Here is a 57,122-nt window from a genome sequence, read left to right as displayed (position 1 = left end):
GTGCGCGACGACGCCCTCCAGGGGGCCACGGCGACCACTCGGGTGGACACCGAGGGCTGCGCGCTCTGACGGTCCGTCCGTTCCGCCCGCTCCTCCTCCCACCGCCTCCTCGGCCGCGCGATCCGGCGATGTGTCAGTTTCTCCTGATAGCGTCGGCCGCGCTCACCCGTTCGGCTCAACAGAGCATTACCGGAACGGGTCCGACGGGAGGTCAGTAAACGCCATGATGGGTCACTCGCACGCGGTCAGTGGCGCGATGCTCTACGCGGTCTCCGCGCCGTTCCTGCCGCCGCTGCTGCTCGGGGTCCATCTGCGGCCGGCGGACATCCTGATGGGCACGCTCCTTTGCGCGGGCGCGGCACTGCTGCCGGACCTGGACCACCACGACGGCACGATCGCCAACTTCCTCGGCCCGGTGTCCAAGGCGCTCTGCCGCTTCGTCGCCTGGGCCTCCGGCGGCCATCGGCACGCCACCCACTCGCTGCTCTTCGTCGCGCTGATGGGCGGCGGCACCTGGGCCGGGGTGACGTACCTCGGGCGTGGCTTCACCCTCGGCATGACGTTCTTCCTACTGGCGATGGGGCTCAAGGCACTCAACGCGCACGTGCCGGGGCACGGTCACCACACCTGGCTCACGGTGGTCGGCCTCGCCGCGCTGGGAACCTTCGTGCTCGACCAGTTCCTGACGGACGCCCCCGGCTGGCTGCCGTACGCGGTCGGCCTCGGCACCCTGGCACACCTGATGGGCGACTGCCTCACCAAGATGGGCGCGCCACTGCTCTGGCCGCACAAGAACCGCTACGAGATCGTGCTGATCAAGCGCACCGGGAACAAGATGGAGACCAACGTGTTGGTCCCGATCATGAGCGTGGTGACCTTCGCCATGCTGGGATTCAGCTTCCTGGCACCCAGCGTGGTCAACTGACCGACCTTCGGACGGGCCGTCGCGCGGGGCATCGGCTCCGGGCGGCGGCCCGTCGATGGCTTGCGCCGCCTCAGGGCTCGCGCCGGAGCCGTGCGCCCACCCAGCGAGCGCGTCGGCCGAGGATGCGCGGGAGGCCCATCCGGTGCGTCCCTGCGCGCTGTTGCCGCTCCACGTCGTACGTCCGGTCGGGGTGCACGGGCGGCTGCTGCGCGGTCTCGGTCTGCTGCGTGGTCTGCTGTGCGGCCTGTTGTGCGGTCAGCTGTGCGGGTTCTTGCGAGCTGCTCCTGCGGCGGCGTCGGCGCGGGGCGGCATCGCGGTCGGGCATCCAGGTCATACCGGATGGATGCCCTGGGGCGAAGGTGACCAATCGTCCCTGGATGGCCCAATTGGCCTATGCGGTTGTCATATGAACATGTGTCAACCAGGGGGCGCTCGTCCATATCCGCACGCGCCCATCGTCTCCCCCGGGCTCGGGTCAGCCCTTGTGCTCCTGCACCCAGCTGATCAACTCGGACGAGAACTGATCGGGGGCCTCCTCGTGGGGGAAGTGCCCGACCCCCGGGAGGAGCCGCCACCGGTACGGCGCCTCGACGTACTCGCCCGCGCCGAGCGCGGTGTGCGCGAGCAGCACCGGGTCGGCGGCGCCCTGGACATGCAGGGTGGGCGCGGTGACCGGCTTCTTCATCCGACGGGCGAACTGGATTCCGTCCGGACGGGCCAGCGAGCGCAACAGCCAGCGGTACGGCTCGATCGAGCAGTGCGCGGTGCTGGGGATCTGGATGGCCTGGCGGTACGCGGCGACCGCCTCGGCGTCCAGCTTGTTCGGGCCCGCCCAGTCGTCCAGGTGTTCGGCGATCACGGCGGCGTCGTCCGCGACCAGCCGGCGTTCCGGTATCCACGGACGCTGGAACCCCAGCACATGGTCGAAGGCGGCGATCTGGCGACGGTCCGTCAGCAGCGCCCGGCGTAGCTGACGAGGGTGCGCGGCGGCGACCACGGTCAGGCTCTGGATCACCGAGGGGCGCATCACGGCCGCCACCCAGGCGAGCGAACCGCCGGTGGCGTGCCCGACCAGATGCGCTCGCCGCTCGCCGAGCGAGCGGATCACACCGGTGATGTCCAATGCCAGGTTGCCCGGGTCGTACCCGCGCGGTGTACGGTCGCTGCCGCCCATTCCCCGCAGGTCGAGAGCGACCGCCCGGAAGCCCGCCTCGGCGAGCGCGGTCATCTGGTGCCGCCAGGCCCACCAGTACTCGGGCCAGCCGTGCACCAGCAGGACGAGCGGGCCCTCGCCCAGTTCGGCGATGTGGAAGCGGGCGCCGTTGGCCGCGAGGTCGCGGTGTGTCCACGGGCCGCTCGAGCGGACGGTCCAGGCGGTCTCGGCGGGCCGAGGGCTGGCGGCGGCCGGGATGGCGGCCGCGGTGGGCACGGGCTTCTGGTCCAACGGCATACCGAGAGCCTGCCACACCCTGACGGGGAACACGCCCCCGGCACTCGGCCGCCCGTTCACGCCGGGCTGTTCAAGCCCGGCTGAGCACTGTCTCCCGCCCGCTCCCGTTCACGCCCGCCCGTGGACGACCACCACGCCCGCCCAAGGCTGCTACGGCCGCCCGTGGACGGTTGCTACGGCCGACGGCCCAGTGCCCGGTCGATCTCCTCCCGGGTGGCGGGGCGCGGGCGGGCGTTCTTCAGTACGTCCGCCGTCGCCTGAGCACCCTCGATGGTGCGGTGCGGCTTCTCGATCTTCTTGAAGGAGCGCAGCGCCAACAGCCCGAGCACCGCCGCCAGCAGCAGGTACGCGCCCGCGACGATCAGGAACGACCAGCCGAGCGTCAGCCCCAGCGCCCGCAGGCCGTACGCGGCCGCGAAACTCAGCATCGGGACGGAGGCCAGCGCGACGACGCCCGCCACCGCCAGCGAGACGCCACCGGAGACTCCACGCTTGACGTCCTGTCGGATCTCGGCCTTCGCGAGCGCGATCTCGTCGTGCACGAGCGCGGAAAGGTCGGCGGTCGCCGCGGCGAAGAGCTGCCCCACCGAACGCTCGCCCTCGTAGGGCGCCCGGCCGTTGCTGGACGGGTCTGCGGCTCCTGCGGGCATCAGCGGTTCTCCTTCGCGCGGTTCCTGCTTGGTCGACAGCTCAGAATCATGCCTCTACCGGACAGTCGGGCACCACTCCGGGGCCCCCGAGGTGGCGGCGTGTCACCCCGCCTGCTGCCGGGACAGGTCTGGGCCCTGGTTGCCCAAGGGGGTGTCTGTGTCCACGTCCTGGTCCTCCTCCTCGCAGAGTTGCTGGTAGTGCCGGTTGCGGCTCTTGAGGAGCACGGTGGCGATGACGGCGCAGAGCAGCGACCCCACCAGTACGGCGGCCTTGGCCCGGTCGGCGAGTGCCGGATCGTCGGGGAAGGCCAGTTCGCTGATCAGCAGGGAGACGGTGAAGCCGATACCGGCGAGGGTGGACACCGCGAACAGATCGGCCCATTTGAGCTGCGGGTTGAGTTCGGCCCGGGTGAACCTGGCGGCCAGCCAGGTGCCGCCGAAGATGCCTGTCGTCTTGCCCACCAGCAGGCCGAGCATGATGCCGAGCGGAGTCGCCTGGGTGAAGACCTCCGCGAGCGCGGGCCCCGAGATCGTCACCCCGGCGGCGAACAGTGCGAAGAGCGGCACGGCGAGCCCGGCGGAGAGCGGCCGGACCAGGTGCTCGATGTGCTCGCCGGGGGAGTGCGTCTCGTCGCCGACCCGGTGGCAGCGGAGCAGCAGGCCCATCGCGACGCCGGCCACCGTGGCGTGCACCCCGCTCTCGTGCATCAGCGCCCAGATCACCAACGCCAGCGGGACATAGAGGTACCAGCCGTGCACCCCGCGCCGGTGCAGGAACCAGAACAGCACCAGGCCGGCGAACGCGAGCCCGAGCGCCCAGAACTTGATGCCCGAGCTGTAGAAGACCGCGATGATCAGGATGGCGATGAGGTCGTCGACGACGGCGAGGGTGAGCAGGAACGCCCGCAGCGCGGATGGCAGGTGACTGCCCACCACGGCGAGCACGCCGAGCGCGAAGGCGATGTCGGTGGCGGTCGGGATGGCCCAGCCCCCCGGGTGCCCGCCCGCGCCGCTGTTGACGACGGCGTACACGATCGCGGGCAGGGCCACTCCGGAGACGGCGGCGACAACCGGCAGCAGCGCGGCGCTCGGAGTGCGGAGCTCGCCGGCTACGAACTCGCGCTTGAGTTCGATCCCGGCCACGAAGAAGAAGACCGTCAGCAAGCCGTCCTTCGCCCAGGCTTCCAGGCTCAGGTCGAGGTGCAGCGGCGTGGACGGGCCGACCGTTCGGTGGAGCATGCTCTCGTAGGCGTGCGGCCAGACGTTCGCCCAGACGAGTGCCACCATGGCGGCGATCAGCAAGAGGATGCCGCCGACGGTCTCGGTGCGGAGTGCGTCCGTGATGAATCTGCGTTCGGGGAGCGAGAGTCGTCCGAGGAACTGGCGGCGTTCGGTGGGCGGCGGGGTGGCCACGACGGAGACCTCCAGGGCGGGGAGCGGCATGCGGATGCACCGGTGGTGCAATGCCGACCAGACTTCCCGGCGCGCCTCAGAATCCTTGTTGCGTTTTTGACAGTCTACGGGGCACTTCGGCGTGATATCCGGTTTGTCGCATTTTATGGGTTATGCCTGATCCTGTGCGCCTGCTTCGGTCGGAGGCAGCACTGCTGGCGGGTGGGAGTTCGGGTGGGAGAGGGGGCCGGTGGGCCGGTGGGCGGTGGGGCGGTGATCGGGCACGCGGCGTGGGCCCGCCGCAGGCCGGCCGTGTGCCGTCGCGCGCTCGCCCGGACGGGTTCGGTCGGGTGCGGACGAGATGGGCCCGACTTATCGTCGGTGGCGTACGCCGTCCTCTGTCGGCGACGCGTTTCCGGTCCGGAGGAATCCCATGCCCAGTCAGCAACCCACCCATGTAAAGCCAGGAGGCGTGGGTGGTCAGACCACCCCTCCTTCGTTATCCGAGCCCTTCCCGACGATCTCCCCCGAGCTGGCCCGGCTGCTACGGCCGCTGTTCAGCAGCGCCTCGCCGAACTGTGGCATAGCCGTCGCGGTGATCAGGGGCACCGAGCGAACGGTGGCCTGCCGCGGCTACTCGGACCGGGCGGTCGAGCGTCCGGTCCGCGCGGACACCCGCTTCGAACTCGGATCCGTCACCAAGACCTTCACCGCGCTGTTGCTGGCGGAGATGGTGGCCCGGGGCGAGGTCCGGTACGACGACCCGATCGATCGCTATCTACCTGCGGACGCCGTCCCCGGCTACCCGCACGACCGGCCGATCACCCTGCTGCACTTGGCGACCCACACTTCAGGCCTTCCGCGCCTGCCGGTCGGTCTCGCGCCGACAGCGGTGCCCCGCTGGTTCACCAATCCGTACGCGACCTTCAGCGCGGCCCATCTCCTGCGCGCCCTGCCCCGTACCCCGGTCCGGGGTATGCCGGGCGCACAGGTGCGGTACTCGAGTCTGGGCTGTGGCCTGCTCGGACTGGTGCTGGAGAATGCGGCCGACCTGCGGTACGAGGAACTGCTCGCCAGCCGGGTCTGTGGCCCGCTCGGGCTGGTCGACACCTCCTGCGGGCCCGGCCGCGAGGCACTCACCGGCTACCGGCGCGGACGCCGGGTTCCGTCGTTCCGACTCCCGGCACTGCCAGGAGCAGCTGCCCTCCGCTCGACGGCGGACGACATGCTTCGCTTTCTCCAGGCACACCTGGCCGTCGACGCCGTACCCATCCCCGAGCAGACGGGCGCGGGCGCCGCGTTGCGCGCCGCACTACGGGACGTCAGCAAGCCCCGGGTGGAACATCGGCGGACGGGTGCCAGGATCTGTCTGATCTGGAACCAGCGTCTTTCGGCGGAAGGCGATCTGGTCTTCCAGTCCGGTTCGACCCGCAGCTTTTCGGCCTTCGCCGGGTTCAACCCGGCGGCACAGGTCGGTCTGGTGGCGATGGCGAGCACGCTGCCGGGTCTGCGGAGACGCTTCACCCAGACGGCTTACGAGATGCTGCGACGCCTCTCCGGCTGACGGACTCGGGGAGCGCCCCGCGAGGCCGACCGCCTGCCAGGCGGCCGCTCGTCAGCCGGCCGCTCGTCGGTCGGCCCGAGTGGGTTAACCCGTCGGTCGTGCGCTGTTGCGGCTGAGTTCGTGAGCCCGAATGCGCGCCGTCCCGCCCTCATGCAGTGCAGCAGGCATGAGAGCGGGACGGTGTCGGCGTGGGACTGGTGGATTGATCAGCTCTCGCCGCGTGCGGAGGGCAGCTGGGCCTGGATGAGGTTCATGACGGTGGAGTCGGCGAGGGTGGTGGTGTCGCCGACTTCGCGGCCTTCGGCGATGTCGCGCAGTAGGCGGCGCATGATCTTGCCGGAGCGGGTCTTGGGGAGTTCGGTGACGATCTTGACGTGCTTGGGCTTGGCGATCGGGCCGAGGGTGCGGCCGACGTGGTTGCGGAGCTCGACGACCAGCTCGTCGCTGTCGGTGGCGGTGTGGCGCAGGATGACGAACGCGACGATGGCCTGGCCGGTGGTGGCGTCGGCGGCGCCGACGACGGCGGCCTCGGCGACGGCGGGGTGGCCGACGAGGGCGGACTCGACCTCGGTGGTGGAGATGTTGTGACCGGAGACGAGCATGACGTCGTCGACCCGGCCGAGCAGCCAGATGTCGCCGTCCTCGTCCTTCTTGGCCCCGTCACCGGCGAAGTAGCGGCCGGGGAACCGCGACCAGTAGGTGTCGAGGTAGCGCTGGTCGTCGCCCCAGATGGTGCGCAGCATGGACGGCCACGGTTCGGTGAGGACGAGGTAGCCGCCGGAGCCGTTGGGGACCTCGTTGGCCTCGTCGTCGACCACGGTGGCGGCGATGCCGGGCAGGGCGCGCTGGGCGGAGCCCGGCTTCGTCTCGGTGACGCCGGGCAGGGGGCTGATCATCATGGCGCCGGTCTCGGTCTGCCACCAGGTGTCGACGATGGGGGCGGTGCCTGCGCCGATGTGCTCGCGGTACCAGATCCACGCCTCGGGGTTGATCGGCTCGCCGACGCTGCCCAGGACCCGCAGCGACGACAGGTCGAACTTGGCGGGGATGTCGTCGCCCCACTTCATGAAGGTGCGGATCGCGGTGGGCGCGGTGTAGAGGATGGTCACCTTGTACTTCTGGACGATCTCCCAGAACCGGCCCTGGTGCGGGGTGTCGGGGGTGCCCTCGTAGATGACCTGGGTGGCGCCGTTGGCGAGCGGCCCGTAGACGATGTAGGAGTGGCCGGTGACCCAGCCGATGTCGGCGGTGCACCAGTAGACGTCGGACTCGGGCTTGAGGTCGAAGACGGCATGGTGGGTGTAGGCGGCCTGCGTGAGGTAGCCGCCGGTGGTGTGCAGGATCCCCTTGGGCTTACCCGTCGTCCCGGAGGTGTACAGGATGAACAGCGGGTGCTCGGCGTCGTGCGCCTGGGGCGTGTGCGAGGTGGACTGACGGGCAGTGATCTCGTGCCACCAGACGTCCCGGCCCTGGGTGAAGGACACCTCCTGGCCGGTGCGGCGGACCACCAGGACGTGCTCGACCTGCGGGCACTTGGCGAGCGCCTCGTCGATGGCCGGCTTGAGCGCGGACGGCTTGCCACGGCGGTAGCCACCGTCAGCGGTGATCACCAGCTTCGCGTCGGCGTCCTGGATCCGGGAGGCCACCGCGTCGGCGGAGAAACCACCGAAGACGACGGAGTGTGCCGCGCCGATGCGGGCGCAGGCGAGCATCGCGATGACGGCTTCGGGGATCATCGGGAGGTAGATCGCGACGCGGTCGCCCTTGGTGACGCCGAGTTCCAGGAGGGCGTTGGCGGCCTGGGAGACCTCGTCCTTGAGCTGGGTGTAGGTGATGGAGCGGCTGTCGCCGGGTTCGCCTTCGAAGTGGATGGCGACGCGGTCGCCGTGGCCGGCTTCGACGTGCCGGTCGACGCAGTTGTACGCGACGTTGAGTTTGCCGTCGGCGAACCATTTGGCGAACGGGGGGTTTGACCAGTCGAGGGTCTGGGTGGGTTCGACGGCCCAGGTGAGTCGGCGGGCCTGCTCGGCCCAGAAGCCCAGGCGGTCCTCGGAGGCCTGCGCGTACGCTGCCTCGGTGACGTTCGCGGCGGCGGCGAGCTCTGTGGGCGGCGCGAATCGCCGCTCCTCCTTGAGCAGGTTGGCCAGGCTCTCGTTGCTCAACGCGCACTCCTCATCGAGTCTTCATATGCCGGATTATCCCGTGCGTAGGGATTGTCCCGTGTGTCCCAGCGAACACCTCACCAGGCCAACCGCCACGTTGACAAGAGGAACAGGGGAATTGGTGTAGACCTTTGATCGGGAAGTGGCCATCGAAGGCGCCGTACTGTGCGCCTGCGGCGCGGTTGCGAGGCAGCTTCTGGGTGGAACTGGAAGGACCGCTGGGTGTGGTTCGGGGGCGACCGCCGTAAGACTTCTGAAACGCACCGGGAGCGCACCTACCCGCCGCATGCCTTGCGTACGCCGAGCCCGGGCCCATGCGAGGACGTATGCGAGGACGTGTGGGAGCAGTGTTTACGCAGGTGCGTGCCGCCAAGAGCCTTGACGATCCGTCCGGTCGGTACTCCACTGAGAACACGGGCCGTCAAGGATCCTCATCGGTCCACCTGTCAGCGCACCGCTCCTGCATGGGGGAACCGCCATGCCTGGAACTCCAGCGACCCCTGCCGACTCTTCTGCCTCAGCAACCCCTATCCCCTCTCCCCAGCCCGGCGACTTCGCCGTGGTCCGCATGGCCGGCCGTGTCGGCCGCCTGATCAGGATCGGACAGTGGCTCAACGGCGATGGCTTCGCCGACTTCGAGCACGCATTCGTCTACGTCGGTGACGGCGACCTGGTCGAGGCGCAGCCCGGCGGTGCCGTTCTGGAACACCTCGTCGACTCTGACAGCCGACCGATCCTCTGGTCCACCGGGCACATCCTTCTCGATGACGAGCAACGCCAGGCCGTGGTGTCGGCCGCTCGTGGGTACCTCGGCGTCCCCTACAGCGCGGCCGACTACCTGGCGTTGGCCGCGCACCGTCTTCACCTGCCGGTCAGTCCGTTGATCAAGGGTTATGTGGCGGATACCCGGCACATGATCTGCTCCCAACTCGTGGACCAGTGCTACCGGGACGCCGGTGTTCAACTGTTCCGCGATGGCCGGTGGCCGGGATACGTCACACCGGCCGACCTCTCCAACCTCCTCCGCTCCTGATCGGCCCGTGCCGGGCATCCCGGGGGTGCTCCACGTCGTTTTCGAGGCACCCCCGGAATCCCATGATGATCCGTCAATCGGTTGGATCTGTCTGTCAGGCGACTGCTCGCTGTTCGGACTCCTGCCGCTGATTCTCGGGCCGGCTCTCCGACAGGTCCTCCGACAGGTCCTCCGGCAGGGCCGATCGGTGCTCCGGCCAGTCCTCCGAGACGGACACGAACCGCTTGCTCTCGTGGTCCAACACGTACGCCTGAGCTGTGGCGAAATCGAAGTACATTCCCACGAGTCGGAGCGTGCCCGCATCCACCCGACGCTCGACCGCCGGGTTCGCCAGCAGTTGATCCAGTTGCTGGACCACGTTGGTGATGCAGAGCTGCTCCACCAGGTCGACCACCGGGCGCCCTGCGAACTCCGCAGGTGCTCGTTTCAGCCGGGACAGCGCACCTCGGCCGTTGCGCAGCCAGCGGGCGAGCGGGGTCGGCGGCCCGGGCAGCTCGTGCACGCCGTCGAGCAGGGCCTTCATCGCGCCGCACCCGGAGTGTCCGCACACGGTGATGCTGCGTACCTGCAGCACCTCGACGGCGTACTGCACCGCTGCGGCCACCGAATCGTCGGCGGCTCCGGGCTCGTACGGCGCCGGCACCAGATTGCCGACGTTCCGTACCGTGAACAGGTCGCCCGGCCCACTGTTGGTGATCATGCTGGTGACCAGCCGGGAATCTGCGCAGGTCAGGAAGAGCTGCGAGGGTGTCTGGCCCTCGCGGGACAGCCGGGCCAGCTCCTGCCGGACCAGTGGTGCGGTGTGCTGCTGGAAGCCCCGAACGCCGTCGAGCAGGCGGACGTGCGGATCGTCGAGGCCCTGCTCGATGCAGCGGTGGCCCACCCAGGGAGTCCAGGCGCGGCAGCGGTGCGGGCCGGGGGAACTGCCCGACCGTACGGTGCCGTCAGGGTCCAGCACCTCGTCGTCGTGGCGCTCGGTCAGCATCGAGACCCGTCCGCCACCCGCCTGATGCCCCGTCCGCCACACGTGGACCTGTTCGTACGCCGCATGGTCGAGGAATGATCCGTCGTGGCAGACCGTCACCCGGGCGCCGGCGGGAATCGCCGCCAGGGCCCGGCTCAGCCGGGGCACGGCGGTGAAAGTCAGTGGGCCGTGGGTGCGGACCAGGTAGGAGCCGTCATCCTCGGCCAGCACTTCGACATGGGCGCGAGTCAGCCGGTAGAGCGCCAGCAGGACGGCCACCGATCCACCGAGGACCACCCCGAGCGGGACGCCCAGCAGGACGACGCCGAGCACCGTGGCCAGGTAGACGGGAAACTCCCGATGCCGGTGCACCCGCCGGATGTGCGCGAAGCTGACCATCTGGATGCCGACCATCAGAACCAGCGCGGCCAGCGCGGCGAGCGGGATCCGGCGCAGCCCGCCGGTCAACGCGAAGGCCGCCAGTAGGACCCAGAGCCCGTGCAGAACGGCGGACCAGCGGGTGGCGGCTCCGGCACGGACGTTGGCGGAACTGCGCACCGCGCCGCCGGCGATGGGCAGACCGCCCAACAGCCCGGTGACGAAGTTGGCCGCACCCTGGCCCCGGAGCTCGCGATCCAGGTCACCGGGCTGGTGGGTCATCCGGTCGACCGCGACTGCGGAGAGGAGCGACTCCACGCTCGCGACGGCCGTCACTGTCAGCACGGCGGCGATCAGTGCAGGCCAGTGCCGGCCCGCGAGTTCGAGAGTGGGAACCGAGGCGAGGCTGTGCTCGCCCCAGGAGGGCAGCTCGACCCGGGCGAGGGTGAAGCCGAGGCCCAGAGAGAGTGTGGTGCCGGCGGTCACGGCGACCAGCCCGGCGGGGACCCGGGTCAGCCTGCCGCCGACCCGCCCGGCCGCGCCGGGCAGTCGGCCGAGCCGGGGCCAGCCGCAGAGTACTGCGATGGCCAGGGCTCCGACGGCGAGTGCGGGTGGGTGGGGGCCGGACAGCTGCTGTGGGAGAGCGATCAGGTTGGCGAGTGCGGAGCTCTGCGGAGAGCCGCCGAGCACCACGTGCAGTTGGGCGATCGCGATGGTCAGGCCGACACCGGCCAACATCCCGTGGACGATCGCGGGTGAGACGGCCAGCGCGGTGCGGGCCACTCGCAGCCAGCCGAGCAGGAGCTGAAGCAGACCGGCGACGGCCGTGACGGCACAGGTGACCTGCCAGCCGTACTGGGCGATCAGCCCAGCGGTGATCACCGTCAGTGCGGCGGACGGGCCGCTGACCTGGAGCGGCGTGCCGCCTAGCGTGCCGACCACCAAGCCGCCGACCGCCGCTGCCACCAGCCCGGCGGTGGGCGGTGCGCCGGTGGCGAGCGCGATGCCGAGCGAGAAGGGAACGGCGATCAAGAAGACCGCGATGGAGGCGGGCAGGTCGCGGACGAGGATCTCTCGGCGCGACCCCTGGGGCGTGGTGCCCGCCGGGCCGTTGGGCGGGGCGTGGTCGGTGGTGTCGGAGGCGATGGGGGCGCTGGAGATGTCGAGGGTCATGTCTTCCCGTCTTTCCGGGGGAACGAACGCAGTCAGGTCCGGGGTTGGTGCTCGGAGTCGGATCGGCTGTCGTGAGTCGCGACGGTGTGGCGGGATGGCGTAGGCGCGGCGGAGGGTGTCACGTCCGGCCTTGGACCATCAAGAGTTGGTAAACTGAGAGTAATGAGATCTTTGCACAGCGTGAAATTGCGCGGTAGGGCTGCGGGGCTGATTCACCCCTAAGGGTGGTATTCGAACCGTTCAGGAACCTGCTTGAAGAGTGGCCGGACGCCGCGAGAGGGCCGGTGGCTCCCGTGATGGGAGCTACCGGCCCTCTCGTGCGTGAGGCGTCGGGTGCGCGGCTGGGCGAGGACGAAGGTCGTCAGGCGTGCGCGCCGTCCAACTGGTCGGTGCCGAGTACGAAGCCGGGGTCGATCTGGCTCGCCAGGTCGATGCCGACCTTGGTGTTCCCCCAGCTCTGCGCGTTGCGGAGGTGGAAGGTGACGGCCTGTGCGGTGTAGCGCTGCGGATCACGGTGGGCGTGGGCCTGGTCGGCCTGCCGCTTCAGTGCTTCCAGGACGGCGCGGTTCGCGGGCTCCAGGAGCTGAAGCGGCGGCTCGGTGCCCTGTTCGAGACGGCGTACCCATTCGGAGTGGCCGAAGACCGCCAGCAGGTCGTCGCCGACCTCGCGTTGCAGGAATGCGAGGTCGTCAGGGCCCTGCACCTTGTTGCCCACGACGTGCAGGGCCACATCGAAGTCCCTGGCGTACTCCTTGTACTGCCGGTAGACCGAGATGCCCTTCCGGGTCGGCTCGGCGACCAGGAACGTCAGGTCGAACCGGGTGAACAGGCCGGAGGCGAACGAGTCCGAGCCGGCCGTCATGTCGGTCACCACGTACTCCTCCTGGCCGTCGACCAGGTGGTTCAGCAGTAGTTCGACCGCGCCCACCTTGGAGTGGTAGCAGGCCACGCCGAGGTCTTCCTCGGTGAACGCGCCGGTGGCCAGCAGCCGGACAGACCCTTCGTCCAGCGCGATCGGCCGGGCGCAGCTCGCGTACACCGGGTTCTCCTCGACGATCCGCAGCAGACGCGAACCGCGGCCGGGCGGCGTGGTCTTGATCATCTCGTCGGCCGAGCCGATCAGTGGATTGTCGCCCCGCAGATACTCCTTGATCTGGGGCAGGTGGGCGCCGAGTGACGGAAGGTCGGCCGCCTGACTGTCGCTCAGGCCGAGTGCAGGGCCCAGATGTTGGTTGATGTCGGCATCCACCGCGATGACCGGGCGGCCGGCGGCGGCCAGGTGGCGGATGAACAGAGCGGACAGCGTGGTCTTCCCGCTGCCGCCCTTGCCGACGAACGCGATCTTCATCTGAGGCTCCGGCTCTCACTCCAGCGTCCACCGGCGTTCGTACCGGAACGCTCTGGAAGGTTCTGGGATGTGCTGAGTGTTCTTGGGTGCTCTGAGCTGCCCTGCGACTGGCACAGGGTCGGTCCGGCTGAGTTCGACCGGGTCCGACCGGATCCGTCCGGGTTCGACTGGTGATCCGAGGCGCCCGGGAGCGTTGTTGGAAATAGTTATCGTCACCGATAGGTGTCATGCTAGCGGTGGTTCGGGGTGCCATATGGGCATGAGTCGAGGAATGCCTCGAACGGGTGATGACGGGGTTGCTGTGACGGTGATGCCGGGGGAGTCATTACTCTCGGGTAGGTGAGCACTGGAACTGATCCCCTCGCCCCGCTGGCCGACCTCCCCGGAGTGCCCGCCGCCGTCGCTGAGGTGCGCAAGGCAGTCGACCGGCTGTACGGGCACCGCGTGATGCGCCGCCGCGCGCAGGAGGTGACCTCCGAGGCCGCCTTGCGCGGCGCGAGGGCCTCCGCCGCCCTCGACGGAGCGGACTGGCCACTGGAGGAGGTACGCCGGCGCAGCGACTTCAGTGCCGACCCGGAGGCCCGCACGGTCGGTGGTGCGCTGCGGATCTCCGCCGAGGCCGGGCAGCTGCTGGGGGTCTGGCGGCACTCGCCGCTCCAGGTGCTGGCGCGATTGCACCTGCTCGCGGTCGGCGACGCTGACGAGTCGGCCGGTCGGCCCAGGCTTCCGGGGGAGCAGGCGGCGGCACTGTTCCCCTTGGAGCTGAACATCGCCGAGAGCCTGTCGCACGGCGCCGGTGACGAGGCACACGCCGACGACGAAGCCGATCAGGTCGGCCGCGAAACTCCTCATGGCGACCAGGCCCCTCGGGGAGATGGCGCCCGCTCCGGCGGCGAGAGTGCCGCGACGGCGCTCGACCTGCCCCCCGCGCCGTCGGCCGAGGAGGCCACCGCGCGGCTGGAGCAGCTGGCCCAGCTGCTGGCCGCTCGCGCCGAGGGCAGCCCGAGCGGCACGCCCGCGCTGGTGGTGTCCGCAGTGGTGCACGGCGAGTTGCTCGCACTGCGCCCCTTCGGCTCGCACAACGGCATGATCGCGCGCGCTGCGCAGCGGATCGTCCTCATCGCGGAGGGCCTGGACCCGAAGGCGATCTGCCCCGCCGAGGTCGGCTTCGCCGAGCTGGGTACGGCCGCCTACCAGCGCGCTCTGCAGGGCTATCTCAGTGGCACCGCCGTCGGCATGGCCGCCTGGATCGCGCACTGTGGCGAGGCGCTCCGGCTCGGGGTGCGCGAGAGTACGGCGGTGTGCGAGGCGATGCAGCGCGGGATGGTCTGAGCGACGCCGGAGAGCGAGAGCCGGGCAAGAGGAGCAGCCGGGCGGGAAGTGCGGGCGGGGCGTGAACGCATTGATGCGGCGGCACCTGATGGAGCTGGGTGCCGCCGCTGGTACAGGTACCGGGTTACCAAGCATGCACCGGAAGTGCCCATCAGGCGGGGATCCTGCCCGTTCACCTGGTGCGGCGGCCCGACAGCGGGTCGGCTGCATGTGGGTGCTCAGTTATCTGTACTCGGTCCGTGGGGCCTGAACTGCGTTGTCGGTTTGACCTCTTAGGGTCCTGACCGGGTCTCGCGGGCCGTAACTCATTTCTATCGCGGTTTGGGGGAAAGGGGAACCCGAAACGAGAAGTCTTTACCTTTTGTCCGATTTGGCGGAGGGCTGGCGGGATGGTTCGGGTGTCACTCGATGGGCTGGCGCCGCCGGGAGGCGTACCAGAGCGCCCCGGCCGTCACCAGTGCGGTGCCTACTGCGACAGCCATCACCACACTGCGGCTGGGGGCGGAGAACTCGGGGAGTCGGCGGCGCAGTTCGACCGGGCGGTCGAACACCAGCACCGGCCATTCGCGCGTCACCGCCTCTTTGCGCAGCGCGCGGTCCGGGTTGACCGCCGACGGGTGTCCGACTGCTTCCAGGAGCGGTAGGTCGGTCACAGAGTCGCTGTAGGCGTAGCAGTCGGCCAGTACGTACCCCTCGGCTTCGGCGAGCTCGCGGATCGCGGCGGCCTTGTTCTCCGCGTAGGCGTAGAACTCGATCTCGCCCGTGTAGCGGCCGTCCTCGATCTTCAGTCGGGTGGCGATGACGCGGTCCGCACCGAGGAGAGCCCCGATCGGTTCCACCACCTCGGAACCGGAGCTGCTCACGATGACGACGTCCCGGCCGGCCGCGTGGTGCTGTTCGATCAGCGAAGCGGCTTCGTCGTAGATGATCGGGTCGATCAGGCCGTGCAAGGTCTCGGCGACGATCTCGCGCACCTGTTGGACGTTCCAGCCTCGGGTGAGTGCGGACAGGTACTCGCGCATCTTCTCCATCTGGTCGTGGTCCGCGCCGCCGGCCAGGAAGAGGAACTGCGCGTAGGCACTCTTCAGTACGGCGCGACGGTTGATCAGACCGCCTTGGTAGAAGGGGCGGCTGAATGCCAGCGCGCTCGACTTGGCGATGATCGTCTTGTCAAGGTCGAAGAAAGCGGCGGTTCGCGCTACTCCGAACGGGTGGCGATGAGGTGCGGCAAGGGCGGGTGCGATGTCGTTCGACGCGGGACCGGGCGCGAAGTTCCCGCCGTGGTCCGCGATGTCGGCGTTCTCGGTGGTGTCCACGGGAACCGAGGATAGAGGGCGGCCCAAATCGCCCCGCCATTCGGCGTACTCCTGGGCGCGCGGGTTTGTGTTTCTGGGCTCTCGGGTACACCATGGAAGTCACGGATCGTTCGCGACCGTGCTAACCCGGTCCGGCTCCTCCCCCCCGAGTCGGACCGTGGGTAGACGACCCCCGCTCTCCCCCCCGGCGGGGGTCGTCGCACGTCCGAGGCCATTTCTCGGGCTTTTCGGGGGGTTTGAGGGACGGCTCGGAGCGATGTTCTCCTCGCTTGCCGCCCCCGATCAGGTAGTGATGGCCATGACCAGCTCGTCACTCTGAGTGATCATTCTTGCAGGGTTGACGTTCTGCTTCGAGAGGCCTTCGCGTTGATCTCCGAGCCCCTCGCACGTGCCCGTGCCGTCGTTCCGGGTGCTGTTGCGGCACTGCCGGTGGCGTCAATTCTTTGCGTAATTTCCCTCGTGTGAGTGAACAAAGTTATCCACAGCCCCGAGTTGTCCACAGGCAATCGGAAGGAGGCTGACGGATTCCGCTTCAGCCCCCACCGTGGTGACCGGGCAGCCTCCATCTCCCGTCCGGGGGAGCGCGGCTGACGCCCTACCGGCAGGCGCCGACCCGAGCGATTGGGATCGACGTCCTGGACAGCACCTCACCGGGGGAGACAGTCATGTCGACACCGATCACCGATCACCACCCTGCGGACCAGGCCGGACTGTCCGGCCCGCTCATCGTCACGCAGAACGAGGCGCTCGCCGAGCACCTCCTGCGGCTCTGCGCCGCTGCGGGCACCGACCCGCACCTGCTGTGCGGCGCCCCACCGCCCAGGGGGCTGTGGGAGAGCGCCCCTCTCGTGCTGGTCGGCGACGACCTCGCCGAACGCTGTGCTGGGCTGACCCGCCGAGCCGGAGTCCTGTTGCTCGGGCTCGACCTCGACGACTGCGAGGTCTGGGTGAGAGCCGTCCAGCTCGGCGCCGAGCACGTACTCTTTCTGCCGGACGCCCAGGCCTGGCTGCTGGACCGGATCGCGGACGCGGCCGAGGGAGTGGGCCCGCCCGCGTTGACCGTCGCCGTGCTCGGCGGTCGCGGCGGCGCCGGGGCATCGACACTGGCGTGCGCCCTCGCGATCACGGCGGCGCGCTCGGGTCATCGGACCATGCTCATCGACGCCGACCCGCTGGGCGGAGGCCTTGACATCCTGCTCGGCGGTGAGAGCGCCGGAGGCCTGCGCTGGCCCGATCTGGCAGGCTCCCGAGGCAGGGTCAGCGGCGCCGAACTCGCCAAGGCGCTGCCTGAGCTGCACCATCTGACAGCCCTCTCCTGGGATCGCGGTGACACTCTCGCGGTGCCACCCGAAGCGATGCGGAGCGTGCTGGCGGCCGCTCGCCGACGTGGTGGCCTCGTAGTGCTCGATCTGCCCCGGCACCTTGACCCGGCTGCCGGGCAGGCACTCGAACAGGCAGACACCGGGCTGCTGGTGGTGCCGGCCGAGCTCCGGGCGATGGCCGCCGCCGACCGGGTCGCGGCGGCCGCCCGGATGAGGCTGTCGGACCTGCGGGCGGTGGTCCGGGTGCCGGGCCCGGCGGGTCTGGCGGGCCCGGAGATCGCCAGGGGCCTCGGCCTTCGGCTGGCCGGAGAGCTTCCCATCGAGCCCGGTCTCGCGCTCGATGTGGAACGCGGATCACCTCCTGGAATCCGCGCGAGGGGGCCGCTCGCACGTTTCTGCAGCGGCTTCCTGGACGAGGCGATGCCGCCCGCGTCGACGGCGACGGCGGACGGAGGTGTGCTGTGACGGATCGTCTCCGCGGCCCGGGACGGGCGGACGGGACCAGCGGCACGACCGGTCCGCACCGCCGTCGTCCGAGCTCACGCTCGCGATCGCTTTCAGGGGCCGCCGAACACCCGCCTCACGGAAAGCCTGGCCCCGAGCGCACCTCGGCCGGACCGGCGGAAGCGGGGGACGCGAGGTCGGCCGGGGCTGCGACGGGTGGTGCTGCGGCCGGTGCCGCGCCGCCAGGCGGCGCGGCCATGGGCGGCACCGTACGTGGTCGTGCCGAAGAGCGTGCGGCCGCGCTGATCGACGCGGTACGGCTGCGGCTGGTGGAGGCAGGCGCCCCGCCGACGAGTGGCTCCGTGGCGGCCGCACTCCGGGCTGCCAGGCCCCCGCTCGGGGGCGGTGACGCCCTCGACGCCGTACGAGTGCTCCGCTCCGAACTGGTCGGGGCCGGGCCGCTCGACCAGCTGCTGGGCGAGCCCGATGTCACGGACGTTCTGGTGAACGGGCCTGAGGAGGTGTGGGTGGACCGGGGTGCCGGTCTCGAACGGGCGGTCGGCATCCGCTTTGTTGATGCCGACGCCGTGCGGCACCTGGCCCACCGCCTCGCCACGACCGCAGGTCGACGGCTCGACGACGCCCGGCCGTGGGTCGATGCCAGGCTCCCCGACGGTACTCGGCTGCACGCGGTCCTCCCGCCGATCGCCGCCGATTGCACCCATATCTCCCTGCGGATCTGCCGGTCCCGTCCCTTCACCCTGGACGAGTTGGTAGTGAGCGGATCGCTTCCGGCCGCAGGAGCCGAACTGCTCTCGGACCTCCTCCGGGCGCGGCTGTCGCTGCTGATCAGTGGTGGTACGGGCACCGGAAAGACCACGTTGCTCGCCGCGATTCTCGGACTGGTCGGACCGGGCGAGCGGATCGTCCTGGCCGAGGACTCGGCCGAACTCCGGCCCGACCATCCGCACGTGGTCCGCCTGCAGAGCCGCCCGCCGAATCAGGAGGGGCTCGGCGAGCTCACCCTGAGAGATCTGGTGCGGCAGGCGCTCCGGATGCGTCCCGACCGGCTGGTGGTGGGCGAGGTGCGTGGGGCGGAGGCAGTCGATCTGCTGTCCGCGCTGAACACGGGCCATGAGGGCGGCTGTGGGACGGTCCACGCCAACACCGCAGCCGATGTCCCGGCGCGACTTGAGGCCCTCGGATCGCTCGCCGGACTGGACCGGCTGTCGTTGCACAGCCAGCTCCGCGCGGCCCTGGAGGTGATCGTCCACCTGGTCCGGGAGCCCGGGACGGGCCTGCGCAGGGTGGCGGAGGTCCACGTGCTCGGCGGCAACGACCGGGGCCTCGCAGTGACCACCCCCGCGATGACTTTCACCGCACGCGGAGGCTGTGAACCCGGCCCCGGCTGGGACCGCTTGCGGCATCGCTGTGCCGTCCGAGGGGTGGCGCTGCCGAGGAGCCTGCGGTGACGGTGCGACAGGTCGAATTGCTCTGGGCGCTGGCGCTCTGCGGGGCGGCCGTGGCTGCCTGGCGCTTGCTCCAATCGGCGGTGAAGGGGCTGTGATGACGAACATTCGAATGCTCTGGGCGGCAGCGGCCAGTGGTGCTCTCGGCGGGCTCTGGATGGGGCTCAGGCGGCGCTCACGGCTCGCGGAGCGAGCCCGGAAGCTGCTCGGCGGGGACTCCTCGGCGGCCGGTGCCGGGCTGAGGCGCCAACTGGCGCGGTTGGCGGGACTGCGGGCCGGCCAGCCGACTTGGCTGGTGCCGGAACTGCTGCTCGTGCCGGTAGGGATCTTCGTTGCCCAGGCCATGCGGTCACCGGCCCCACTGATCGGGGCGGTCGCGGGTGTGGTGCCGCTGCGGCGGTGGAGGCGACATCGAGGGTTGGTGAAAGAGGCGCGGCACCGGGCCTCGGCGGTGATCGAGCTCTGCGAGGGACTGGCAGCGGAATTGCGGAGCGGGGCGACGCCGGAACAGGCACTGCACACCGTGACGGTCCGACCGGGTGGATCGCTCCGCAGTGGACTGGGCCTCGAACCGGTGGCGCGCTTGGCGGCTGGACGGTACGGGGGTGACATCCCCGCAGCGCTCCGCTCCTTGGCCGATCTGCCGGGTGGGCGAGGGGCTGCTGCGGTCGCCGCCTGCTGGCACGTCACGGTCGAGAGTGGTGGCGGGCTCGCGGGTGGGCTGGATCAGGTCGCCGACGCGCTGCGGGCCGAACGCGCGCTGTCCGAGGAGATCGCGGGCGAACTGACCGCCCCGCGAACGACGATCGCCGTGCTTGCCGCCCTGCCGGTCGTCGGGTTGCTGCTCGGCGCCGCGCTCGGGGCAAACCCCGCGCAGGTCCTGCTGCACACCCCTGCCGGGATGGGGTGTCTGACAGTCGGTGCGCTGCTGGAGGCGGCCGGGCTGGTCTGGACGGCTCGGATCATCCGGTCTGCGGCGGAACCTCCGAGTGACGGCGCCACGGCCGAGTGCGGCCTCTCCCGGATCCGGCCGGATGGGGCGGGGGTGTCTCGATGACCAGGCTGCTCCTACTCCTGCTGCTGTTCCTCCTTCCGGTTGTGCTGACGGGGTTGGCCTCAGGACTGCGCCGAGTTCGCCGGCGGCGGACAGCCCGGCGACGGATTGAGCGGGGTCGCCCAACCGGTGATCTCGTCAGGTCGAGAGCCTGGAGGCCCGGGTTCGGAAGTGGGCGCGTGGGCCGGTGGGCGAGGTCCGAGTGGCTGGTCCCCGTGCTGGCCGGACTCGGGACGGTAGCGGTGATTGGCGGCCCGGCAGGGGTGGTGACCGGAGTCCTGCTGGGTACAGCCGCCCGACGTTGGCTGCCCCGGGCGAGATCGCCGGACACTTGTCGGGCCGCGCTCGAGCATGAGCGGCTCACCCGCCAACTGCCGCTGACGGCAGAACTCCTGGCCGCCTGTCTCGGGTCGTCCTCCTCCCCGGCCGCAGCGGCTGCGGCGGTGGCCGGGAGCGTCGGCTCACCGATGAGTGGGCGGCTTGCCGCCGTGGCGGCCGAGCTGTCGTTGGGTGCGCCTCCGGAGCGGTGCTGGGAGCGCCTCGGCGCCGATTCCCCCGCGCTCGCTCCGCTGGCCCGGTGCCTCGTCCGTACGAGCGTCAGCGGAGCCCCGCCGACGGCACCCTTGACCGGGCTGGCGCACGCGCACCGGGCCGCCGCGAGCCGAGCGGCCCACGCGCGGGTCCGCAGGGCGGGAGTGCTCGCCACCGCACCGCTCGGGGTGTGCTTTCTACCCGCCTTCATTCTCATCGGAGTTGTGCCGGTGGTGATGGGGCTGACGGCCCTGTTCGCCCGGCGCGTCTGACTCCCGTTGATCCTGTTTCTCCGCCTACCGCATGCGAACACCCGAGATGTCCAACGGCTGTATCCGATCCTGCCGAGGGAGAACACCATGACCGCCACGACCGCCGTCACCACGACCGCCACGACGGCCACGACCGTCACCACTGCCTCCGTCGTTGCTCCGGCCGCTCCTGTCGCAGCGAACGACCGACGCCCCGTCCTTGCCCTCTGTGGGCGGCGAATGAGCCGACTGCGGGTCAGGCTGGCTGAGCTGAAAGGGAATCGGAGTGATGCGGGAATGGCCACCGCCGAGTACGCCATCGGGACGGTGGCTGCCTGCGCCTTCGCCGCGATCCTCTACAAGGTGGTGACCAGTGGCACCGTCTCGGGTGTGTTGGCCGAACTCCTCGACCGTGCTCTCCATGCGGTCTGAGGGCGACCGCCGGTGCCGTAGGAGTCCACGTCGCTCCATCAGCGATGGTGGCTTCGTGACGGCCGAGACCGCCGTGGCGCTGCCGGCGCTGGTGCTTCTCTCCGCGATGCTGATCTGGGGCGTGGTTACGGCGTCCATGCAGATCCGCTGTGTGGACGCGGCCCGGGTCGGGGCCCGGGCCGCCGCGCGAGGCGACGTCGATGCGATTGTGCTGGCGCAGCAGGCGGCTCCAGCGGGGGCGGTGGTCCAGGTCTCGCAGGACGGCGACACGGTGCGGGTGATGGTGGAGGCCGTCTGTCGGGGCCCCGGGCGGCTCGGTGCTGCGCTGTCCGTACGGCTCAGCGCAGCGGCCGTGGCGGAGCGCGAGGACGCTGTCGGCGCGACCGGAGGTGGTTCATGATGGCCGCCACGAGCGGACGGGAGTGGCGTGTGATGGCGGTTCCGACGCGGCGCCGAGCCGGGACGCCGCCTCCCGACGAGGGATCCGCGACGCTCTGGCTGGTCTCGCTGGCCATGCTCGGGTGCGTGGCCTTCGCGGTCAGCCTGGCGGTCGGATCGGTAGTGGTGGCCCGCCACCGGGCCGAGTCGGCCGCCGATCTCGCAGCCCTCGCCGCCGCCGACCACCTGCTGCTCGATCCGGACGGCGGGTGCGGTCGGGCAGCGGGCATCGCGGACAAGCACCGGGCCTCGCTCGTCTCGTGCTCGGTCGACGAGAGTGCGGATTGGGTGGAGGTGGTCGTCGAGGTACCGATCGAGGGCCTCCCCGTCCCGGTGGGCCCGGCCCGCGCGAGGTCGCGGGCCGGGCCGGTATGGACCTGGGGTACGGACGGCCCGGTGGCCGATCCCGGGGACCCCGCACCGGTCTCACTCGTCGAAGGCCGCACTGCGGTTCTCGCCACCCAGGCTCTCGCCACCCGGACTCTCGCTTCCCGAAGCGCGGCTCCGGGCCTGGCCCGGTGCCTGGCCCGGTGCCTGGTCCGGGGCCCGGCTCGGAGCGCCCGCCAGCAGAGCGTCCAACAGCCGTACCGCAGCGGCCTTGTCCAGCGGGTTGTTCCCGTTCCCGCACTTGGGCGACTGGACACAGGACGGACACCCGAGTCGGCACTCGCACGCCGCGATGGCGTCCCGGGTCGCCGTCAGCCACTGCTCCGCACGCTGGAAACCTCGCTCGGCGAAGCCGGCGCCGCCCGAGTGGCCGTCGTACACGAAGACCGTCGGCAGCTGGGTGTCGGGGTGCAGCGGTACCGATACCCCACCGATGTCCCAGCGGTCGCAGGTGGCGAAGAGCGGCAGCAGCCCGATGGACGCATGCTCCGCCGCGTGCGCGGCGCCCGGCAGCTGGTCGAACGGGATCTGCGCGTCGAGCAGCTGGTCCTCGGTGACGGACCACCAGACAGCCCGGGTGCGCAGCGTCCGCGGCGGCAGGTCGAGCTTGGACTCGCCCATGATCTCGCCCGTCGAGATCCGCTTCCGCAGGTAGCCGACCACCTGGTTGGTCACCTCCACCGAGCCGAAGCTCAACCGGGCCTCACCCCACGCGACGGAGGAGTCCGTGGCGAGCACCGAGATGGAGGTGATGTCCCGGGCGGAGGTGCTGTACGGCGGCTCCGCTCGCTCGACCACCGCGACCGAGGTCTCCAGGTCCAGGTCCTGGACGAGGTAGGTGCGGCCCTGGTGGAGGTGGACCGCGCCGGTGTGGACGGTGGTGTGTGCGGCGGCGGCATCGACGGTGCCGAGCAGCCGTCCGGTGCTGCCTTCGACGATCTGGACCGGGTTGCCCCCGCCACCCCGCAGGTCCACCGCGTCGGCGGCGCGCTCACGCCGGGTCCAGTACCAGGAGCCGTCGCTCCGCTGCCGCAGCAGCCCGCGCCGTTCCAGGACGGGGAGCAGTTGCGCGGTGGAGGGCCCGAAGAGGGCCAGGTCGCTCTCGGTGAGCGGGAGTTCGGCGGCGGCCGCGCACAGGTGCGGGGCCAGGACGTGCGGGTTGTCGGGGTCGAGCACGGTGGCCTCGACGGGGGTCGCGAAGAGGGCCTCCGGGTGGTGCACCAGGTAGGTGTCCAGCGGGTCGTCCCTGGCGATCAGGACGGCCAGCGCACCCTGGGCCTCCCGTCCGGCCCGGCCTGCCTGCTGCCACAGGGACGCGCGGGTACCGGGGTAACCGGCCATCAGTACGGCGTCCAGCCCCGACACGTCGACACCGAGTTCCAGAGCGGAGGTGGAGGCGAGCCCGAGCAGCTTCCCGGAGTGCAGATCACGCTCGATCGACCGGCGTTCCTCAGCGAGGTAGCCACCCCGGTAAGCGGCGACCCGGGTGGAGAGGGGGGAGCCCAGCTGGTCCTGAGCCTGCAACGCCACGAGTTCGGCGGCCCGCCGGGAGCGTACGAAGACGACGGTCCGGGTGCCCTTCTCGACCAGTTCGGTGAGCAGGTAGCCGGCTTCCGCCGTCGCGGTTCGGCGGACGGGCGCTCCGTGCTCACCGGTGTTCTCGGTGAGTGGCGGCTCCCAGAGGGCGAAGACCAGCGGGCCGCGCGGCGAGGCGTCCTCCGTCACGGCCACCGCCGACAACCCGGTGAGCCGCTGGGCGGTGGCGGCCGGGTCGGCGGTGGTGGCGGAGGCGAGCAGGAAGGTCGGTGCCGAGCCGTACCGGGCGCAGAGTCGCCGCAGTCGCCGCAGCACCTGTGCGACGTGCGAGCCGAAAACGCCGCGGTAGCTGTGGCACTCGTCGATGACGACGTACTTGAGCGCCTTGAGGAAGGAGGCCCAGCGCGGGTGGGCGGGCAGGATGCCCCGGTGCAGCATGTCCGGGTTGGTGAGCACGTAGGAGGCGTACTGGCGGACCCACTCGCGCTCCTCGAACGGGGTGTCTCCGTCGTAGAGGGCGGCCCGGACCCTGTCCGGTACGAGTTCGGCGGCCCGGCGGCGCTGGTCGGCGGCCAGGGCCTTGGTCGGAGCGAGGTAGAGCGCGGTCGCGCCCCGCCCGTTGGGGGCCTCGGTGCCGTCCAGCAGATCGCTGAGTACCGGGGCGAGGTAGCCCAGCGACTTGCCCGAGGCGGTACCTGTGGCAATCACCATGGTTTGACCGAGTTTGGCCAATCTCATGGCTTCGGCCTGGTGCGCCCATGGCAATTCGGCTCCCAGGGCCTGCGCGGCGGTGACGATCTCCGGTCGGATCCCGTCCGGCCAGGGGGCGTACCGGGCCTGGCGGGCCGGAAGATGCTCCGAATGAGTGAGCCGGTCGGAGCGGCCCCGGCCGGCTGAGAGCGCGGCGAGCAGGGCCTCGGGCGGGTGATGGCGGGGCGGCATGGGGACCCAGTGTGTCACCGGAGTGGCGGGGAATCGCCCCAAGCCATCGTGCGGGCATGGTCGCAGGTGGTTGAATGAAGCCGTGACGGCCGCATGGCCGAGGGTCGCAACGTCGAGGCTCACCACGCAGCGGTGCGCCCACGCGCGGCCTGCGACCCAGCGGTGACGGCCATCCGGCCGAAGATCGCAATGACGTAGCAAGGCAAGGTGCTGGAGGTTCCGTGGACCTGTCCCTGTCGACTCACACTATCGGTGACCGTACGGTCGTCGAGGTTGGCGGCGAGATCGATGTGTACACCGCCCCCAAGCTGCGCGAGCAGTTGGTCGAGCTCGTCAACGACGGTAGCTACCACCTGATCGTCGACATGGAGGGCGTGGACTTCCTGGACTCGACGGGTCTTGGCGTTCTGGTGGGCGGGCTCAAGCGAGTCCGTGCGCATGAGGGTTCGCTCCGTCTGGTGTGCAACCAGGAGCGGATTCTGAAGATCTTCCGGATCACGGGCCTGACCAAGGTCTTCCCGATCCACACCTCGGTGGCGGACGCCGTCGCGGCGACCGACTGAGACCGGTCGACACCCCCGACCGAGACCGTCCGGTCCGGTCCGGACCTGATCCGGGCCGGCCGTTCGAGGGCGGCTGTTCGAGAGCGTCGAGACGTACCGGGGCCGGGCGACCGGTCCCGGACGTCCGGGCGCGCAGAAGCAGCTCGCAGGCAGATCTCGGTCACCGATTTTCTGCACCACCGTTTCTGCACCACCGTTTTCAGTATGCCGATTTCAGTACGCCGACTTCGGTTCACCGACGAGGCCGCCCGGCCCCGTCGGCCTGTGAAGGTACGGCATCGCCCCAGCGTCTGCGTTAGCCCGCGAGGTATGGGGAGCTACCCCGGAGGGGGAGACATGGCAACCGTCGAACTTCGATTCAGCGCGCTTCCGGAGCATGTCCGGACGGCGCGACTGGTAGCCGCGGCGGTGGCGCGCCGCGCCGGGGTCGATGAGTCGGTGCTCGACGAGGTACGGCTCGCGGTCGGTGAGGCGTGCTCGCGGGCGGTGAGCCTGCATCAGCGCGTCGGGGTGGAGGGTGCGGTACGAGTCGCTCTGACCGATCAGGAGAAGCGTTTCCTCATCGAGGTGGAGGACGAGGCCGGGCCGATCGGTCTGCCCGTCGCCGGCCAGGGTGACGACGACGAGGCCGATGAGGACGCACTCGGCCTTGCGGTGATCACCGGATTGGTCGAGGACGTGGAGGTCACCAGCGGTGCGGAGGGTGGTCTGATCCGGATGAGCTGGCCGGTCTCGACGGAGTCCGTGGCGGTCTGAGTCGGCCGTCAGCCGGGCGTCAGCCAGGCACGCGCCCGGCATCGGGGGTCCTCAGCCAGGCATTGGCCGGCCCTCAGCTGGTTGACAAAATGTTGAATATGGCGGTTCTCTGCTCTCGGGCGCGATCGGTTCGGTTCGAGAGAGGGAGATCCCATGCGGATACGCATCCTGTGGCCGGCCGGGCAGGCGACTGCCACCCTTCGGGAGACGCCCACCGCCGATGCGCTCTGGGGAGTGTTGCCGATCGAGTCGGCGGCCGGCACCTGGGGCGATGAGGTCTACTTCGAGACCCCGGTCAGTGTGGAGCGCGAGGACGACGCCCAGCAGGTCGTGGAGCCGGGCACGGTGGCGTTCTGGACCGACGGGGACAGCCTGGCCCTCCCGTTCGGTCCCACGCCGATCTCGCGCGGGGACGAGTGCCGCCTGGCCAGCCCCTGCAACATCCTGGGCACGCTGGACGGCGACGCCCAGGTGTTGCGCACGGTCCGCAGCGGTGACCCGGTCAGGGTCGAGCGGGCCTGACCCGAGCGGGCCGACGGGACGGACGAGTACCGGTGGACAGGAACCGGCCGCCGAGTACCGGGTGCCGTACGGCGGCAGCGCCCGGGCTCGGCCGTGTAGGTTCGCAGGTCGATGAGCCAAATCGGTCGGCCGGACCGGCGAGCGAGATCGGCGAGCGAGATCGGTGGACGAAACCGGTCTGCGTGCCCGATCCGCGAGCCCGGTCCACGGCCCGCACCCGATGGCCGAACTCGACGATCGAACCTGATGACCGAACCTGATGACCGAAACCGAAAGGCCTCGCCGGTGAAGATGCGACTGCTGACCGTACCCGCGCTGGGCGCGCTGCTGGCATTCGGCACTGTGGCGTGCAGCAGCGGCAGCGACAACACGGCACAGCTGAACAACTGGGCGAAGAGCATCTGCGACGCGGCCCAGGACCCGGTCGCGCAGTCCCGGACGGCACTCGCCGACACCGGGACCGTCAAGCAGGGTGAAGCGCCGGCCGATCTGCAGAAGCGGCTCGCGACCGATCTGGGCGTGCTGGCGAAGACCGATCAGCAGCTGGCCGACGCGATAGACAAGGTCGGCGCGCCGAAGGTGGACCAGGGCGCGAAGCTGCAGCAGGACGCGGTGACCGAGCTCAAGCAGACGGCACAGGGGTATCTGGACGTCCAGAAGAAGCTGGCCGCGCTGCCCAGCAACGATCAGGCCAACTTCGCGGACGGGCTGCGGAGCGTCGGTGACCAGGTTCAGCGGTTGGCTCAGCAGTCGACGGACACCCTGAGCAAGCTCCAGAGCGGCGGCCTCGCGACGGCGATGGCGAAGCAGCCCGGCTGCAAGTCCAGCGGAACGGTCGGTCTCAGCAGCTCGGCGTCGGCGTCTTCACCGGCGTCTTCACCGACCTCCGCGCCGACGTCCGCCCCCACACCCGGCGCGAACTCCGCCTCCGCTCCCCCTGCGAGCCCCGCGAGCCCTGCGGCGCCATCGTCCGCCCCCGCATCGTCACCGTCACAGCCGCCGACGCAGCCACAGTCGCCGTCGCCGTCCCAGAGCTGACCGCAGGTGGACCGGACCGGGCGGCAGCGGGTGGGAGGGAGCAGGACGGGGTCGGCGCGCGAGACAATGGGCCGGTGACCAGTAGCCCTGTTCTTGACCCCGCCCGCCTCGCGAAGTTCCGCGAGGCGCTGCTCGCCGCCTCCTTCACCGCCGACGGCTGCCTCGACCTGCTCGGGTCCACCGCCTACGCGGCGTTGGCCCGGAGCGAGACGGTGCCCGCGCTCCGCGCCACCCGTGGTGGGACTCCACTGGAGACGCTGGTGCGGCTGTTCCTGCTGCAGCAGCCGGTCCGGTACGCCGCCGCTGCGTCGGCTCTGCCGGCCGACGACTGCTTGGCGGACGGCTGGCTCACCAGGGACGGCGACGACGTACGGGCGACCGTGGACGTGCGGCCGTACGCCAACGAGGTCGCGGCCCTGCCAAGTGCGGATGCGTGGGTGGTGTCCGACCTGGGGTGTGCCGTCGGCGGTGCCGGTGGCATCGGTTCGGGTGAGACGGCTCAGGGGGTGGCCCGGAAGGATCTGGTGCTGGGCGTGGGCGGCGCGTCCACCACGTTGGCGGGTCTCACCGTGCGGCGGCCGGTCCGGGCGGCGCTCGACCTCGGTTCGGGCTCCGGCGTGCAGGCGTTGCACGCCGCGCGCCACGCGCAGCGGGTCACCGCGACCGACCTCAACCCGCGAGCCCTGCACTTCACCCGGCTGACGCTCTCGCTCTCCGGTTTCGAGAACACCGAGGTCGCCGAGGGCAGTCTCTTCGAGCCGGTGGCCGACCGGAAGTTCGACCTGATCGTCTCGAACCCGCCGTTCGTGATCTCGCCCGGCAGCCGTTTCGTCTACCGCGACGGCGGTATGGCCGGTGACGACCTGTCACGCAGCCTGGTCCGGGGTGCGGCCGCGCACCTGGAGCCCGGTGGCTACTGCCAGTTGCTGGCGAACTGGCAGCACGTCAAGGGCGAGGACTGGCAGGACCGCTTGGCCGGCTGGGTCGCGGGCACCGGGCTGGACGCCTGGGTGGTGCAGCGCGATGTCCAGGATGTGGCGCAGTACGTCGAGTTGTGGCTGCGTGACGGTGGTGACCACCGTGGCCCGGGCAGCGACTACCAGGCTCGTTACAACGACTGGCTGGACGCCTTCGAGGCAGCGCAGGTCGAGGGGATCGGCTTCGGCTGGATCACCCTGCGGGCGGGCGGTGCGGCCCAGCCGACCGTACGGGTCGAGGAGTGGCCGCACTCGGTCGAGCAGCCGCTCGGCTCGCACATCGAGAGCTGGTTCGAGCGGCAGGACTTCCTGCGGACGCACGACGACGCCGCGCTGCTGGCCACCCGTTACGTGCTCGCCGACGAGGTGGTGCAGGAGCAGATCGGCGCGCCGGGGGCGGAGGACCCGGAGCATGTGATCCTCCGTCACAACCGGGGTATGCGGCGCGCCACCAAGGTGGACACCGTGGGCGCGGGTTTCGTCGGGGTGTGCGACGGGACGCTCGCGGCCGGTGAGATCGTCGACGCGATCGCCCAACTGCTCGGCGAGGACCGCGTGGTGCTGCGCGACCGGGTGCCGGAGTCGCTGCGGATGCTCACCGAGCAGGGATTCGTGACCCCGGTGGTGTGACCAGCGGCCAGGGCGTCGGGAGGTGCCGCTGAGGCGCCCCTGAAGGCGTCTCGGGGAGTGAGACGGCCGGTCCGGCCCCGCTGACGGGGGCCGGACCGGCCGGGGCTCACGGGTGGAAGAGCTCGGAGATGTGCGTGATCTGCCCGCTGGAGTCGACGGTGATGTCGTACTTGCTGCCGAAGCAGGCGTACGGGCGGGCGACGTCGTGGTTCTGGGCGCAGACGTCGGCGGTCGTCAGGAACTGGGCCAGGGGCACCGTGCTCAACTTCATGCTGTCCCCGAGCACCAGCAGTTCGGCTGTGGCGCCGGGCGCGAACCGGTACGGGCTGGGGGCTCCGACCGGCTCGTAGTAGCCGTCGTCGGGCACGTCCGCTCCGCAGATGAACTTGGTCTGGGTGGCGTTCAGTTGGTTCGACCCCGAAACCACGCTCACGACGTTTATCACCTGGTAGCCAGGGGTGTGGGCCCTGGCGGTGCAGTCCGCGACGGGGGACGTCGAGGCGGACGGACGGGCGGTGGCCGACGGGCGGCTGGTCGAGGGGCGGCTGGTCGAGGGGTGGCTGCTCGGCTTGCCGGACCCGGTCGATGCGCTGGGCGAGGACGGCGTCACCGGGGAGGAGGTCACCGGGGCGGACGCCGAGGAGGAGGACGGCGAGGAGGTCGGGACCGGGGTGGTCGGGTCGCAGGCGACCAGGCCGAGGGTGGCGGTGGCGAGCAGTGCTGCGGTGGCGAGCAGGCGAGGTGCAGGCATGGCGAGTTCCCCCTGAGGTGCGTCCAGCTGGTGAGACCGGTGTAAGCGTCCGGTAAAGCCCTACACGGCTCGGGGGCCGGGGTGCGTTGCGCCTGTTGCGCGGTTGTGACGACTGTCGGACAACCGTGACGCGGGTCCGTTAACCCGCCGGACCGCTCTGCGTCCTCTGCCGTACTTCGAACGTCGGTCCCAGGTTGTCCACAGGCTGTCACGCTCTGTCCACAAGGCTGTGGACAGATGAGCGAGGGAGGCCAACGGTGGAGACGCCGACGGCATTGGGAGCGGGAGTCGTCCTCACCCTCTTCGGCAGCGTGCTCCTGCTCTGGTGCGCCCTCGAACTGCGCCTCCGTCACCACCTGCGCCGCCACGGGATCTCGGTCACCGCGAGGGTGGTCGCGGACGGCGATCCGTACGGGGAGCCCTGCGGCGACCCGTACGGCGAGCTCGACAGCGCTCCGCTGCTCGCCTACTCCACCCTGCCCTCGGTCGGCCTGGTGCCGGCTCGCAGCGAGGCCGGTCGTAACGGGTCGGGTCGTAATGAGTCAGGTCGCGGCGAGACGGGCCGTTGTGAGGCGGGCCGGGGCGAGTCGGTGCTCGCGCGCCCCCGGGGAATCACTCCACTGCGACGACCCGCCGGGTTCACGCCCGGGGCGCTCGTGCAGGTCGCGTACGACGCCAGGCGGCCGAGCCGGGTGGTGCTCACGGCGGGCCAGGGGGCCCCGCTGCCCAGCGACATCTTCTGGGCGCTGCTCGGCTTCGGCGCCCTGGCCGGTGGCCTGATCCTGCTCTCCGCCTTCGTCACGGGCTGAGCCCGGCCGCTCCCGGCAGAGCAGGCCCGAACCTGGCCGAGCCGGCCCGAGCAAGCCCGAGCAAGCCCGAGCAGGCCGAGATCAGCCAAGATCGGCCGAGATCGGCCGGGACCCGAGAAGCAGCCGGGAAATTCGGCCGAGACCGGGAGAAATCCGGGAGAAAAGCAGGCGGAGCGCGACCGCGAACGGCCTGCACGGCGTCCGGATCTCGCCCCTGGGGCACCTCTGCGGGCCCTCCGAGTGGCGCCGAGACCCCGTCCGCGCAGCGAAAAGGCTCGGCATCGGGTTACCGTTCGAGTGGCGTAGGGCGGCCTTGCCGGTGAAATTGTGGGATCCGTCCGTTTGACAAGGGTGGCCAGGGTACGGTCACACTCCGCTGGTGGGGCCGTCGCTCAGCGGCAGCCCTGGTCGGTGGAGGGTCGGGCGGATCGCCTCCCTTGCCGGCCGCGCCGCCCTCATACGTAACGACCGGGAGAGAAGAGCGAAGGTGTCCCCGAGCAGCGAGACCGCGCACGGCAAGCGACTCGTCATTGTCGAGTCGCCGGCCAAGGCGAAGACGATCAAGGGCTACCTTGGCCCCGGCTACATCGTCGAGGCCAGCGTCGGGCACATCCGCGACCTTCCCGGCACGGCTGCCGAGGTCCCGGACCAGTACACCGGTGAGGTGCGCCGCCTCGGGGTCGACGTCGACAACGACTTCGCGCCCATCTATGTGGTGAACGCGGACAAGAAGTCGCAGGTCTCCAAGCTCAAGGCGTTGCTCAAGGAGTCCGACGAACTCTTCCTCGCCACCGATGAGGACCGCGAGGGCGAGGCCATCGCCTGGCACCTGCAGGAGGTGCTCAAGCCCAAGGTCCCGGTCAAGCGGATGGTCTTCCACGAGATCACCAAGGCCGCCATCCAGGAGGCCGTGGCCAACCCGCGCGAGCTCAACCAGAAGCTGGTCGACGCCCAGGAGACCCGCCGAATCCTCGACCGCCTCTACGGCTATGAGGTCTCGCCGGTCCTGTGGAAGAAGGTCATGCCGAAGCTCTCGGCGGGCCGGGTCCAGTCCGTCGCGACCCGGCTCGTGGTGGAGCGTGAGCGCGAGCGGATCGCGTTCCGGACCGCCTCGTACTGGGACCTGACCGCCACCTTCGGCACCGGCCGCGCCGCCGTGGACGCCGCGAACCCGGAGACCTTCGGGGCCCGGCTCTCGACGATCGACGGCAAGCGGATCGCCTCCGGCCGTGACTTCGGCTCGGACGGCCAGATCAAGAGCGCCAACACCCTGCACCTGGACGAGACGTCCGCCCGCGCGCTGGCCGCCGCGCTGGAGCAGACGTCGTTCAGCGTCCGCAGCGTCGAGTCCAAGCCGTACCGCCGCTCGCCGTACGCTCCGTTCCGCACCACGACGCTCCAGCAGGAGGCCAGCCGCAAGCTGGGCTTCGGCGCGAAGCGGACCATGCAGGTGGCCCAGAAGCTGTACGAGAACGGCTTCATCACCTATATGCGTACCGACTCGACCACGCTCTCGGACACTGCGGTCAACGCGGCCCGGGCGCAGGTCACGCAGCTCTACGGGGCCGACTACCTCCCCGACGCGCCGCGTACGTACGCCAGCAAGGTCAAGAACGCGCAGGAGGCGCACGAGGCGATCCGCCCCTCCGGCGACCGCTTCCGCACGCCCGCCGAGACGGGTTTGAGCAGCGACGAGTTCCGGCTCTACGAGCTGATCTGGATGCGGACCGTCGCCTCGCAGATGAAGGACGCCGTCGGCCAGTCGGTGACCGTCAAGGTCGGCGGCACCTCCGCCGACGGCCGGGCGGTGGAGTTCTCCGCCTCCGGCAAGATCATCACCTTCCACGGCTTCCTCAAGGCGTACGTCGAGGGCGCGGACGACCCGAACGCCGAGCTGGACGACCGCGAGCGCCGTCTGCCGCAGGTCACCGAGGGCGACCCGCTGGCCGCCGAGCAGCTCAACCCCGAGGGCCACTCCACCAAGCCGCCGGCCCGGTTCACCGAGGCCTCGCTGGTCAAGGAGCTGGAGGACCGGGAGATCGGCCGTCCGTCGACGTACGCGTCGATCATCGACACGATCATCAACCGGAAGTACGTCTTCAAGAAGGGCACGGCGCTCGTCCCGTCGTTCCTCTCCTTCGCGGTCGTGAACCTGCTGGAGAAGCACTTCGGCCGGCTCGTCGACTACGACTTCACCGCCCGGATGGAGGACGACCTCGACCGGATCGCCAACGGCGAGGCGCAGTCCGTGCCGTGGCTGAAGCGCTTCTACTTCGGGGAGGGCGAGGGCCACGCGGTCGGCGGCGCGGCGGAGGCCGGCAACGGCGACGGCGACCACCTCGGCGGCCTGAAGGAGCTCGTCACCGACCTCGGGGCGATCGACGCCCGCGAGATCAGCTCGTTCCCGCTGAACGACGAGATCACCCTGCGGGTCGGCCGGTACGGCCCGTACGTGGAGAAGGCGTCGCAGGTCGAGGGTGAGCCCGGCCAGCGTGCCGACGTCCCCGACGAGATGCCGCCGGACGAGCTGACGGTCGAGCTGGCCGAGGAGCTGCTGGCCAAGCCGAGCGGCGACTTCGAGCTGGGCACCGACCCGGTCAGCGGCAACCCGCTGGTCGCCAAGGACGGTCGCTACGGCCCGTACGTCACCGAGATCCTCCCCGAGGGCACCCCGAAGACGGGCAAGAACGCCGTCAAGCCGCGCACCGCGTCGCTGCTCAAGACGATGACGCTGGACGCCGTCACGCTGGAGGACGCGCTCCGGCTGCTCTCGCTGCCCCGGGTGGTCGGCGTGGACGCCGAGGGCGTGGAGATCACCGCGCAGAACGGCCGCTACGGCCCGTACCTCAAGAAGGGCACCGACTCCCGTTCGCTCGCGGACGAGGAGCAGATGTTCACGGTCACCCTCGAGGAGGCCCTGGCCATCTACGCCCAGCCCAAGCAGCGCGGCCGGGCCGCCGCCGCGCCGCCGCTCAAGGAGCTGGGCACCGACCCGGTCAGCGAGCGACCGGTGGTCGTGAAGGACGGCCGGTTCGGTCCGTACGTGACCGACGGCGAGACCAATGCGACGCTCCGCAAGGACGACGAGGTCGAGACCATCACGCCGGAGCGCGGCTACGAGCTGCTCGCCGAGAAGCGGGCGCGCGGGCCGGTGAAGAAGACCGCCAAGAAGGCCCCGGCGAAGAAGGCCCCCGCCAAGAAGGCCACGGCCACCAAGGAGACTGCGGCCAAGAAGACGACTGCGGCGAAGAAGACCACCGCAGCGAAGAAGACGGCTGCGGCGAAGAAGGCCCCCGCCAAGAAGGTCGCCGCGAAGAAGACGGCAGCGGCGCCCGACGAGAGCTGATCGGCGCTGTTCACTGCGGGCCCGCACTGCGAAGTGCGGGCCCGCAGCGCGTCCCGGCCCGGTCGTTCCCCAGTCACCATCCGGGCATCGCCCGGTCATGCAGTGCGTCACAACCCTGTCATGACGAAGCGCCCGGGGGCCTTCCGGCCCATGGGCGGCGGGCCCCGACCGCTACCCTGACGGTATGACGAGCGAGGCGCAGCCCACCCCCACGCGCACCGGTGCACCCGATCTGCCCGAGGCGGCCCCGGCCGGGACTCCCGGTGAGCGGGCCCGCGCGCTGCTCCGGCTGCGCCCGTACCGGCGCCTGTGGACGACGCAGCTGGTCAGCGGCACGGCGGATCGGCTGAGCCTGCTCGTGCTGCTCGTGCTGATCTGGGTGGCCGCGGCCGCCGGGGGGCCGTTCGGGCAGGGCTACCGGGGAGAGGCGTGCGCGATCGCGGCCGTCCTCGCGGCCCGGCTGCTCGCCTCCGGGCTGTTCGGCGCGGCGCTGCTCGGGCCGGTGCACCGGTTGGTCAGCACGAAGCTGGACCGCCGCTGGACGCTCTTCGGGGCCGACGCCGTGCGGGCCGTGCTGATCGGCGTCGCGCCGTGGTGGCTCACCTGGACGAACGGTTCGGCGGTCTACCCGCTGCTCGCCACCGCCTTCCTGACCGGTGCCGCCGAGCGGATCTGGTCGGTCACCAAGGGCGTGGTGGCGCCCGGGCTGCTCCCGGTCGCCGATCCGTACGCTCCGGCGGCCGAGCAGCGGCCGTCCGCCGCCGGCCTGGACACCGTACGCAGGCTGGACCTGCGGACCGGCTGGGCCACCGTCCCGCTGGCCGCCGTCGCGCTCATCGCGCTGACACTGGTCAACAACGTCTGCGCGGCGCTCGGCTCGGACTGGTTGCGGGCGAACCAGGTCACGGTGGCGGGGCTCGGCGCTGCCGCGCTGTTCGTTGCGGCCGCCGTGCTGATCTACCCGCAGGAACTCCCGACCAGCAGGTTCGCCGCGCCGCGCTCCCCCCTGCAGGGCCTGCGCGCCCCCACCGACGCGACCCCCGGCCCGGCCCTGAGCAAGGGCCGTACCGGCTCCGCGCCGTACTTCACCTTCGCCGTCGCCGCCGCGTACGCCTCGATGGCCGGCGTCGCCGCGCTCGGGCTGCTGACCGCTGTCGACCACCGGGCCGGCCCGATCGGGTTCGCCCTGCTGGTGCTCGCTGCCGCCGGGGCCCCCGCGATCGGCGTACGGCTGACCAAGGTCACGCTGCCGGCGCTCTCCCGGCGCCGACTGCTCGCGCTGGCGCTGCTCACCGCCGGGGTGGCGCTGATCCTGGCCGGCCTGGTCTTCGACTTCGTGCTCGTCCTGCTGCTCACCGCGCTGGCTGGGCTGGCTGCCGGGATCACCATCGCCACCGGTCGTACGCTGCTCGCCCAGGAGGTCGAGGAGCTCCGGCTGCCCAAGGTCACCGAGCACCTGTACGCGGTGCTGCGGGTCGTGGTGGGCGGCGCGCTGGTCGTCGTACCGCTGATCGCCGCCGCCTACGGCGAGGTCCAGTACGGCGAGGTCGGGCCCGGCAGCTTCACCTTCGTCCACGGCGGCGCCGCGCTGGCCATCGCCACCGCCGGGCTGCTCACGCTGGTGCTGGCCGCAGTGGTGCTGCTGAAGACCGACGACCAGCGTGGTGCCCTCCCGCTCGGGCGCGAGCTGGTGCGCTCGCTGCGCGGCGGTGCGCCGCTCGCCCCGCACCGGACCACCGGTACCGGCTTCTTCATCGCGCTGGAGGGCGGCGACGGCGCCGGGAAGTCCACCCAGGCGAACGCGCTCGCGGAGTGGATCCGCAGCAAGGGCCACGAGGTGGTGCTCACCCGCGAGCCCGGCGGCAGCCCGATCGGGCAGCGGCTGCGAGCGCTCGTGCTGGACGTCGGCAACACCGGCCTCTCGCACCGGGCCGAGGCGCTGATCTACGCCGCCGACCGCGCCGAGCACGTGGAGAACGTGATCCGTCCCGCGCTGGAGCGCGGCGCGGTGGTGATCACCGACCGTTACATGGACTCCTCGATCGCCTACCAGGGCGCCGGTCGCGACCTGGCCGCGACCGAGGTCGGGCGGATCTCGCGCTGGGCCACGGGTGGGCTGGTGCCGGATCTGACCGTCGTACTGGATGTTGATCCGAACGCGGCGCGGGAACGGTTCACCGAGGCGCTGGACCGGCTGGAGTCCGAGCCGACGGAGTTCCACGCCCGGGTCCGCTCCGGCTTCCTCGCCCTGGCCGCCGCCGACCCGGCCCGCTACCTGGTCGTGGACGGCAGCCGCCAGCCCGCCTCCGTGACCACCGCGATCCGCCACCGGCTCGACCGGGAGCTGCCGCTCTCCGGGCAGGAGCGGGCCGCCCAGGTCGAGCGGGAGCGCCTGGCCCGGGAGGCCGCCGCCGCCCGCGCCGCCGAGGAGGCCCGGCAGCAGGCCGAGGCCGAGGCGGCCGAGCGCAAGCGGCTCGAACTGCTGGAGGAGCTGCGCGCCGAGCAGGCCGAGAAGGACCGGCTCGCCAGGCTGGAGGCTGAGCGGGTCGCCGAGGAGGCGGCGCGCAAGGCAGCCGAGGAGGCCAGGGCCGAGGCGGCTGCCGAGGCGGCGAAGCGGGCCGAGCAGGAGGCCGTCCGCCGCGCTGAGGAGGAAGCCCGGCTGCGTGCCGAGGCCGCCGAGCAGGAGCGGCTGGCGGCGGAGGCCGCCGCGCAGGCCGAGCTGCAGCGTCAACGCGACCTGCAGCGGGCCGAGCAGCGGCGTCGCGCGGAGGAGGCGCTCCAGCGCGCGGAGGAGGCCCGGCTGGCGGCCGCCGCCACGGCTACCACCACGACCACCGTCGAGCTGGCGCAGATCGGCCGGGTGGAGGAGCCCACCGAGGAGATCTCCGAGCGTGACCGGCAGGCCGCCGTCAAGGCCGCCGAGGCGGTGCGGCCCGACGAGACCGCCGTACTGCCGAGGATCCCGGCCGACGAGACGGCCGTGCTGCCCAGGATCCCCGCCGCCGACGAGACCGCCGTGCTCCCGAAGGTGACGGAGAACCGGGCGGACCGGATGCCGTCCGGCCTGTGGCGGGACGAGAAGCCGCCGGTCGAACAGACCCGCGAGATGCCGGCGGTCGAGGAACCGCGCCCGCGCCCGTCCTGGGCGGAGGAGACCCCGATGGACGACCTGCCCAGCCTGACGGACACCCTGCTCGGCTCCCGCGAGGAGTGGTCGCAGTGGCAGGGTGAGGAGCCCGAGGACCCGCGCGGCGGCAAGGGCCGCAAGCGCAAGTAGCGCGGCCGCTCAGGCGGTCGGGCTCGGAGGCGGGTCGAGTTCAGGCGGTCGGGCCCAGGCGATCGGGCTCCGGACGGGCATGTCGGTACGCGGAGTTAGGCTCGACCGGGACGCGGGGCGAACTGCAGGGAGTACGGCGTGAGTGTGTGGGACGACCTGGTCGGCCAGGATCGGGTGGTCGAGCAGCTGACGACCGCCGCCCGAGCCGCGCGGGCCACCGTGGCCGCAGGCCGTACGAGTACGGGCGCCTACGCCGCCGAGCCCGGGGTGAACGCCTCGCTGATGACGCACGCCTGGCTGTTCACCGGCCCGCCCGGCGCCGGGCAGACCACCGCCGCCAGGGCCTTCGCCGCCGCGCTGCAGTGCACCAGCCCCGACCTCGAACTGGGCGGGGTGCCCGGCTGCGGCTTCTGCGACGGCTGCCACACCGTGCTCTCCGGCAGCCATGCCGACGTGAAGTACGTCCGCACCGACGGCCTCTCGATCGGTGTCGGCGACATGCGCGCTCTCGTGCTGCGCGCCGCCAGCTACCCGACCGGCGGGCGCTGGTCGGTGATCCTGGTCGACGCCGCCCACCGGCTGACCGAGGCCGCCGCGAACGCGCTGCTCAAGGGCGTGGAGGAGCCGTCCCCGCGTACCGTCTGGATGCTCTGCGCGCCCTCCGTGCAGGACGTGCTGCCCACCATCCGCTCGCGCTGCCGCCTGCTGGTGCTGCGCACGCCCGCCGCCGAGGCGGTCGCCGACATGCTGGTCCGCCGCGACGGCGTCGAGCCTGAGACCGCCCGGATCGCGGCGCTGGCCGGTCAGGGCGACGTCGAGCGGGCCCGGCGCCTCGCCGTCGACGAGCAGGCCCGCGCCCGCCGCCTGGACGTGCTGCGGATCCCGCTGGAGGTCGCCGACATCGGCGGTTGCCTGGCCGCCGCGCAGCGGCTGGTCGACACCGCCAAGGCCGACGCCGAGGCGCTCGCCGAGACCCAGGACGCCAAGGAGACCGACGACCTGAAGGCCGCCTACGGCGCGGTCGAGGGCAGTCGGGCCCCGCGCGGGATGGCCGGCGCGACGAAGGAGTTGGAGAAGCGCCAGAAGAGCCGCGCCACCCGCACCCGCCGCGAGACGCTCGGCGTCGCGCTGCTCGACCTGCTCGGCTTCTACCGCGACGTGCTGGCCGTCCAGCTCGGCGCCACCGGCGCACTGTCCAACGAGGACCAGCGCCCGGCGCTCGGCCGGGTCGCGGCGGCGGGCACCCCGGAGAACACGCTGCGCCGGATGGAGGCCGTGCTGGCCTGCCGCCGCGCCATGGACCGCAACGTGGACCCGCTGCTCGCCGTCGAGGCCATGACGGTCGCACTGCGGGCGGGTTGACGCCCGGGTCCGGAGGTTGGCCACCGACAGCTGCGTGGGGAACTGTGCGAAGCGGGAGAGTGCGGGCCGGTGCCTTCCGGTTTCGCGCACGCAGTTGATCAGACAGGGCCTCGCGCCGCTGTTGTGGTTGCTCTGTGGCGCGCTGGTTGACGTAGTTTCAGCCCACTCGTTCGAGTGAACGTCGGGCGCTGCCCGGGAGCCCCGCACCCCGGCGGGCCGATCGTCTTGCACCCTGTGGACCGAGTACGCCGTGGTCCGGGCGCTGGTCGCCGGGGCCGATCCGGTCCCGGTTCTCCCGAGGTGGTGCGTCCCATGCCCCTTCCGTTCCTCGTCGTACCTTTGCTGGCGGCAGTTGTCGGCGGGCTCTGGTTGGTCCGGTCCGCGCTGCGCCGCTGGCGTGACCTGAGGTCCGCGCAGACGTACGAACTGGCGGCCGAGCAGCGGCCGTTGCTGCTGCGGGCCGGCGGGGCGGCGCTCTGCGGTATGTGTGTCACAGCCCTGACGGTCGCGTTGACGCTGGACGGCCGGGGTCTGCGGACCCTCCAGGAGGTCCGCGCCGACGCCGTACCCGCGCTCCCCGCCGCCCAGGCGTCCGGCCGGCCGGAGGCACCCGCCCCGCCCGCCCGCCCCACCCCGGCTGCCTCCGCCTCCGCCGCTGCGGAGTTGCCACCCGTGCTGACGCAGTTCCGGTCGATCGGACACCCCGCCGAGGGAGACCTGCTGGAGGGTGCCGTCGCCGCGCCGGACGGGCGGCCCCGGGTGGTCCGGGTCTGGCTGCCCGCCCAGTACATGGAGGACCGGCGCGCCCGCTTCCCGGTGATCGTGCTGCACGCCGGGACGGCCAAGAAGACCGCCGACAGCGAGCTGCCCGACGTCTTCGACGGGATCGCCTCCGCCGTGAAGCTGGGCCGGGCCCGCCCGTTCGTGGTGGTCGCACCCGAGTCGCCGACCGGGACCGCCCGCCCCTGCGACCTGGTTGCCGCCGCCCCGCAGGCCGTCGCCGACGACGTCGCGCTGCGTAACGCCGTCGGCACCGCCTTCCGTACGCTGCCGGCCGGTCCCAGCGGCTGGGGGGTGCTCGGCATCGAGGGCGGCGCGCCGTGCGCCGTCGCCGCCGGGCTGACCCGCCCCGACCTGTACGGAGCGGCGGCCGCCGTCTCCGGCCGCTACGACGCGGCCGCGCTCGCCCAGACCGCCGCCGACGCCCCGGGGAGCGCCTCCGCGCGGCTGCTGCTGGCCGCCGCCAAGGACGACAGTGACGGCCAGGACGCCGCCCGCAAGCTGCAGGCCGCCCTGCACGGCGGCAAGGGCGGGACGGCCCAGGCCGACGTGAAGATCTCGGACGTGGTGCAGGACTACACGGCCGACCGGGAACGGTTCCGGCTGGTCCGGATCGCGGTGCAGTACCTCGCGGAGACCCTCGCGCGCCCGTCCTGAGCCGGTCCTGAGCCGGTCCTGCCGGCTGTCCCGGTGTCCGACTTCCGCCCGCTACGCTCAGTCCAGCCGATCGGTGATCGGCTTTCGAGGGGAGAGAGATCCGCGATGCGAGCTGTCCGGCAGACCCGTGTCCTGCCCGCCGTGATGGCCGCCGCAGCGCTCCTGCTGGCGGGGTGCACCTCCGGGGCCCCCGCCGCCGCTCCGGGATCGCCCGCCACGTCGGCGAGCTCGCCGTCCTCCTCGGACGGCCTCGCCGCCGCCACGCCGCTGGCGCCGCTGCCCGCCGGGATCCCGGCGGCGCTCACCTCGTACTACGCGCAGAAGCTCAGCTGGCAGCCCTGCGACACCGACTTCGAGTGCACCACCTTCAAGGTCCCGCTCGACTACGACCACCCCGGCGCCGGCGGAGACCTCTCGCTGACCGCCGCCCGCAAGCGCGCCGCCGGCACCGCCACCCGGCTCGGCTCGCTGCTGCTCAACCCCGGCGGCCCGGGCGGGTCGGCGATCGACTACCTGGAGTCCGTCGCCAAGGGCTACGACTCCGGCGTGAGCGCCGCGTACGACCTGGTCGGTCTCGACCCGCGCGGCGTCGGCCGCAGCACCCCCGTGACCTGCCTGAGCAACGACCGGATGGACGCCTACACGGCGGTCGACATCACCCCCGAGGACCAGGCCAGGACGGACGCCCTGGTGGCGGCGGACAAGGAGTTCGCGGCGGCCTGCCAGCAGAAGTCCGGCGCCTTCCTCGGTCATGTCAGCACCGTCGAGTCGGCTCGGGACCTGGACGTGCTGCGTGCGCTGCTGGGCGACGACAAGCTGCACTACCTCGGCAAGTCGTACGGCACCTTCCTCGGTGCCACGTACGCCGGGCTCTTCCCCACCCGGGTCGGCCGGATGGTGCTGGACGGCGCGATGGACCCGTCGCTGGACGCCGTCGCGGGGAACGAGGCGCAGGCCGGCGGGTTCGAGACGGCCTGGTCGGCCTTCGCCCAGGACTGCGTCAAGCACGACGACTGTCCGCTCGGCGGCACCGAGAAGCAGGCGGGTGAGCAGCTCGACGCACTGCTCAAGCAACTCGACGCGCACGCCCTGCCCACCGCCTCCGGTCGCACGCTGTCGGAGTCCCAGGCCACCACCGGCGTGATCCAGGCGATGTACGCGGAGTTCCTCTGGCCGGAGCTGCGCACCGCGCTCACCACCGCGAAGGCGGGCGACGGCACGGCGCTGCTCAAGCTCTCCGACGACTACTACGAGCGCACGGTGGACGGCAGCTACCCCAACCTGATGTACGCCAACATGGCCGTCAACTGCCTGGACCTGCCCGCGCCGTTCGCAGGTCCGGACGCGGTCCGCAGCGCGGTGCCCGCCTTCGAGGCGGTCTCGCCGCACTTCGGGCGCGACATGGCCTGGATGGCGCTGGCCTGCGCGTACTGGCCGGTCAAGGCCACCGGCGCGGCCCACACCGTCCGGGCGGCGGGCGCCGCCCCGATCGTGGTGATCGGCACCACGCGTGACCCGGCGACGCCGTACGCCTGGGCGCAGTCGCTCGCCACCCAGCTGGAGTCGGGCCGCCTGCTGACCTACGACGGCGACGGGCACACCGCGTACGGGCGGCACAACAGCTGCGTGGACGACGCGGTCAACCGCTACCTGCTGGGCGGCGACGCGCCGGCTGCCGGGACGCGCTGCGCCAAGTAATTTCGGCTTCAACGGCCCGCCGGTCCGAAAGGTACGATATGCGCCCATCCCGGCGCCTGCTGTAACGGCGCCGCTCGTACGCCTCTCGTAGGAGTCACACCGTGCTCGGAGTCCACGATCTGGCGACGTACGTCCTCGGCGCCCTGGTCATCGTCCTGCTGCCCGGCCCGAACTCGCTGTACGTCCTCTCGGTGGCCGCCCGCAAGGGCGTCCGCACCGGCTACCGGGCCGCCGCCGGGGTCTTCTTCGGCGACCTCACGCTGATAAGCCTGACCTCGCTCGGCGCGGCCTCGCTGCTCAAGGCCAACCCGGCGGTGTTCGCGGTGGTGAAGTTCGGTGGTGCGGCCTACCTGCTCTGGATCGGCGTCGGCATGCTGCGGGCCGCCCGCCAGCTCTGGCGCGAGCACCGCTCCGGCCCGGAGGCCCAGATCTCCGAGGACCCTGCGCAGGCGGTGGAGCGTCCCTTCCGGCGGGCCCTGGTGATCAGCCTGCTCAACCCGAAGGCCATTCTGTTCCTGCTGTCCTTCTTCACCCAGTTCGTCGACCGGTCGTACGGTCGGCCGGCCCTCTCCTTCGGCCTGCTCGGCGGAATCCTGCAGACCTTCAGCGTGCTCTACCTCTCCACCCTGATCTTCGCGGGCACCACCCTCGCCGCCGCCTTCCGCCGCCGCAAGCGCCTCTCCGCCGGGCTCACCAGCGGCGTAGCCGTCCTCTTCGCGGGCTTTGCCGCGAAGCTCGTCGTCTCCTCCGCCTGACCCCGCCGCCTGACCCCGCCGCCTGACCCCGCCGCTGAACCCGTCACCGCACTGCCCGCCGGGCCCGTGATCAACCCCGTACGGATCACCCTCGGAAAGTGTGTAGACTGGCCCGCGTTGCCAGCACGGTTTCCGGCCCAAGGGTCGGCTTCCCGGTGGGCAACGGTGCCGCCTTAGCTCAGTTGGCCAGAGCAACGCACTCGTAATGCGTAGGTCTCGGGTTCGAATCCCGAAGGCGGCTCCGAAGGGCCCAGGACTCACTCGCCGTGACCTGGGCCCTTTTTGCTGTTTCTTGGCCTTTTGGAGGTCACGGGCGGCGCGTCACGGAGCTTCGGGCATGGAGAGGGCGGGGAATGGACGACATGACGGACCAGTTGGGTGGTCCGCTCGTGCTGGTCGCGGGCAGTGAGGACGTGCTGCGGCATCCGGACGCGGGCCGGTACCTGCTGACCGACATCGAGTCGGAGCGGGCGGAGCGCTTCCGGCGCGAGGAGGACCGGCGCAACTTCGTCGCCGCGCACTTCCTGGTCCGGCTCTGCGCCGAGCGTCTGCTCGGTGTCCCCGCCGCGCCGACGCTGGCCCAGTACTGCCAGGACTGCGGGCTGCACGGCCATGGCAAGCCCTACCTGCCGGACCACCCGGACGTGCACGTCAGTCTCTCGCACACCCGTGGCGTGGTGGCGGCCGCCGCCGGGTACCACCCGGTCGGCGTGGACGTCGAGCTGCCGCAGCACGATGGCGCCGATCCGGGGGTGCTGCAACGGGTGCTGACCGAGGCCGAGCGGTGGCAGGTCGAGCGGCACGCCGACCCGGCGCGCGCCTTCCTGCGGCAGTGGGTCCGCAAGGAGGCGTTGATCAAGATAGGCCGGGTCACCCTCGACACGATGGCCGACGTGGACCTCTCCGGGCTGCCGCTGGGCGAGGCCGACGGCGCGCTGCTGCGCAGCCGGTTCGAGGACCTGCACTTCCTCGACTGGGACGACGAGAAGCTCGGGGCGACGCTGGTCGCGGTGAGTACGGCCGCGCCCCGGCTCGGCAGCCTCACCGAACCGGGTCCGAGCGCCGCCCGAGAGATATAGGTCAGAACCTGTCCGCATGGTGCGCCATCCTGGGAGCCATGACGGACACCCCGGCAAGGCTGCTGAACCTGCTCTCCCTCCTGCAGACCCCGCGCGAATGGCCCGGCAGCGAACTGGCCGAGCGGCTGGAGGTCAGCCCGCGCACGATCCGCCGCGACGTCGAGCGGCTGCGCGACCTCGGGTACCCGGTCGAGGCGACCAGGGGCGCGATCGGCGGCTACCGCCTGGTCGCGGGCGCGGCGATGCCGCCGCTGCTGCTGGACGACGAGGAGGCCGTCGCCATCGCGGTCGGCCTGCGCGCGGCGGCGGGCAACGCGGTGGAGGGGATCGAGGAGGCGTCCGTACGGGCGCTCGCCAAGCTGGTGCAGGTGCTGCCCGCGCGGCTGCGGCACCGGGTCGGCTCGCTGAACGCGGCGACCGTCCCGCTGCAGCTGGGCGGGGGGCCACGGGTCGACCCTGAGGTGCTGACGGCGCTGGCCTCGGCGGTCTCGGGCCACGAGCGGGTGCGGTTCGGCTACCGGGCGGGCGACGGTGCCGAGACCAGGCGCCTGGTCGAACCGCACCGGCTGGTCGCGGCCGGGCGGCGCTGGTATCTGGTGGCGTACGACAACGACCGGGACGACTGGCGGATCTTCCGGGTGGACCGCATCCAGGACGCCCACCAGACCGGCGCCCGGGTGGCCCCGCGCGAACTGCCCGCCGAGGACGCAGCCGCGTACGTCGCCGCCAGGCTCGCCAACCTCGCCCCGACCTTCCGCGCGGTGGTGACGCTGCACGCGCCGTTCGAACAGCTGACGGACCGTCTCGGCACCCCCGCCGGAGAGCTGGAGCCGATCGACAGCGGTAGCTGCCGACTGCACACCCGCGCCGACCGGCTGGACTGGCTGGCCGTCCGACTGGTCACCCTGGGGTGCGAGTTCGAGGTGCACGAGCCCCCGGAGCTGGCCGCCTACCTGCGCGAGCTGGCGGGCCGGGCCGGGCGCGCGGCCGCGGCTGCGTGAGAACAACACGCCGATGGCCGGGGGACGGAGCGCGGTGCGGAGCCCGGAGTCGGATACTGCTTGGAGGTACCTGGGCCCATTCGGGCTCCGAGCAGCAGGGACGGACGCCATGCGCCAGAACCCCGAGAACCCCGAATTCCCCGAGGACTTCGATGACTTCGCCGAGGAGTCCCCGGTCGTGGCGGAGGCGTCGGACGAGGAGCGCGAGCTCGGCGACCGGCAGACCGACGGGTACGAGCAGCTGCGCGAGCGCCGCTCGCTCGGTACGGCGGTGATGGACGAGGCCGACGCCGCCGAGCAGGTCCGGGTGGTCGAGCTGGACGAGGACGAGTACCGCTGAGCGGCCCCGCAGGTCGGCTTTAGAGCGCCCCTCGGCGCTGCAGCCAGGCGAAGGCGGCCCAGCCGGGCAGGATCGGCAGCAGGAAGGTCAGCAGTCGGAAGAGCATCACCGCTGCGAGGGCCGTCCCGGCGTCCAGCGACCCGAAGCGTTGCAGGAACTCGGTGAGCAGGCCGTCGACACCGCCCGCCCCGCCAGGCGTCGGCACGGCCGAGCCGGCCGAGTTGCCGGCCAGGAAGGTGACGGCGACCGCCGCGAAGCCGGGCTGCCGATTGAGCGCGAGCGTGCAGAAGTACAGGGAGAACACCAGGGTCATCGACACCAGCAGCTGTCCGGCGACACCGGCGGCCAGCTTGCCCGGCTGCTGGAGCAGGTCCAGCAGCCGGGGCAGCACCTCCGCCCGCAGCGGTCGCAACAGGCTCGCCAGCCGGCGGCGCACCCAGGGCACGGCGACGGCGGACAGGGCGACGCCGGCGGCGATCGCCGCCCCGACCGCGAGCACGGCCGGACGCGGCAGCTCGGAGCCGGGGCTGCGTCCCAGCATGGTGAAGAAGAGGGCCAGTTGCAGCATGTGCAGCACCAGCCCGATCAGCTGGGCGGCGCCGACACTGGACAGTGCCTGAGCGGTCGGGATGCCGCTGCACTGCAGGAAGCGGGTGTTCAGCGCCACTCCGCCGACACCTCCCGGTGAGACCAACTTCGCGAACGAACCGGCCAGTTGTACGGCCAGCGCGCGGCGGAAACTGACCCGTTCGGGGATGAACCCGATGAAGCCGAACGTCGCCGCGAGGTGGCTGAGCACGGCGGCTCCGGCGGCGAGGGCCAGCCAGAACGGGTCCGCGTCGGCGATGGCGGTGATCGGGTTGATACGGGAGTTGAACAGGAAGTGCAGCAGCAGGTACCCGGCGAGCAGGGCTGCGGCCACGGTGATCAGGGTGCGCGGCCGCAGCCGCTCCAGGCGGACCGGCTGTACCGGTGCCTGCGGCTGTCCGCGCAGCGCCTCCTCCCGGATGGCGCCGAGCAGTTCGGGGTGCTGCTTCAGCTCGGCGCGGGTGCACTGGGGGAGGGCGATCGGCTGCAGCAGCGGCAGTGCGTGGCCGACGGCGGCGGCGCCGAGCACCGCCACCCCGGTGGCGACCGCGCGTTCGGCGCCGGCCCGCAGGGCGAGGGTGGCGAGCAGCCCGGCGATGTCCAGGCGCAGCAGCAGCTCCCCGGCGGCTATCTCGCCGTCCACCAGGTTCACCAGATGCACCGCGCCGTCCGGGTCGATCAGGACGGAGTCGGAGGCGAGCGCCCGGTGGGCGATCCGGCGGCGCCGCAGCAGGCGCAGCTGCTGCCAGGCGTCGGTGAGCAGCGCGTCGGTCACCTCCTCGTCGGCCAGTTCCGACAGGGTCCGTCCCGGCTGGTAGCGGTAGGCGACCAGGGCGCGGTCCGGGCCGAGTTCGGCGGTCGAGACGAGCTGCCGGGTACGCACCCCGGCAGCGGTGACCGCGTACGCGAGCAGGGCCTCGTGCTCCAGCCCGGTGCGCAGCGGGCGCAGGCCGTGCGGGCGCGGGGCGGTGCGCAGCCGCAGCAGGCGCCAGAGGTGGCGGATCAGGCCGGTGGCCTGGGCGTGCCGGTCGAGCACCAGGACGTCGAGGTCGGGCCGTCCGTCGCGCTGGGTGACCAGGTAGCGGCCGGGGCCGGTCTGGTGGGCGAGGTACGGGCGTACCCCGGCCTGGCCGAGGGTCTGCAGCAGCTGGGCGGGGGTGGGGCGGCAGGTCGGGCTGCCGAGGGCGTACACGGTGGCGTGCGCGGAGGCCCAGCCGACCAGCAGGGACAGCAGCAGCGAGAGCGGGGTCGCGTACCCGGCGACCAGGCCGGAGAGACCGGCCGTCGCGAGGGTGGTGCCCAGCGCCGTCCGCCAGCGGGACAGTCCGGCCGTCCCGGTCGCGGCCATGAAGGCGAGCACCGGGGCCAGGTACCCGTACACCGGCTCGGTCCGTCCGACGCCGCCGGGCGCGACGTGGGTGAGGGTGGTGAGGCCGCCGACCGCCAGGTCCAGGCAGAACGAGAGCACGAACGCCAGCACGGCGGCGAGCACCCCGTCGGTGAGGCGGCGGCCGGCCCGCCGGGCGAGGCGGTCGACGGCGAAGGCGAGCGGGACGAGCAGCAGGGCGACGGCCGAGAGCGTCCCGGCGAGGCGGCCGAGGAACCCCGGCACCAGACCGGCGCCCTGGGCCACGTCGGCCTCCAGTCCGCCGGCCGTGCGCTGGGCGCCGGCAGCGAGCAGCAGCGTGAGGCCGACGGCGGTGAAGCCGACCAGGCAACGGATCAGTGCGGCCGGGTGCCGGACCCGTCCGTTCTCGGGGGTCGCCCCTACCAGGGTCGGACTTTCGTCTTGTATCACCGTGGCCACGCCGCATGCTCCCATACGACCGCTTCGGCGGTTGTGGCTGGCGCGGATAGGCCGGAGTGGGCACCGCGAGGCGGGCGGGGTGAGGGGACAGAAGACTACAATCCGGGCATAGCAACCCATGCGCCCGGACCGCCGCGCACTCCGGCCCGGTGAACGGACGCCGAAGGGAGCCGAAGATGACCAAGCGACCGACGACCAAGCTCCGTCGTGGCACCCAGGAGATCCTCGAACGCCGCTCCATGGCCGCCAGCCCGGATCAGCTCACCCCGACGCTCCACACCGACGGCCCGAAGGCGGCGCAGGCGGGCGGCTACGTCGGCGACGTGGCGTTCAGCCACGGCGGACGGCGGGCTTTCGGCATGCCGACCCCGCTCGCCGGACCGGCCCACCACGCCGAACTCCCGGGCCACCGCCACCGCGGAGCGGAGCAGCACTCCGCCCACTGACCTGCCGACAGTGCCCCCGCCCGGCGTGGGCGGGGGACTCGGACCGACCGGTCTCAGGCCGTGGAATTCCGGCCCCGGGTGCGAGAGGGTGGGGCCACCACCACGCTCGAAGGAGTCCCATGACGGACAGTCCGCTGATCGCCACCCGTGACGAGTGGCTCGCCTCGCTGACCCGGGTCTACGCCGGCGCCGGCTGCCTGATCAGCGACCCGGAAGGGCGGGTGCTGATCGTCAAGGCCGGGTACCGCGAGCACTGGCAGTTCGTCGGCGGGTCGGTCGACGCGGGGGAGAACCCGCAGGAGTGCGCCGAGCGCGAGCTGCTGGAGGAGACCGGCATCGTCGGGCGGCCCGGTGACCTGCTGGCCGTCGCCTGGACCAACCCCTCCGCCGATCTCGAATTCCCGGCGGTGCACTTCCTGTTCGACCTCGGCACCATCCCCGCCGACACCCCGATCACCCTCCCGGCGGGCGAACTCGACGCCTACCGCTGGGTCACCACCGACGAGGCCCTCCCCCTCCTCGGCCCGAGCCGCTCGCTCCGGCTCGCCGCCGCCCTCGAGGCCCGCGCCGACGGCCGGGTCAGGGTCGTCACCAGCCACATCTCGGGTTTCTGAGCTGTCGGCGCGGGCTTTGGCCCTCAGGCGGCCTTGCGCCAGACGTACGCCGCCGAGACCGGGTGGCCACGGAAGCGTTCCCATTTGGGCTTGAGCGCCACCCAGGCGTCGTCCACCACGGCCTCCCGCATCTCGGCGAGCTGCCAGCCCTCGGCGAGGCCCGCCGTGAGGTGGTCGCCGACCAGATGGACGTGGGTGGTGATGGCAACGGACTCGCCGGTGGCGGTGGTGAAGTGGGTCGGCATCCCGGCGGTCATGATGAAGTGCGGGTGCAGGCCGACCAGTACGCACAGCCCGCCGGGCCGGGCCAGCCGCCAGGCCTCGCGGTAGAGCGGCCCGAGTTCGGGCAGGTGCTCGTCCACCAGCGAGGAGACCACCAGGTCGTACGCCCCGCCTGGCAGACCCGTCGCCGACAGGTCGGCCTCCACCAGCTGGTCGTGGACGCCCTTGGCGCGGGCGACGGCGAGCATCTCGGGGGTGAGGTCGACACCGTCCACCGCTGCGACGCCCCGGCCGCGAAGCCAACTGCCCGTCCGGCCGGTGCCGCAGCCGAGGTCGGCGGCCCGGCTGACCGATCCCCAAGCGGGTACGGCGAGTTGGGACAGGACCGCGAGGTCCATCGCATCCTCGACGGTCTGTTCGTAGCTGTCCACCCACTGCGCGTAGCCCGTCCGGACGTCCACCATCGGGTAACCACGTGCGTCGAAATCCGCGAATTGCACCATACTTCGCAGTATCGGCATGGGGACCGGCGCGGCGCGACCGAATATCCGGAGGAGCGGCAGATGCACGTCCAGCGGTATCCGGAGGCCGCCGTGCCGCCCGAACTCCGTTCGCAGGTCTGGGCGTTGCAGGAACAGGCCTGGCCGAGCGGTGACCCCGACCCCGGGGTCAGCCGCGACCCGGCGCTGGAGCCGGAGTCGCTGCTGCTGGTGGACGGTGGCCGGGTGGTCGCCGCGCTGGACCTGCTCAGTAAGCAGCTCGACCACGCCGGCCGCAGTTACCGGGCCCGTGGCCTGAGCACTGTCGTCACCGACCGGGCGTACCAAGGGCGGGGCTACGGACGGCAGTTGGTGGCAGCGGCACTCCAGGAGGTCCGACGCAGCGGCGCCGACCTGGGCCTGTTCACCTGCGACCGGCCGCTGCAACGGTTTTACGAGAGCGCCGGTTGGCAGCTGCTGCCCGGGACGGTCCTGATCGGGGGCACCGCGGCGGATCCTTTCCCGAGCGACCGCCCCGGCTTCGACAAGGTGACGATGACGTTCCTCTGCACGCCGCGCGCGCAGGCCGCCCGGCAGAGCTTCGAGCACGCCCGGATCGCCCTCCATCCAGGGGTGCTCGACCGGCTCTGGTGAAGCTCCGGGTGCTCAGTCCCGCAGGCGTTGCCGGACTGCGGCGAGGTCGTCCGCCGGGAGGTAGTCGTCCGGGGCGAAGGCGGCGAGGGCGTCCAGCAGAGCGGCCTCCGCCGTGGTGCCCGCCCGGGCGAGTACGGCGTCGACGGCCAGCTGCTGGTCGGGGCGGGACAGCATCGCCCAGAGCGGGCGCAGGTTCGGCGCGCTGAGCAGGTAGTCGGAGACGATGGCCGCCGGTGTCACGTCCGCCACCGCGAGCAGCACCAGCGCCGCGAGCCCCGTCCGGTCCCGTCCGGCGCCGCAGTGCACGGCGACCGCCCCCGGCCGGGCGCCCGCGACGGCCGCCACCACGGCGGTGACGGCCGGCCGGCAGTGCTCCAGGTACGGGCGGAGCGAGAGCGGGGTGCCGTCCAGGTCGCCGTACCGGGCCCACCACTCGGCGCCGGCCAGCTCGTCGAGCGGCACCCGGACCAGCTCGACGCCGTCCGGGCGGGGCAGCAGCGGCCGGTGGTCCGCCGCGTCCCGCAGGTCCAGCACGGTGCGTATGCCGTACTCCTGGAGTGCGGTCCAGCCCTCGGCCGTCAGCCGGTCCAGGTTGTCGGCCCGGACGACCGCGCCCCGGCGGGTGCGGCGGCCGTCGCGGGTGGGCAGGCCGCCGAGGTCCCGTACGTTGAGGCAGCCGTCCCACACCAGCTGCCGGTCGTCGGTCACCAGATCTGTCGTCATGCCCGCTGCTCCCCCGTTCCGGACAGGGGCGGTCCACCCCCGTACTGATCACGACACCGTGGGGCCACCCGATGGTTCCCCGCCACTTCCCTGCCGGTCTCGTGGCGTCAGAACGTCCGGTGTGGTGGAGGTCGGATCGGCGGGGCTGGATCAGCCGCTGCTGCCGTCCCTTGAAAACGTATGACCGGAGCATCTCTGTCGGCAGCAGGCGAATGACAGTCGCTGCCAGGACTTTTGTCCCGGGCAGCGGGGTCCTGCGCCTCCCCGGCCGCTACTTCGCCCCGACGGGCCCGGGGGCCGTCCGCGATGCCGCATGATGTGGCGGGTGCACAGTGCAGAACCTCAGGGGCCGGGCGCCGACAGTGTTGTCGGCGACCCGATATCGCGCGGGCGTCCGACCCCACCGGGGCATCCGACACCGCAGGACCGTCCGTACCCGCTCGGGGAGCCGGCGGGCGAGCCGCCCGACCACCGGTACGCCGAGCAGCAGGCCGGCCAGCAGGGTGACCTCGGGGTGGCCGTTCGGGCGGCCCAGGACGGGGACGAGGAGGCTTTCCGGCTGCTGTTCCGTACCGTGCAGCCGGGCCTGCTCCGCTACCTCCGGGTCCTGGTCGGCGGCGGTCCGGAGGACGCCGAGGACATCGCCTCCGAGGCCTGGCTGCAGATCGCCCGTGACCTGCGCACCTTCACCGGCGACGGGGACGGCTTCCGGGGCTGGGCCGCCACCATCGCCCGCAACCGGGCGATGGACCACCTGCGCCGGGTGCGGCGCCGTCCGGTGGCCGACCTCCCCGTCGAGTACCTGGCCGAACTGGCCGCCGCCGAGGACACCGCAGGAACCGCGCTGGACGCGGTCTCCACCGCCGACGCCCTCGCGCTGATCGCCGGGCTGCCCCGGGACCAGGCCGAGGCGGTGCTGCTCAGGGTGGTGCTGGGGCTGGACGGCGAGAGCGCCGCCCGGGTCCTCGGCAAACGCTCCGGCAGCGTCCGGATGGCGGCGCACCGGGGGCTGCGCAAGCTCGGGAAAGTGCTGGAGCAGACCGGCGGGGCGGGCGGGGGCGTGCCCGCGCGGGTACTGCGCCCCCAGCCCGAGCCCCCGCAGGCCGTACCGCCACAGGCCGAGCCCCCGCAGGCCGTACCGCCACAGGCCGAGCCCCCGCAGGCCGTACCGCCACAGGCCGTCCGCTCGCTTCGCGGCACCTCTTCAGGAACTTCTTCGGGAACTTCTCCGCAAGGTGTGACACCAGCCCGGGCCGCGACGCTGAAGGACATGAGATGAGCACCAACCGATCCCGCCGGATCGACCAGGCCACCGCCGAGCAGTTGCTCGGCGGTGCCGTGGTCGGCACGTCGGCCGGTCAGGCCCCCGTCGCCGGTCGCACCGCCCTTGCCGGGTTGCTCGCCGCCGCTACTGCTGCCCCGGTGGCCGGGGACGGCGAGTTGCCGGGGGAGCAGGCGGCGTTGACCGCCTTCCGGGAGGCCCGCCGAACCCCCGTAGCCGAGACCCGGAGACGAACGATGGCCGGCGCTGCGCCGACGCGGGCCTTCAGCGTGAAGGCGCTGATCGCCGCGTTCGCCATTGCCGCGTTCGGTGGTGTCGCGGTGGCGGCCGGAACCGGCTCGCTGCCTGCCGTGCTGGGCGGGCGTCCGGCCTCCGAGACCACCCCGGCCGCGAAGGCCCCCGCATCCTCGCCGACCGGGACGCTGTCGGGCCGGTCAGGCGTCGGCAGGGCTCCCGGCTCCGGCGATCCCGACGATCCCGGCGGGACGACGTCGGGGCGCGGGGCCACGAGCACGCCGCAGCCCTCCGGCAGCGGAGCGGCCCGGTCCTCGGCGGGCCCGGAACGACCGGGCAGTTCGGACGGTCCCGGTCAGGACAGCCCGGGGCACGACGAGCAGGGGAAGAACAACCCCGGCCGGTCGGACGGCCCGTCGAGGGAGCAGACCACCTCGCAACTGCTCAAGCTCTGCCAGGCGCTCTCCGAACGGGAGGCGGCCGGTGCCAAGGCCCGGTCCCTGCTCGGAGAGCCGCAACTCGCGCCGCTGGTCGGGGCGGCGGGCGGCGTGGACCAAGTCGACGCCTTCTGCAAGACCGTCGTCGCCAGGGCCGGACAGGGTGGCGGTGAAGGCGGTGGCCAGGGCGGTGACCACGGCGGTGGCCAGGGCAACGACCCGACCGGCACGCCCCTGCCCGGGCGGGTCAGGTCCGACCCGCCCGGCGGGATGACGGCATTGGACGGCGAACTGCCCGGCACTCTCGGCCGCGTCGGTCTGCCCGGTCCCCCCGGTCTCCCCGGCCTGGCCGGACAGCTCGGCCTGGTCGGTGGAGTGGCCGTGCACTGACCCACATCCTCCGGGCGGTCGGTGGGCTCCCCCGTGTCCACCGCCCGCCCGGGACGGGACCTTTCGGTCGGCGCGAGCGGCGCGAGCGGTACGAGCGGTAGGAGCGCGGACGATCAGGCGGCTCCCGGGTGCGGCGGCTATCGTGCACAGGTGCACGAGGCGACCCGAAGCCTCCGGCCGGGGGACTGAGGGGAGCGGTGCCAGGTGATCGGACGCGCGCTGAACGGGCGTTACGAACTCGCGGAGATACTCGGCGTCGGCGGTATGGCCACCGTCTGGCGCGGGCACGACCGGGTGCTCGGCAGGTCCGTGGCCGTCAAGGTGCTCAACGGCGGCCTCGCCGACGACCCGCGCTTCGCCGAACGCTTCGGCCGTGAGGCGCAGCACGCCGCGATGCTCGTGCACCCGCGCATCGTCATGGTCTTCGACTCGGGCGTCGACCAGGGCTCGCCGTACATCGTCATGGAGCTGGTGCACGGCCGTTCGCTCAGCCAACTGCTCGCCGAGAACGGCCGGAACGGCCAGAACGGCCGGTCTGCGGTGCCTGGGATGCCCGGAGTGCCCGGGATGTCCGGTGCGCTGCCGGTCGAGCGGGCCGTCGGAATCGCGGCCGCCGTCTGCGAGGCGCTGGGGGTCGCGCACGCCGCCGGCCTGGTGCACCGGGACATCAAGCCCGGCAACATCATGATCAGCGACGACGGCGGCGTGAAGGTCGTCGACTTCGGTATCGCGAGAGCGAGTTCGTCCAGCTCTCAGCTGACCCAGACCGCCACGGTGCTCGGTACCGCCGCCTACCTCTCGCCCGAACAGGCCACGGCGGCCGAGGTGGACGGCCGCGCCGACCTCTACGCCCTCGGCTGCGTCCTGGTCGAAATGCTCACCGGGGAACCGCCGTTCACCGCCGAGGCGCCGGTGGCGATCGCCTTCAAGCACGTCAGCGAGCAGCCCACCCCGGTCTCGCTGCGACGCCCTGACATACCGCCGGCCCTGGACGCCGCCGTGCTCCGCCTGCTCGCGAAGAACCCGGGGGACCGTCCCGCCGACGCGGCCGCCGCCCGGGCCGAACTCCTGGCCGCCGTACCCGTCGCCGCCGCCCAGGACCGCACCGCCGAACTCCTGGCCGCCACCCAGGCCCTGCCCCCGGTCACGCTCCCCTTCAACCCCTTCCCGGCGGCCCAGGGCTTCGCCGCGCAGGGCGCTCCTGCTCACAGCTCCCCGGCCTACGTCGACCGGGCCTACGTCGACCCGCAGCGCACCTCGGTGCTGCCGCCACTGCCGCCGCTTCCGCCGGTGGCCTCGTATGTCCCTCAGTCGGACCGCGTACGCGTGCCGCGCCGGAACCCGCTGGTGCCGGTGGGGATCGGCGTGGCCGTCCTGGTGGGTGCGGCGGCGATCGCCGCCTTCGCCTTCGGCGGCTCGCCCGCCGGGGGGACCAAGGCTGGTCAGGCCGGTGCTGCGCCCGCAGTGCACGGTGCGGCGGCGACCTCCTCCGCGCAGCCGCCCGCTCCGGCCAAAGCGTCGCCGAGCAGCAGCAGCCCGGCATCCACCGCCAAGCCGGGCCCGGCCGGAGCGCTCGCCGCTCTCCGCGCCGCCGTCGAGCAGGCGCAGTTCACGAAGGAGCGGGACAAGCAGAGCGAGCTTCTCGGCTACCTGGACGATGCCGCCGCCGCTCTGGCCGACCACCAGCCGCAGGACGCGGACCCCGCCCTGCGCAACGCACAGCGGCTGATCCGCGACCTGGCCAAGAAGCACGCGATCGACGGTGCCACGGCCCAGAACTGGCAGAGCCGGCTCAACTCCCTGCTGGGTGCGTCACGCCCGCAGTCCTCGCTGCCCTCCCCGGATCCGGGTCAGCAGGACCAGGGCGACGGTGGTCCGGGATACGACCAGGGTTAGCTCCCGACCTGGCTCAATGGCAACTGACCCGCTGTCGCTGTCGCTGTCGCCGTCGGCATCGGTCGGGGCGAGGCTGCGCTTCCGGCAGGTCGGGACGGGCGGTTCGGCTCCGGGAAACGCCTGAGCCTCCGCTCCGTCAGCTGACGGAGCGGAGGCTCAGGGGGTCGGAACCGGTGTCCGACTCAGATGTTCGTCGCCGACTTGTTCGTCTCGTCGGCCTTCGTGACGTTGACCGGGCTCACCGCAGGGCGGGGCTGGTCGGCCGGGGTGGAGGCGGCCGTCGTGTTCTGCGCCGTCCCCTCGGCCGGGACGTCGTCCTCACGCAGGGCCTTGGTCTCGGCCTTCAGGATGCGCATGGACTTGCCGAGCCCCCGCGCCATCTCGGGCAGCTTCTTCGAGCCGAACAGCAGGATGATCACAGCCAGCACCACCAGGAGGTGCCAGGGCTCCAGACCGTTCCGCAGCATCCCTGACCACCGGTCCCTTCGGAATTCTCGCCGTTTCAGCGCCGGACGAGCTTGCCCGACACCCTGGCCAGTATGCCTGGCGTCAGCTCCGAACGTATACACCGGCCGGGAAACGATGGTCAAAGACCAGAAGTCGCAACAGCGATGAACGGCCATATGGTCTAGACAGTCGGGTAGGGCGGCCTGCGGGGGTGCTGGCGGGCGACTGTCGCCGCGTGTCGCGCTCGCAGATGCTAGACGCCAGATGGCGGATATCAGATGACAGATTTCAAAATCTGTCATCTGATATCCGACCTCTCATCCCGGCAATCCGCCTGGACACACTGAACAAACGTCTAACTCTCTCGTGCAAGACATCTGTCCAGCTCCTGTCGTACGCTCGGCTCATGGGAAATCGTGAAGACCTGCTGGCAGGTGCCAAGCGCTGTCTGTTCGAGAAGGGCTACGGCCGGACCACCGCCCGGGACATCGCCTCCGCCGCAGGCGTCAGCCTTGCGGCGATCGGTTACCACTTCGGCTCCAAGGAGGCGCTGCTCAACGCGGCGATGATGGAGGCCACCCGCGACTGGGGCGAGGCGGTGGACTCGGCGATCCTGACGGACCCGGACGGCACGGTGACTCCCGAGGAGCGCTTCGCGGTGACCTGGGAGCGGGTGGGCGAGACCTTCGTCGAGTTCCGGGGGCTCTGGGCCGCGCAGTTCGAGGCGATCGCGCAGATCGACCGGACCCCGGAGCTGAAGGAGGCACTCGGTGGCGTCCAGCGGATGGCCCGGCTGGCGCTCTCCGCGATGTTCCAGGGAGTGAAGGAAGTGCCCGACACCGAGGACGAGCTGCTCCTCGGCACCTTCTACCAAGCTCTGCTCGCCGGTTACGCCGTGCAGTGGCTGCTCGATCCGGCGCAGGCCCCCAGCGGGCGGGATTTCCTCCGGGGCCTCGAACTCGCCGCCGGGCGCGTGCTCGGGAGGCCCCCGGTCGTCGTCTGAACCACTGAAGTGGCCGGCGCAACCGCTCGGCCACGTAGGTCAGACGGTCACCGTGGTCAGCAGGACGACGGTGTCCTCGTTGGCGAGCAGCCCGTGCCGCTCCTGCGGGATCGGGTAGAGCCGGTCGGACGTCAGCTCCTGGCGGCGGCCCGCGATGGTCAGGGAGACCCGTCCTCGCAGTACCTGCAGGCTCGCGGCGGCGGGCGCGTTGTGCTCGTCCAGGGACGAGCCTGCCGTCAGCGCGATGATCGTCTGCCGCAGTACGCCGTCGTGGAGCACCAGGTGTGCGCTGCGACCGTGCGGGCTGGCGGCGGCCTTCGCCGCGTGTTCGTCGGCGAGTGCCCGGAGATCGACGTGCACGGGTTCGGTCATGACGTCCTCCTGGAGAGAGCCTTCGCCCGCGACCCTAGGCGGCGCGCTCCGGTTCCGCGCGCGCTGGCCGGAGCAGGTGCACATCCAGGCTCTCAAGCACCCGAACGGTCCAATGTGCGGGCGGTGGACCGCTCTGCCGGAGTACTCCGGGTGCGGGTGGAACGGCCCTCGCCGATGGTTGGTGCATGGCGACCAATCAGAACTTCATCGGCGGATTCCAGGTCAACCGAAACCTGCTCATCGCCGGCGCGGCGCTCACCGGGGTCGGTGCGCTGGTCGGGCTGACCGGCACGGTGATCGTGGGTGCGGCGCTGGCAGCAGCCGGGCGCGGTTGGGCGCGGCAACTGGACACCCCGCCCACCGAACTGGCGGCCCGCAAGCTGAACCAGGCCAGGGCCGCGTCACTGGCCGGGCTGGAGGCGTGGCGGACCGGCTCCGGAGGCTCGCCCAACTGAGAACTGGCAACTGACAATTGACAGCCCGACAACTGGTAGTCGGCAGGTCGGCGGGTCACCCGGTCCGAGCTCGGATCAGGACCAGGTGACCCGCCGACCTGCCAGTTGTCGGGCTGTCAATTGTCAGACTGTCAGTACGCCAACAGCCCCCGGCCGAGCCAGTCGGCGCTGTCCTTGGCGCCCGGCAGGGCGAAGAAGTAGCCGCCGCCCGTGGGTGAGATGTAGTCGACCAGCGGTTC

At 71.7% G+C, this 57,122-nt stretch carries 49 protein-coding genes, 1 tRNA gene and 1 pseudogene (1 of these 51 running past the window's edge); 36 read left to right on the top strand and 15 right to left on the bottom strand.

Going from position 1 to position 57,122, the window contains the following annotated elements; all coding sequences use genetic code 11:
* Both P3T29_RS23300 and P3T29_RS23295 read left to right on the top strand, forming a co-directional pair.
* Positions 1-69, top strand: the end of a protein-coding gene (locus P3T29_RS23300; RefSeq protein WP_280718535.1) for a MarP family serine protease. The gene continues 1,116 nt to the left of window position 1, outside the view; the window shows 69 of its 1,185 coding nt (coding positions 1,117-1,185); the start codon falls outside the window, past its left edge; the stop codon is at positions 67-69.
* A gap of 154 nt (positions 70-223) precedes the next feature.
* Positions 224-925 (top strand): metal-dependent hydrolase, encoded by a 702-nt coding sequence (locus P3T29_RS23295; RefSeq protein WP_280718534.1) that lies wholly within the window; start codon positions 224-226, stop codon positions 923-925.
* 70 nt (positions 926-995) lie between these two features.
* On the opposite strand, the gene P3T29_RS23290 is transcribed toward P3T29_RS23295, so the two are convergent.
* From P3T29_RS23290 to nhaA, 4 genes are all read right to left on the bottom strand, one after another.
* Positions 996-1,259 carry a hypothetical protein gene (locus tag P3T29_RS23290; protein ID WP_280718533.1) on the bottom strand — a complete coding sequence of 88 codons (264 nt, stop codon included), beginning with the start codon at positions 1,257-1,259 and terminating at the stop codon, positions 996-998.
* A 141-nt stretch (positions 1,260-1,400) separates the two neighbouring features.
* The gene (locus P3T29_RS23285) at positions 1,401-2,375 is read right to left on the bottom strand and encodes an alpha/beta hydrolase (protein WP_280718532.1); all 975 of its coding nucleotides are present in this window, start codon (positions 2,373-2,375) and stop codon (positions 1,401-1,403) included.
* 173 nt (positions 2,376-2,548) lie between these two features.
* Positions 2,549-3,025, bottom strand: a complete 477-nt coding sequence (locus tag P3T29_RS23280; RefSeq protein ID WP_280718531.1) for a phage holin family protein — start codon at positions 3,023-3,025, stop codon at positions 2,549-2,551.
* 102 nt (positions 3,026-3,127) lie between these two features.
* Positions 3,128-4,468, bottom strand: a complete 1,341-nt coding sequence (gene nhaA, locus P3T29_RS23275) for a Na+/H+ antiporter NhaA (RefSeq protein ID WP_280718530.1) — start codon at positions 4,466-4,468, stop codon at positions 3,128-3,130.
* Positions 4,469-4,889: 421 nt separating this feature from the next.
* On the opposite strand from nhaA, the gene P3T29_RS23270 reads away from it, so the two are divergent.
* Positions 4,890-5,981, top strand: coding sequence for a serine hydrolase domain-containing protein (locus P3T29_RS23270; RefSeq protein WP_280718529.1), 1,092 nt, complete (start codon positions 4,890-4,892; stop codon positions 5,979-5,981).
* Between the two features lie 206 nt (positions 5,982-6,187).
* On the opposite strand, the gene acs is transcribed toward P3T29_RS23270, so the two are convergent.
* Positions 6,188-8,143 carry an acetate--CoA ligase gene (gene acs, locus P3T29_RS23265; protein WP_280718528.1) on the bottom strand — a complete coding sequence of 652 codons (1,956 nt, stop codon included), beginning with the start codon at positions 8,141-8,143 and terminating at the stop codon, positions 6,188-6,190.
* 568 nt (positions 8,144-8,711) lie between these two features.
* Between acs and P3T29_RS23260 the strand changes: the two genes are divergently transcribed.
* A complete protein-coding gene (locus tag P3T29_RS23260) occupies positions 8,712-9,176 on the top strand; it encodes a hypothetical protein (protein WP_280718527.1) in 465 nt (154 codons plus the stop codon).
* 94 nt (positions 9,177-9,270) lie between these two features.
* Here P3T29_RS23260 and P3T29_RS23255 read toward each other — a convergent pair whose 3' ends face one another.
* A complete protein-coding gene (locus tag P3T29_RS23255; protein WP_280718526.1) occupies positions 9,271-11,691 on the bottom strand; it encodes a SulP family inorganic anion transporter in 2,421 nt (806 codons plus the stop codon).
* A gap of 361 nt (positions 11,692-12,052) precedes the next feature.
* Positions 12,053-13,039: an ATP-binding protein gene (locus P3T29_RS23250; protein ID WP_280718525.1), complete on the bottom strand. Its 987-nt coding sequence runs from the start codon at positions 13,037-13,039 to the stop codon at positions 12,053-12,055.
* A gap of 339 nt (positions 13,040-13,378) precedes the next feature.
* Here P3T29_RS23250 and P3T29_RS23245 point away from each other — a divergent pair, with 339 nt between their 5' ends.
* The gene (locus P3T29_RS23245) at positions 13,379-14,371 is read left to right on the top strand and encodes an oxidoreductase (RefSeq protein ID WP_280718524.1); all 993 of its coding nucleotides are present in this window, start codon (positions 13,379-13,381) and stop codon (positions 14,369-14,371) included.
* A gap of 401 nt (positions 14,372-14,772) precedes the next feature.
* Here the strand turns inward: P3T29_RS23245 and P3T29_RS23240 are convergent, their stop codons facing one another.
* On the bottom strand, positions 14,773-15,615 hold the full coding sequence (locus tag P3T29_RS23240; RefSeq protein ID WP_280718575.1) for an HAD-IB family hydrolase: 843 nt from the start codon (positions 15,613-15,615) through the stop codon (positions 14,773-14,775).
* Positions 15,616-16,352: 737 nt separating this feature from the next.
* Between P3T29_RS23240 and ssd the strand changes: the two genes are divergently transcribed.
* The 7 genes and pseudogenes from ssd to P3T29_RS23205 all read left to right on the top strand — a co-directional run.
* Complete coding sequence (ssd, locus tag P3T29_RS23235) at positions 16,353-17,474, top strand: septum site-determining protein Ssd (RefSeq protein ID WP_280718523.1); 1,122 nt, start codon at positions 16,353-16,355, stop codon at positions 17,472-17,474.
* A 236-nt stretch (positions 17,475-17,710) separates the two neighbouring features.
* Complete coding sequence (locus P3T29_RS23230) at positions 17,711-18,925, top strand: TadA family conjugal transfer-associated ATPase (RefSeq protein WP_280718522.1); 1,215 nt, start codon at positions 17,711-17,713, stop codon at positions 18,923-18,925.
* Positions 18,926-19,019: 94 nt separating this feature from the next.
* Positions 19,020-19,979: a type II secretion system F family protein gene (locus tag P3T29_RS23225; protein WP_280718521.1), complete on the top strand. Its 960-nt coding sequence runs from the start codon at positions 19,020-19,022 to the stop codon at positions 19,977-19,979.
* Positions 19,976-20,779 carry a type II secretion system F family protein gene (locus tag P3T29_RS23220; protein ID WP_280718520.1) on the top strand — a complete coding sequence of 268 codons (804 nt, stop codon included), beginning with the start codon at positions 19,976-19,978 and terminating at the stop codon, positions 20,777-20,779. The genes P3T29_RS23225 and P3T29_RS23220 overlap by 4 nt, the downstream gene beginning before the upstream one ends.
* Before the next feature lie 219 nt (positions 20,780-20,998).
* The gene (locus P3T29_RS23215; protein WP_280718574.1) at positions 20,999-21,190 is read left to right on the top strand and encodes a DUF4244 domain-containing protein; all 192 of its coding nucleotides are present in this window, start codon (positions 20,999-21,001) and stop codon (positions 21,188-21,190) included.
* A 55-nt stretch (positions 21,191-21,245) separates the two neighbouring features.
* Positions 21,246-21,590: a TadE family type IV pilus minor pilin gene (locus P3T29_RS23210; RefSeq protein ID WP_280718519.1), complete on the top strand. Its 345-nt coding sequence runs from the start codon at positions 21,246-21,248 to the stop codon at positions 21,588-21,590.
* Positions 21,587-21,937 (top strand): annotated as a pseudogene (locus P3T29_RS23205) (Rv3654c family TadE-like protein); the annotation flags it as partial. The gene P3T29_RS23210 and the pseudogene P3T29_RS23205, both read left to right, overlap by 4 nt.
* A gap of 117 nt (positions 21,938-22,054) precedes the next feature.
* Here P3T29_RS23205 and P3T29_RS23200 read toward each other — a convergent pair.
* Positions 22,055-24,493, bottom strand: coding sequence for a DEAD/DEAH box helicase (locus P3T29_RS23200; protein WP_280718518.1), 2,439 nt, complete (start codon positions 24,491-24,493; stop codon positions 22,055-22,057).
* Between the two features lie 221 nt (positions 24,494-24,714).
* Here P3T29_RS23200 and bldG point away from each other — a divergent pair, with 221 nt between their 5' ends.
* The 5 genes from bldG to P3T29_RS23175 all read left to right on the top strand — a co-directional run bounded on the left by bldG (position 24,715) and on the right by P3T29_RS23175 (position 28,979).
* A complete protein-coding gene (bldG, locus tag P3T29_RS23195; protein ID WP_280718517.1) occupies positions 24,715-25,056 on the top strand; it encodes an anti-sigma factor antagonist BldG in 342 nt (113 codons plus the stop codon).
* Between the two features lie 336 nt (positions 25,057-25,392).
* On the top strand, positions 25,393-25,812 hold the full coding sequence (locus P3T29_RS23190; protein ID WP_280718516.1) for an ATP-binding protein: 420 nt from the start codon (positions 25,393-25,395) through the stop codon (positions 25,810-25,812).
* Between the two features lie 153 nt (positions 25,813-25,965).
* Positions 25,966-26,334: a cyclophilin-like fold protein gene (locus tag P3T29_RS23185; protein ID WP_280718515.1), complete on the top strand. Its 369-nt coding sequence runs from the start codon at positions 25,966-25,968 to the stop codon at positions 26,332-26,334.
* A gap of 246 nt (positions 26,335-26,580) precedes the next feature.
* Positions 26,581-27,372, top strand: coding sequence for a hypothetical protein (locus tag P3T29_RS23180; protein ID WP_280718514.1), 792 nt, complete (start codon positions 26,581-26,583; stop codon positions 27,370-27,372).
* Positions 27,373-27,446: 74 nt separating this feature from the next.
* Positions 27,447-28,979 carry a methyltransferase gene (locus P3T29_RS23175; RefSeq protein ID WP_280718513.1) on the top strand — a complete coding sequence of 511 codons (1,533 nt, stop codon included), beginning with the start codon at positions 27,447-27,449 and terminating at the stop codon, positions 28,977-28,979.
* Between the two features lie 106 nt (positions 28,980-29,085).
* Here the strand turns inward: P3T29_RS23175 and P3T29_RS23170 are convergent, their stop codons facing one another.
* Complete coding sequence (locus P3T29_RS23170; RefSeq protein WP_280718512.1) at positions 29,086-29,730, bottom strand: hypothetical protein; 645 nt, start codon at positions 29,728-29,730, stop codon at positions 29,086-29,088.
* 257 nt (positions 29,731-29,987) lie between these two features.
* Between P3T29_RS23170 and P3T29_RS23165 the strand changes: the two genes are divergently transcribed.
* The 11 genes from P3T29_RS23165 to P3T29_RS23115 all read left to right on the top strand — a co-directional run bounded on the left by P3T29_RS23165 (position 29,988) and on the right by P3T29_RS23115 (position 44,834).
* A complete protein-coding gene (locus P3T29_RS23165) occupies positions 29,988-30,539 on the top strand; it encodes a hypothetical protein (RefSeq protein WP_280718511.1) in 552 nt (183 codons plus the stop codon).
* 487 nt (positions 30,540-31,026) lie between these two features.
* Positions 31,027-33,885: a type I DNA topoisomerase gene (topA, locus tag P3T29_RS23160; protein ID WP_280718510.1), complete on the top strand. Its 2,859-nt coding sequence runs from the start codon at positions 31,027-31,029 to the stop codon at positions 33,883-33,885.
* A 184-nt stretch (positions 33,886-34,069) separates the two neighbouring features.
* On the top strand, positions 34,070-37,162 hold the full coding sequence (gene tmk, locus P3T29_RS23155) for a dTMP kinase (RefSeq protein WP_280718509.1): 3,093 nt from the start codon (positions 34,070-34,072) through the stop codon (positions 37,160-37,162).
* A 138-nt stretch (positions 37,163-37,300) separates the two neighbouring features.
* A complete protein-coding gene (locus P3T29_RS23150) occupies positions 37,301-38,524 on the top strand; it encodes a DNA polymerase III subunit delta' (RefSeq protein WP_280718508.1) in 1,224 nt (407 codons plus the stop codon).
* Between the two features lie 312 nt (positions 38,525-38,836).
* Positions 38,837-39,961 (top strand): hypothetical protein, encoded by a 1,125-nt coding sequence (locus P3T29_RS23145; protein WP_280718507.1) that lies wholly within the window; start codon positions 38,837-38,839, stop codon positions 39,959-39,961.
* Positions 39,962-40,066: 105 nt separating this feature from the next.
* On the top strand, positions 40,067-41,659 hold the full coding sequence (locus tag P3T29_RS23140; protein WP_280718506.1) for an alpha/beta hydrolase: 1,593 nt from the start codon (positions 40,067-40,069) through the stop codon (positions 41,657-41,659).
* A 101-nt stretch (positions 41,660-41,760) separates the two neighbouring features.
* Complete coding sequence (leuE, locus tag P3T29_RS23135) at positions 41,761-42,414, top strand: leucine efflux protein LeuE (protein ID WP_280718505.1); 654 nt, start codon at positions 41,761-41,763, stop codon at positions 42,412-42,414.
* Between the two features lie 167 nt (positions 42,415-42,581).
* Positions 42,582-42,655, top strand: a tRNA-Thr gene (locus tag P3T29_RS23130).
* Between the two features lie 112 nt (positions 42,656-42,767).
* Complete coding sequence (locus P3T29_RS23125) at positions 42,768-43,493, top strand: 4'-phosphopantetheinyl transferase superfamily protein (RefSeq protein WP_280718504.1); 726 nt, start codon at positions 42,768-42,770, stop codon at positions 43,491-43,493.
* A 38-nt stretch (positions 43,494-43,531) separates the two neighbouring features.
* The gene (locus P3T29_RS23120) at positions 43,532-44,494 is read left to right on the top strand and encodes a YafY family protein (RefSeq protein ID WP_280718503.1); all 963 of its coding nucleotides are present in this window, start codon (positions 43,532-43,534) and stop codon (positions 44,492-44,494) included.
* 109 nt (positions 44,495-44,603) lie between these two features.
* Positions 44,604-44,834 carry a hypothetical protein gene (locus tag P3T29_RS23115; protein WP_280718502.1) on the top strand — a complete coding sequence of 77 codons (231 nt, stop codon included), beginning with the start codon at positions 44,604-44,606 and terminating at the stop codon, positions 44,832-44,834.
* Between the two features lie 19 nt (positions 44,835-44,853).
* On the opposite strand, the gene P3T29_RS23110 is transcribed toward P3T29_RS23115, so the two are convergent.
* Positions 44,854-47,229, bottom strand: a complete 2,376-nt coding sequence (locus P3T29_RS23110; protein WP_280718501.1) for a lysylphosphatidylglycerol synthase transmembrane domain-containing protein — start codon at positions 47,227-47,229, stop codon at positions 44,854-44,856.
* A gap of 176 nt (positions 47,230-47,405) precedes the next feature.
* On the opposite strand from P3T29_RS23110, the gene P3T29_RS23105 reads away from it, so the two are divergent.
* Together P3T29_RS23105 and P3T29_RS23100 are read left to right on the top strand one after the other, a co-directional pair.
* On the top strand, positions 47,406-47,675 hold the full coding sequence (locus tag P3T29_RS23105) for a hypothetical protein (protein WP_280718500.1): 270 nt from the start codon (positions 47,406-47,408) through the stop codon (positions 47,673-47,675).
* Positions 47,676-47,794: 119 nt separating this feature from the next.
* Positions 47,795-48,289 (top strand): NUDIX hydrolase, encoded by a 495-nt coding sequence (locus tag P3T29_RS23100; protein ID WP_280718499.1) that lies wholly within the window; start codon positions 47,795-47,797, stop codon positions 48,287-48,289.
* A gap of 23 nt (positions 48,290-48,312) precedes the next feature.
* On the opposite strand, the gene P3T29_RS23095 is transcribed toward P3T29_RS23100, so the two are convergent.
* Entirely contained in the window at positions 48,313-49,014 is a 702-nt protein-coding gene (locus P3T29_RS23095; protein WP_280718498.1) for a class I SAM-dependent methyltransferase, read from the bottom strand.
* 60 nt (positions 49,015-49,074) lie between these two features.
* On the opposite strand from P3T29_RS23095, the gene P3T29_RS23090 reads away from it, so the two are divergent.
* Positions 49,075-49,644, top strand: a complete 570-nt coding sequence (locus P3T29_RS23090) for a GNAT family N-acetyltransferase (RefSeq protein WP_280718497.1) — start codon at positions 49,075-49,077, stop codon at positions 49,642-49,644.
* 12 nt (positions 49,645-49,656) lie between these two features.
* Here the strand turns inward: P3T29_RS23090 and P3T29_RS23085 are convergent, their stop codons facing one another.
* Complete coding sequence (locus tag P3T29_RS23085) at positions 49,657-50,367, bottom strand: tyrosine-protein phosphatase (protein WP_280718496.1); 711 nt, start codon at positions 50,365-50,367, stop codon at positions 49,657-49,659.
* A 514-nt stretch (positions 50,368-50,881) separates the two neighbouring features.
* Between P3T29_RS23085 and P3T29_RS23080 the strand changes: the two genes are divergently transcribed.
* The 3 genes from P3T29_RS23080 to P3T29_RS23070 all read left to right on the top strand — a co-directional run bounded on the left by P3T29_RS23080 (position 50,882) and on the right by P3T29_RS23070 (position 54,606).
* The gene (locus P3T29_RS23080; RefSeq protein WP_280718573.1) at positions 50,882-51,646 is read left to right on the top strand and encodes a sigma-70 family RNA polymerase sigma factor; all 765 of its coding nucleotides are present in this window, start codon (positions 50,882-50,884) and stop codon (positions 51,644-51,646) included.
* The gene (locus P3T29_RS23075; RefSeq protein ID WP_280718495.1) at positions 51,643-52,710 is read left to right on the top strand and encodes a hypothetical protein; all 1,068 of its coding nucleotides are present in this window, start codon (positions 51,643-51,645) and stop codon (positions 52,708-52,710) included. The genes P3T29_RS23080 and P3T29_RS23075 overlap by 4 nt, the downstream gene beginning before the upstream one ends.
* A gap of 204 nt (positions 52,711-52,914) precedes the next feature.
* Positions 52,915-54,606, top strand: coding sequence for a protein kinase (locus tag P3T29_RS23070; RefSeq protein WP_280718494.1), 1,692 nt, complete (start codon positions 52,915-52,917; stop codon positions 54,604-54,606).
* 182 nt (positions 54,607-54,788) lie between these two features.
* On the opposite strand, the gene tatA is transcribed toward P3T29_RS23070, so the two are convergent.
* Positions 54,789-55,073 (bottom strand): Sec-independent protein translocase subunit TatA, encoded by a 285-nt coding sequence (gene tatA, locus P3T29_RS23065; RefSeq protein ID WP_280718493.1) that lies wholly within the window; start codon positions 55,071-55,073, stop codon positions 54,789-54,791.
* 386 nt (positions 55,074-55,459) lie between these two features.
* Here tatA and P3T29_RS23060 point away from each other — a divergent pair, with 386 nt between their 5' ends.
* On the top strand, positions 55,460-56,056 hold the full coding sequence (locus tag P3T29_RS23060) for a TetR/AcrR family transcriptional regulator (RefSeq protein ID WP_280718492.1): 597 nt from the start codon (positions 55,460-55,462) through the stop codon (positions 56,054-56,056).
* Between the two features lie 39 nt (positions 56,057-56,095).
* On the opposite strand, the gene P3T29_RS23055 is transcribed toward P3T29_RS23060, so the two are convergent.
* Positions 56,096-56,428, bottom strand: coding sequence for a cupin (locus P3T29_RS23055; RefSeq protein ID WP_280718491.1), 333 nt, complete (start codon positions 56,426-56,428; stop codon positions 56,096-56,098).
* Positions 56,429-56,613: 185 nt separating this feature from the next.
* Here P3T29_RS23055 and P3T29_RS23050 point away from each other — a divergent pair, with 185 nt between their 5' ends.
* On the top strand, positions 56,614-56,883 hold the full coding sequence (locus P3T29_RS23050; protein WP_280718490.1) for a hypothetical protein: 270 nt from the start codon (positions 56,614-56,616) through the stop codon (positions 56,881-56,883).
* Positions 56,884-57,122 lie beyond the last annotated feature (239 nt).

The organism is Kitasatospora sp. MAP5-34, assembly GCF_029894335.1.
Classification (GTDB): Bacteria; Actinomycetota; Actinomycetes; order Streptomycetales; family Streptomycetaceae; genus Kitasatospora.
The sequence above is the reverse complement of the archived record's forward strand: the minus strand, read 5'-3'. Positions and strand labels throughout refer to the sequence as shown.

Coding starts and splice junctions, on each gene's coding strand:
- P3T29_RS23295 (WP_280718534.1), top strand. CDS start 224: ATGATGGGTCACTCGCACGCGGTCAGTGGCGCGATGCTCTACGCGGTC.
- P3T29_RS23290 (WP_280718533.1), bottom strand. CDS start 1,259: ATGACCTGGATGCCCGACCGCGATGCCGCCCCGCGCCGACGCCGCCGC.
- P3T29_RS23285 (WP_280718532.1), bottom strand. CDS start 2,375: ATGCCGTTGGACCAGAAGCCCGTGCCCACCGCGGCCGCCATCCCGGCC.
- P3T29_RS23280 (WP_280718531.1), bottom strand. CDS start 3,025: ATGCCCGCAGGAGCCGCAGACCCGTCCAGCAACGGCCGGGCGCCCTAC.
- nhaA (WP_280718530.1), bottom strand. CDS start 4,468: ATGCCGCTCCCCGCCCTGGAGGTCTCCGTCGTGGCCACCCCGCCGCCC.
- P3T29_RS23260 (WP_280718527.1), top strand. CDS start 8,712: ATGGCCGGCCGTGTCGGCCGCCTGATCAGGATCGGACAGTGGCTCAAC.
- P3T29_RS23255 (WP_280718526.1), bottom strand. CDS start 11,691: ATGACCCTCGACATCTCCAGCGCCCCCATCGCCTCCGACACCACCGAC.
- P3T29_RS23250 (WP_280718525.1), bottom strand. CDS start 13,039: ATGAAGATCGCGTTCGTCGGCAAGGGCGGCAGCGGGAAGACCACGCTG.
- ssd (WP_280718523.1), top strand. CDS start 16,353: ATGTCGACACCGATCACCGATCACCACCCTGCGGACCAGGCCGGACTG.
- P3T29_RS23230 (WP_280718522.1), top strand. CDS start 17,711: ATGGGCGGCACCGTACGTGGTCGTGCCGAAGAGCGTGCGGCCGCGCTG.
- P3T29_RS23225 (WP_280718521.1), top strand. CDS start 19,020: ATGACGAACATTCGAATGCTCTGGGCGGCAGCGGCCAGTGGTGCTCTC.
- P3T29_RS23220 (WP_280718520.1), top strand. CDS start 19,976: ATGACCAGGCTGCTCCTACTCCTGCTGCTGTTCCTCCTTCCGGTTGTG.
- P3T29_RS23215 (WP_280718574.1), top strand. CDS start 20,999: ATGAGCCGACTGCGGGTCAGGCTGGCTGAGCTGAAAGGGAATCGGAGT.
- P3T29_RS23200 (WP_280718518.1), bottom strand. CDS start 24,493: ATGCCGCCCCGCCATCACCCGCCCGAGGCCCTGCTCGCCGCGCTCTCA.
- P3T29_RS23190 (WP_280718516.1), top strand. CDS start 25,393: ATGGCAACCGTCGAACTTCGATTCAGCGCGCTTCCGGAGCATGTCCGG.
- P3T29_RS23185 (WP_280718515.1), top strand. CDS start 25,966: ATGCGGATACGCATCCTGTGGCCGGCCGGGCAGGCGACTGCCACCCTT.
- P3T29_RS23180 (WP_280718514.1), top strand. CDS start 26,581: ATGACCGAACCTGATGACCGAAACCGAAAGGCCTCGCCGGTGAAGATG.
- P3T29_RS23170 (WP_280718512.1), bottom strand. CDS start 29,730: ATGCCTGCACCTCGCCTGCTCGCCACCGCAGCACTGCTCGCCACCGCC.
- tmk (WP_280718509.1), top strand. CDS start 34,070: ATGACGAGCGAGGCGCAGCCCACCCCCACGCGCACCGGTGCACCCGAT.
- P3T29_RS23145 (WP_280718507.1), top strand. CDS start 38,837: ATGCCCCTTCCGTTCCTCGTCGTACCTTTGCTGGCGGCAGTTGTCGGC.
- P3T29_RS23140 (WP_280718506.1), top strand. CDS start 40,067: ATGCGAGCTGTCCGGCAGACCCGTGTCCTGCCCGCCGTGATGGCCGCC.
- P3T29_RS23125 (WP_280718504.1), top strand. CDS start 42,768: ATGGACGACATGACGGACCAGTTGGGTGGTCCGCTCGTGCTGGTCGCG.
- P3T29_RS23120 (WP_280718503.1), top strand. CDS start 43,532: ATGACGGACACCCCGGCAAGGCTGCTGAACCTGCTCTCCCTCCTGCAG.
- P3T29_RS23115 (WP_280718502.1), top strand. CDS start 44,604: ATGCGCCAGAACCCCGAGAACCCCGAATTCCCCGAGGACTTCGATGAC.
- P3T29_RS23105 (WP_280718500.1), top strand. CDS start 47,406: ATGACCAAGCGACCGACGACCAAGCTCCGTCGTGGCACCCAGGAGATC.
- P3T29_RS23100 (WP_280718499.1), top strand. CDS start 47,795: ATGACGGACAGTCCGCTGATCGCCACCCGTGACGAGTGGCTCGCCTCG.
- P3T29_RS23095 (WP_280718498.1), bottom strand. CDS start 49,014: ATGGTGCAATTCGCGGATTTCGACGCACGTGGTTACCCGATGGTGGAC.
- P3T29_RS23090 (WP_280718497.1), top strand. CDS start 49,075: ATGCACGTCCAGCGGTATCCGGAGGCCGCCGTGCCGCCCGAACTCCGT.
- P3T29_RS23085 (WP_280718496.1), bottom strand. CDS start 50,367: ATGACGACAGATCTGGTGACCGACGACCGGCAGCTGGTGTGGGACGGC.
- P3T29_RS23075 (WP_280718495.1), top strand. CDS start 51,643: ATGAGCACCAACCGATCCCGCCGGATCGACCAGGCCACCGCCGAGCAG.
- tatA (WP_280718493.1), bottom strand. CDS start 55,073: ATGCTGCGGAACGGTCTGGAGCCCTGGCACCTCCTGGTGGTGCTGGCT.
- P3T29_RS23060 (WP_280718492.1), top strand. CDS start 55,460: ATGGGAAATCGTGAAGACCTGCTGGCAGGTGCCAAGCGCTGTCTGTTC.
- P3T29_RS23055 (WP_280718491.1), bottom strand. CDS start 56,428: ATGACCGAACCCGTGCACGTCGATCTCCGGGCACTCGCCGACGAACAC.
- P3T29_RS23050 (WP_280718490.1), top strand. CDS start 56,614: ATGGCGACCAATCAGAACTTCATCGGCGGATTCCAGGTCAACCGAAAC.